The organism is Acinetobacter sp. V89_7, assembly GCF_029967895.1.
GTDB lineage: Bacteria > Pseudomonadota > Gammaproteobacteria > Pseudomonadales > Moraxellaceae > Acinetobacter > Acinetobacter soli.
The window spans coordinates 461373-518888 of record NZ_JASCAJ010000017.1; the positions used below are offsets into that span (position 1 = coordinate 461373).

Below are 57516 nucleotides of genomic sequence, written 5' to 3' on the forward strand. Positions count from 1 at the left end.
GAGTTCGCATGGCTGGCATCGATCATGATTTTATTGCTAACCTTCGCTTTAGCCAAGGCGTTTTCTGCTTCAGCGACTGAGCCAGCATCATAGTTTGGTTTACCATTACCACCACGCAGTACCACATGTGCATACGGGTTTCCGCTGGTATGAATAACCGAAACCTGACCATTTTCATTGAGGCCCAAAAAGCTGTGGCCGTGTTTAACCGATTGCATCGCGTTGGTCGCAACCGTCAAACCGCCGTCGGTACCATTTTTAAAGCCTACAGGCGATGAAAGACCTGACGACATTTCACGGTGGGTTTGGCTTTCAGTTGTCCGCGCGCCGATCGCTGACCATGAAATTAAATCTTGATAATACTGCGGTGAGTTTGGATCGAGAGCTTCAGTTGCGCAAGGTAAGCCTTTTTCATTCAACTCAAGTAAAAGTTTGCGTCCGATACGTAACCCTTTTTCAATGTTGAAAGAATCGTCCATATCTGGATCGTTAATTAAACCTTTCCAACCCACTGTGGTACGTGGTTTTTCAAAATAAACGCGCATGACGATGTAAAGCGTATCTTTTACTTTTTCGCTGAGAACTTTCAAACGATCTGCATATTCATGAGCAGCTTTTGGATCATGAATAGAACATGGGCCAATCACAACAAAGACACGTTTGTCCGAACCATCAAGAATATTACGAATGGTTTCACGACCATGTAATACGGTTTGATAGGCACTTTCTGTCAATGGCAACTCTGCTTTTAGCTCGGCAGGGGTTACAAGAGGTTGAATGCTTTTGATGTTAACATCATCGATATCTGGCTGTGAAACTGGATTGGACTGTAAAGTATTCATTGCTGTCACTGACTGGATCTTACTGGTTTTCTGTTTACTGAATATACCATGAAACGAGAATGATAAAGCTATAGTTGGCACGGATTAATCGTTTAAAAAAATCGATTAACCCGTTCTATCCTTTAAACTTTAGTGGTGTTTTCAGGTGTGTGCTGTTCTACAACAGCAGGTTTTTGTACTGGTTTTGCCTTCACTGGATTGATCATAAAATTGACACCCAAAGCAAACAAGGTGATACCCAAAATTTTACGAATCAGTTTTTCTGGCATTTTTGAGCTGATTAAAGTACCAATAATGATGGCAGGAATAGATCCAACCAATAACCACATCAGGAGTACGAAATCGACATTACCTGCACTCATATGGCTTAAACCTGCGACCGAGGTGAGCAAGACGGCATGTACCACATCAGAGCCAATAATACGAATCATGGGTAAGTTTGGAAACATGATAATCAAGGCCATGATTCCAAATGCACCAGCACCTACCGAAGATAAGGTCACAAACACACCCAGCACGATACCCATGATCACTACATAAATGCGTTTATTGGTGGTGAGGTTTTCAGCATTGATTTGAGTGGTATCTGGCTTACGAAAGCGCATGAAAAACTTTTCAATGCGTGAGCGGAAAATAATAGAAATACCCGTAAGCGTGAGCATAAAGCCCAATACCATAGTTAAGACCGCTTTATAATGTGTAGATTGACTCAAATAATGCTCAAGTACCCAAGAGGTCGCAAAAGACGCGGGAATACTTCCCACCGCTAACCAAAGCACGATTGGCCATACAATATTGAGCTTTTTAGCATGGACCATTGATCCACAAAATTTTGAAATCGCGGCATAGAGCAAATCTGTACCAATCGCGATATGCGGTTCAATTCTAAATAAACTAATTAGAATAGGTGTCATCAGTGAGCCGCCACCAACACCTGTAATACCGACGCAAAACCCTACTAACACACCAGCCAAAATAAACTCAAAAGGACCAAACATTTCACTAATCAGCCAAATACACAAAACATGCATATCTTATGACTTTTTGAGATAAATGGTTGTGATGAAAAATGATTTGCTTATGCAAAAAAACGCTAAAGCAATTATTTAGCTTTTGCTTTGAGATCGTTTACTGTACAAATCAATAAAAAAACCAGCGGCGTTGCAAAAATAAACCAGCTCACAATTCCAATGCTGTTGCCGTAAATATAAGTAAGTGATCCGCACGCAGCAAGAAAACATAACCAAGCGATACATCTGGTGATGGATGCCGATCGGGTGAGTAGATGAAATCTTGATTTTTTGGTTTTTTCTATCTGTTTTGTACTCACAGCGTAAAGCAAGAACATACCGAGTAAAATCAATAAAAAGGCAATCAGATCAATCATGAGGCATTGACCTCAGTATTTTTAGTGTTTTTGGTAGAATGAATTTTTTTACTTAATTTCTTGTGTGCATGCATTTGAATGGGATGAATATTTTTTAAAATAAACAAAGCCAGTCCGGCAAATATAATCAGCATAAGATCAATACGTAAAAAAATCCAATAGCTTGAGATATGATGAACATAGTCGTGCTGAAGGAGATACATCAGATTAAAACATGCGAGAGAGATCGAACAAAAAATAAAAACGCTCAGTTGTGATTTCCACAGTAATTGTCTTGGCGTAACAAGCGCCAGTAAAAAACTACTGAGCCAGACAGTAAAGAAACTGATAATTTCATAGTTTGCTGTAGAAGCCTGTACATCGGTTAAGCGGTTTGCAAATAAATAACTCAGCATAGCAATCGGTAAGCCCACAAATGACGCCACATTGAGCCGATCTACCAAATAATGCCCGAAATGAAAACGCTGCTGTTTGTTTTGTAATTGACGTTTTAAGCTCCATAGTAATAATCCTGAGGCAATCATAAAACACCCCAAAATTCCCGAGAAAAAGAAGGCAAGGCGAAGTAGGGGTTGTGCAAAAGTTGCCATGTGCAAGCCATATACGCCAAAACTCAATGTTGCAATAGCACTGTCATTTCGAGTGTTGGCTATCACTTCACCAGTTTGAGCATTTAAGGTCAGTGTTGGACGATTTTGGGTAATCGTTTCATCTTTGCTTTGCGTGAACGTAATTTGACTGTGTGTAGTGTTCGGGTTTTGCGCGCTTACAGAATCTAATGTTGTATCGCCCCATTCTTTATGTACTGTAGCAAGCAGTGTGTTGATTGGTAAATCTTGGTGTGTACTCGGTACAACAGTTTGCTCGGTAGCTTTAGCACGAATTTCTTTAAAATACTGAAAGGGGTCGTCAGGATAGAGTTTTTGCATCCCCCAAGGCAGGTAAATATAAAAGAAAATGGCCAGTCCGGTAAATGTAATGGTCAGAAAAAAAGGTAAAGCCAGTACAGAAGATACATTGTGAAAATCAAGCCAAGAGCGCTGCGATTTAAATGTTCTTAAAGTAAAAAAGTCGGTGAAGATTTTTTTATGCGTGATAATGCCCGAAATCAAAGCAATCAACATGATAAAGGCAGCAATACACACAATGATGCGGCCAACCAGATAGGGTACGCCAAAAAGCTGGAAGTGAAATTCATAAAAGAAATCACCGCCTTTGGTCGCAGATAATTGCAGCTCTTGACCTGTGGCTGGATTTAAAGTTTTGCGTTCAAATCCACCATCTGCTTTTTGCCAATACACATTATTCACAGGTGATTTTTCAGATGCTACACCGATATACCACGATTTAGCATCATGAGCATGCACATCTAGATATTGATAGGCTGTTTTGAGGGCTGTTTCTTGAGCGACATCGTACTGAGCTAATTCGGGTTGCATCCACATGGTGATTTCGTGACGGTAATACGACATCGAACCCATCAAAAAGATCGCAAAGAGTAGCCAGCCCAGTAAAAGACCTGTCCAAGAATGTAACCATGCCATAGATTGACGAATATTTTTTTGCATGGCTCAAGCTACTCCTACAATGAGCAGGTAGAAAAATAAGCAAACTAAGCCACTGAATAGACTTAATTTGACAAGTGAATGAATACAAAAAGAGAAGATCACAAAAAATACATAAAATAATATTGAAAGAAAGCCTGCGAGATAAATCGACTCTGCTTTGGGTTGTACTAAATTTAAAATAAAGGTGAGGGCAACTGAAAGCAGTGCTGTCGCAACAAAACCCACTATAAAAGCAAGGATAAATCGATAGATTACAGCCATGGTGTATGTGTAATCGAGACGTGCAGTTTTTTTCATGGTAACCAGTTTCCCAAAGCAGCAATTGGCTATGCAGCATGCTGCTTCATAGCCATAAAGTCTTAGTATTTAAACTTTACACTGACGGTATAATTTGCAGGCTCGCCATAATAGGCCTGACCGTCTGGAAAGCTGTTTAAATATTTTTTGTTGGTCACATTCTTACCATTGGCTTGTATGCTCAAATGTTCATTCACATCGTAACTTGCCATCAGGTCGATCAATGTATAGGCATTTTGTTTAATCAGGTAAGAGGTGCCTAAACCTACATCGGATTGTTTTGTGGCATCTTGCCAACGCAAACCTGCACCGAGCTTGAGTTTTGGCAATGCAGGCACTGTATAGGTCGCCAAAAGGTTGATGGTTTGATTTGGATTATAGGTACGTGCTTGTCCACCATTGACTTTATCTTTCAGGCTAAATTGTGTGTAGCCAAATGCTATATTGGTGTGATCAGTGATTTGGCCTGCTAGGGTGACTTCAACACCTTGAGATTCCAGATCACTTGTTAGCGTTTTCCTATTCAGTGGATTTCCGTCTGAAGATTTCAGTGGATAATTATTCTGCTCGGTTTTAAATACGGCTAAACTTCCTACCAATGCATTATCTAACCATGTACTTTTCACGCCTAACTCGTAACTTTTACCATCGATTGGCTTAAGTGCTTGATTGGTTGCCTGATCAATTCCTGTTTGCGGTCTGAAAATTGAAGTATAGCTGGCATAGCCCATGTATTCAGGCGTAAAGCTATAAGTAATGCCTGCGTATGGTGACACCTTATCGTCTTTAAACGACATATCTGAACCGTAACTTATTCCCTTACTCTCAGCCTTAATGTAATTACCACCTAAAATAAATTTGAGCTTTTCAGATAAATGCAGGCGCGTCGCTGCATAGATTGAATCGACGTTTTGCTCATAATTAGCAGATTCGGCAAAATCTGACCATGTGACCGATTGAGGTGTCCAACTGGCCCAATTGGTGGTAAGTTGTCTTAAATAACCTTGTGAGTAGTCATTATTCACATTGCTGTCATTAATAAAGCCAGTCGATTGCTGATCTTTTTGTTTGCTGTTGACATGACTGTAGCCAACGCTAGCTTCGTGGTTTTTGCCCCAGAGCGTATATTCGCCACTCAAGTCAAAGTTGTATTGATTACGACGATTTACTTCCTTATAACCTCCTGCATAAAGTGAGACATTTGAGCCATCAGCATTCGGATAGCCGTAGTAATACAGTAGTCGACTGTCTTTTTTATTTTTTTCATAATTATAGGTCAGCTTGGCAGTCCATGTATCGCCAAGTTTTTGTTTGAGTTCAGCAAATGCGTTTTGGATTTTACCGTCCCAGTATGCCCAATTTGGTGCAGGGTTATAACTACGGCTGTAACTGATTTGTTGACCTTGACCATCTAAGAGTGGCAAAGCTCCCCAATTATTGGCATTTGGTAAATGATTTTGCTCGCTATAACCCACTGTAAATGTGGTGCTTTCTGTCAAATCAGCATCTAAAATTCCTGCAAAACCATTCTTCTCCAGTGAGTATTTATCGAGATAACTGTCACCAGTTTGCTCGTAACCCATGACTCGACCACGGACACTTCCATCTGAAGTCAGTGATCCAGACATATCGGCTTCATAACGCTGGGTATTCCAAGAACCATAGCTTATGCCTGCACTCGCCTGAAAATCTTTAGTTGGACGCTTGCGAATATTATTGATGGTTGCACCAGGGTCTCCAAAAGCACTATTGAGCGCATCTGCACCTTTTACGACTTCCACACGATCATAAAAATAGGTATCTGGGTTGGTATTGTTGTAATTGTATTTGGTTAATGGAAAGCCAACGCCATCGGTAAGGATATTTGAAATTTCATAGCCACGTGACATATATGTCGTTCGTTCGGTTTCCTGATTCAGTACAGTTACGCCAGGCGTATGAGCCAAAACATCTCGCGTCGAATTTAACTTAAAATCATCAATTTGCTGGCGTGTAACTACATTGATCGTTTGGGGTGTTTCCTGCGCATCGATGTTGAGTTTGGTTGCACTGCTGCTTTTTTTTATGATGTATGCTTTGGTCTGCTCAGAACTTTGCTCGGCATTTGATTCTGCTTGCAATTTGATGACTGGCAATGTGGCATCTTCAGCATAACTCAATTGCACTTGAGAAATTGCCAGCGCAACGACAGAAAGTTTAAACAGGTGGGAGCGTGGTGCGTTCATATCCATATTTACGAATGAAAATAATTATCATTAATTTTATTGTTTGTTTATGTAACTCACAATCATTTATTTATCGTTAATTTGGATTGTAAAATAATGAATCAACGTTATTTTGAATTCATGGTTTAATTTTTTGCTACCCTCAAGGCACTCATGAATAGAAAAATTATTTTCCAAATTTGAGTATGTTACTATCAAAGCGTGTTTGTGAATTCGTTAAAAGGCTCGTCATTTGTCTATCCAAAAATTAAAAATCGGAATTGTGGTTGGTGAGGTATCTGGCGATACGCTAGGCGTTGAATTAATGCGCAGCTTTAAAGCGCAAGGCATTGATGCAGAATTTGAAGGCATTGGTGGCCCACAAATGATCGCCGAAGGATTTAAAAGCTATTATCCGATGGAAACCTTATCGGTGATGGGTATCGTTGAAGTACTTAAAGACTTAAAAAAACTTTTTGCGGTCCGAGATGGCTTGGTACAAAAGTGGACAGAGAACCCGGTAGATGTATTTATAGGCATCGATGCACCAGATTTTAATTTACGTCTTTCTAAAACATTAAAAGAAAATAATCTTCCGATTAAAACCGTTCAATATGTGAGTCCGTCTGTTTGGGCCTGGCGGCAAGGTCGGGTACATGGCATTAAAAAAACGATTGATTTGGTGCTGTGCCTATTTCCATTCGAGAAAAATTTTTATGCGCAGCATCAGGTAAATGCTGCTTTTGTGGGACATCCTCTGGCCAAGCAGTTACCATTAAAGAATCCTTTAGTTGAAGCAAAACAGGCCTTAAATCTTGATCCTGAAAAAACTTATATTGCACTTTTACCGGGAAGTCGTAAGGGCGAAGTCGAACGATTAATGCCGCTTTTAATGGGAGCAGCCGAGCGTCTTTCGAATCAACATCCTGAACTTGAATTTTTAATGCCCGCCATTAATGAGCAACGTAAAGCTCAGATCCAAGCCCATTTGCGAAGTAAGCCAAGTTCATGGGCGAAAAAAATCCATGTGCTCGAAAATCAGGACAAAGAATCTAAGATTGGTCGTCAGGTGATGAATGCCAGTGATGTTGTCGCCTTGGCATCAGGCACGGCAACCTTAGAGGCGATGCTGCTACACCGTCCAATGGTCACTTTTTATAAGTTAAATACCATCACTTATATCATTGCCAAACTTCTGGTCAAAATTCAGTATTATTCTTTACCCAACATTATAGCCGGCAAGAAAGTCATCGAAGAACTGATTCAGTCTGATGCGACTCCCGAGCGTTTAGCCAATGAAATAGAGAGGCTCATGCATACGGAAACGGCTCAACTGCAAGCCTTGCAGCACTTGAGTATGCATAAACAACTTATTTCGGGTGATACAGAAAACCCTGTAGATGCAATTTTGAAATTGATTCAGACCTAAAAAAAGGAGCGATTAGCTCCTTTAACTGAATTTAAGTACGAATAATCAGCTCATAACCTGAATATTTTCGAACATTGATCACGCCTTGTTCAAAAATCAGATATTGACCTTTAATCCCGTGTAAAACACCACGAATGGTAGGGGTTTTATCCAGATTCAATGATTTAATTTTTTCTGGATATTGCTCTACCGGATAAATAAATTCGCGTGGTTTTTCATTTTCAAGCAATTCAATCGTTTCATTAAATTCAAGGTTTTGTCCAAACTCATCCCGAATCGCCTGAATTTTAGGTGCAAATTCTTGCACAAGCTGATCGCGTTGCTCTATAAGGTCTAGCGGCTCTGCTTCACCTTTCAGTAGCTTACGCCAGTCAGTTTTATCTGCAACCTGAGAGCCAAATAAAGTTTCGATATGACCCGATAAACGACGCGAACCAACACGAAAAATAGGTAAGGCTTGTGTCGCACCTTGATCAAGCCATCGGGTTGGCATGTGGCTGATACGAGTGATTCCCACTTTTAATGCACTTGAATTCGCCAAGTAAACGATATGCGGCTGAAAGCACACATTGTGTGCAAACTCATTTTCACGGCAGGTACCCAAATGATAATGACAGGTTTCGGGCTTCATAATACATAGGTCACACTCTGCTTTGGTTTTAAAGCATTTAAAGCAGTGACCCTGTGCATATGATTTAGGTGTTTTAGCACCACAAGAAGTGCAATAAATATTACCTGTCCATTCAATTTCGACTTCTTGACCCGGTACAAATGGAAGATCAACTTCTGAACGATTTAAAACAAATTTGTATTCAACATTTGCCTTGCTTGTGTGCGGATCAGTTACACTACAGTCTTTGGCAGCTGCGTGCATTTTATGGCAAATGCCTTGTAGTTCCATGAATTTAAACTCTCATCAAGAAAGGTTGCAGTTATGGCTGAACAGAATGTCATCACTTCTATGCTAGACGATTTATCAAGTGAACAGCCCATACATACTGCACTTTGTATAGGTCAGAATATTGACCAAAATAGCGCAATTCAGTGGCATTATTTTAGCGTAAATGCGTTTTTAAGTCTTCCTTTTACGCAGCGTTATGATTTGGGTTTTGTTGTTTTTGATACCGCTGAAATGCAAAACATTTCAGAGACAGAAAAAGCGCAAGTACTGGTCCGTTTGCGTGATTTAATGGCCAAACGGATTGTGGTGGTCAGTAAAAGACAAGACGAGAAATTATTGCGTTCATTAGGATTTACCCAGTTAATTGATAAAACCATTCACGATGCAGATTTTGCGTTATGGCAATTTAACATTTTGACCTATAAACATGTACCAGATTGGTTTAACTCCAAATTTTGGGCCAACCCTGAAAACTGGGATAAATTTCGTTGGTAATACACCATTGTTAAGTAAAAAATACAAATTGTATTTTGAATCCACTCTCTGCTTTTTCTATGCTGTCTAAGACGATAGAAAAAATGATGGCAGGATTCGAACAATGACGGATTTAAAAAATATTGTTGAAACGCTCGCAAAGCAGGCGCTTGGCAATAATTCCCAATCTTCGCAAAATAGTGGATTGGGTGGGATTTTAGGTAGTGTACTTGGGCAACTCAGTGGCCAAACGCAGCAGCAACAAGCGAATCCGCAGCAAAATACCAATACCGGATTAGGCGGGATTTTAAGCTCAGTGCTCAATCAGTTTGGAAACAGCTCAAATACATCGGCAACGGGAGCAGGCAAAAGTACAGCGCAAACGTTACTGATTGCAGTTGTACCACTTATTTTGGCATGGATTCAAAAGCAAGGTGGTTTGCAAGGCGCGCTCGATAAGCTTAAAAATGCAGGTCTGGGTACTCAGGTGCAAAGCTGGGTGGATCCTCAGCAAACCAATAACCATGATGTGGCTAAGGAGCAGGTTGAGCAGCTTTTTGATGATCAAGAGGTCGAGCAGGTGGCACAGCAAACTCAAGCACCTAAGCAGGATGTATATAGTGCTATTTCGTCAGTTTTGCCACAAATTATCAACTCGTTAACGCCTCAAGGCGATAAGACTAACTCACAAGAAGCCAATCAAGATATTCAAAATGTGCTTAATTTGGTTTCGGGTTTCTTAAAAAAATAAAAGGGCATTAGCCCTTTTATTTTATATAAGCTGTAAGGCTTAGAAATTGTATTCCATACCTAAACCAATCACGGTACGCTTATCATCGCTAGCTAACCAGTCACGTTTTTGTTGAGCCAATACGCCGTACAAGCGGGCTTGCTTATTGAGGTTGTAGTCTACCCCAAGGCCATATTGTGAAATCTTGCGATCTGAACGCGTATCTACAGACGTATCTGAGGCAATATATTCAGCTTTGAGTTTCCATGGTGTTGATGGGAACGCATACGCTGCAGTAATACCATAAGCATCTTCTTCAAGGCCACGGTATGAGGTCACAACAGAGCCTGCAGTGGTCGATACAGTATCGTCAGTTGGTTTGGCATTTTGCCATAACGCACCTACCACAAAACCATCTAGACCATAAGTTGCAAAATCAACCGAACCAGTCAGTCGGATTGCATCTGAGTAAATGCCAGAAAGGTTGTAGGCATTGTATTTACCAGCCACACCAAAGTTACCTGCAATAGCAGCAGCCAAACCATAATTTTTGTTTTCGTAGCTGAGTGAGGTTGAAATACTGTCACCAAAGCCATTACGTTTGCCTTCTTGGCCCAAAGCAGTATTGTCACCAGTATTTTGTTCGCCTTGCTGCGCCATGATATTGAACTGCAAACCCGGAATAATCAGATTTTTATCAGTTTCAAAGCCAATCACGTTGTTCAGACGCTCTTCACCATGTAGTACAGAGGTCATATCCAAAATGGTGTGATCGTTAAAGATGTCTTGGTTGTTACCCGCCGCAGTTTTAAAGTAAGAATCGTATTTACCTGCTTTAAGGCTGCCGATATCCTTGAATTTTAAGCCCAAGTAACGGTTACGCGCATTCAAGTCACCGTCAGAGCCAGAACCATCAGTCGAAATTGCCCATTCTGCCAAATAAAGTACAGAAAGTTTATCGGTTAATTTTTCTTCGCCTTTAATCCCGATACGTGAAGCATTTGAGTTAAGCGCTGTCACGTTGTTGCCTGCAAAGTCGAAATTGTCAGCCTGATCCAAAGTCACGTTCAACTTACCATATAGTGTAGGTGCAGCTTGAACAGTACTAAACCCCAACGTTGAAACAGCAGCAACAAGAAGCAATTTTTTCATTAAATATCTCCACGATTTTTTGTAACTGGCAGAAGATCCAATTCACTTTTATAAGTTTGCTTCTGTACAAAAAGTTACATAAGCTCACCAACTTGCTAAGCAGTATCTGCAAACTTTGTTACAAAGGGGTGAAGACTAAGTGACAATTTAATGACGAGTTATGGAAAACTTATTTTTATTCTCTATGCTTAAATTGACCAATAAAAAAAGGAGCCGAAGCTCCTTTTAATTTCTATAACGACTAGAGTGCAGCTTTAATTTTTTCTGCAAACCCAGCAATTTTCTCTTGATCACCCATTTGGGCTGCATGGCGGCCGAGTTCATGAATTGAACTTGGAATCAGATGAAAGTGTACGTGTGGAACCGTTTGACCTGCCGCCGCACCAGATAATTGCATTAATACAATGCCTTTGGCATCAAGTGCTTTCTCAATTGCCTGCGCAACTTTTTGCACAATTTGAATGGTGTAGGCTGCTGCATCAGCTGGTAAATCCAGCAGAGTTTCAGCAGGAGTTTTTGGTATCACAAGTGTATGACCATCGGCCTGAGGCATGATATCCATAAATGCAAGCACGTGATCATCTTCATACACTTTTATAGCCGGAAGTTCACCACGTAAAATACGCGCAAAAATGTTTTGGTCATCGTAAGCCATGTTTATTCCTTATCAACATCAACAGCAGGGATTATTTACAGTTCAATTCTTTCTGACGATCTTTGATCTGGTCAAGTCGTTGCTGCTCTTTGTCTGAAAACTTTGGCTTGGTGGTAAAGCAGTTATCATTACCATATTTGGCTTTCGCTTCCGGATCTTTAAAGCAGAAGCCTTTTGCTGCATAAATGAGGTTGTAATCATCTTGCAGTTTTTTACACTCTTGTTCAGGTGTTGCAGCGAACACTGAGGCACCACTTAAGGTAATGAGTCCAGTAAAAAATGCAACAGCAAGCTTATTCATGCGCTTTTCCTCTTGTATCGTCGACTTAATTGTAACGACCTATTTCCCAATATAAGGGGTTTCAAAAATAATTCAATGCTGAATAATTACTCAAGTGTAATTTCGCTTCATATTTCATCCATATCTTGTAAAAAAGCGCCGATACTTCCTGTAATACTTCATGAAGCGATAAAAATAGCTTAGTTTTTATGGTTTTAAACGAGTGGTTCAGTTTTTATTGTTATCAAAAGTGCATCTGGGTGATACCCTCAATTTCAGTTTAGTGCGTGATTTGAGTACGGCAATTAAGATCACCCCAGTGTAATGCAATCAAATTCTCAAAAGAGCAAAGACATGAGTCATTATATTTCAAGTTTAAAAGCAAAATTTTTAAAGCAGCCGCATCCACATGAAAATGATGTATTGGCGCTATTTAAATCACTCCGCCACATACCGGGTGGTTTAACGGTTTTATCTAAAGTAGTGAGTCGGGTCGCACCTTATTTTAAAACAGTTGATCCTGTGATTGAGCATTTAGATACGCAAAGCTGTATCGCCCATATCAAGAAAAGAAGATCTTTAGAAAATCATATTGGTACAGTGCACGTGATTGCCATTTGTAATGGGCTTGAATTTGTAATGGGCGTATTGGCAGAAGCATCTGTTCCAAAACATTTACGTTGGTTACCCAAAGGAATGCAAGTCAGTTATTTGGCGAAGGCCGATTCAGATATCAAGCTGACCGCTTCGATTGCACAAGATTGGCATACGGGTGATTTTGAAATTAAGGTTCAGGCACACACAGCCGATGGCGTGTTGGTGGTCGATGGTGTCATTACCCTTTGGGTGACAGAAAAGAATAAAAAAGGTAAAAGAACACTAGATGATTCTCTTACCTAAAAATGACTTGTATGAATAGCTTATAGTAAAAGCATGCGACTTTTAGAATTTTGGCTATTCAAGTGTGATTTTGCTCCAAGATTCATAAAACTTTACAGCCGCAGAAAAATCACTATTTTCGTCGGCTGTTGCGCTTGCGGCCTGAATCAGGCTTTGCGTTAATCCTATCACTGGTGCAGGAAGTTTTGCAGATTGCAGTAAATCTAATGCAATTCCAGTGTCTTTTGCTAAGAGCGGAAGTGCAAATGTGACCGGAAAGCTTCGATTTAACACACGCTGAGGCAACACGGTTTCAGTCACGCCACTTTTTCCGCTTGAGGCATTGATGCAGTCTAGCGCTTCATTTAAATTAACGCCGTGGGCTTTGAGTGCAGTAAATCCTTCTGCCACCGACCACAGGTTAACTGCAAGCAACATGTTGTTGACGGCCTTCACGGCAAAGCCCGCACCAGATGTACCTACATGTTTGATCAATTTGCCAATCGCTTGCATCGCCGGATAGGCACGCTCAAAGGCAGCGGCATCACCACCGACCATCACGGTAAGTGTTGCATTTTCGGCGCCAATGGTCTGACCGCTCACTGGTGCATCGAGATAATCTACATTTTGGGCTTTAAGTGTTTCAGACAAGGTGCGCGCTGAGTCTGGCACGCCACTGGTACAATCTACCCAGATAGTGCCGGGTTTAAGTTGTAACGATTCAATCAGGTTTTCGACATCTGTACTGGTAGGTAAACATGAAAAAATAACATCGGCTTGTACAGCCTGTTCAAGTTCAACTGCCTGAGTACCATACTCATTGGCGTGTTGTTTGGCTTTTTCAAAGTTTCGATTCCATACATAGACCGTGTCAAAATGCTTCGGTAAATGCGACGCCATACGATATCCCATAGCGCCTAAACCGATAAATGCAACTGATTGAATCATAGATTTACTCTTTCTTTATTTGCGTTGAACGTTGTATTAACCAATCTTTAAACTGCGGCCAAAACTCTTCGGAACTGGCTTGGCTCGACATCAAACCCAGATGTCCACCCGGAATAAGAGTAAACGTGACATCTGTACTGTTTGTCAATTTAATTAATGGTTTTACCGCGTCTGCTGTGACGAGCTGATCGGAACGACCTGCACCCACCAAAAGCGCGCAATCAATATTCTTTAGATCGACTATGGTATTTTTAAGCTGAATTTTGCCATCTTTTAATGGATTTTGTAGCCAAACATTAAATAGCATGTCCTGATTGATTCCCCCCGGATAATCAATCATGTTATTTAAAAAGTGACTCAGTGTGGCATGCTCCTGAACCAGTTTTTTGCTTTCAAGATTTTTAAGTAACTGTACGTGACCATCAATCCAGCCTTTAGGATCTAAAATTTTAAATCCCAACGCATTTAACACGCCCGGCGTATGAATCAGTTTTTTGGGTAAACCTGCATAAATACGACGCTCAAGAGACGGATTTTTTTGGATGGTGTTATGAACAAAACGATACAGCTTGCCAATTCTTCCCGAGGCATAACTATCGATAGGGCTTCCCAGTACAATCAGGTTTTTTACATGCTCCGCATGATGCAAGGCACTATAGAGCATGACAAAAATCCCAGCCATACTCCAGCCATGCAACGACACCTGATCACTTTTGGCATGTGTGCAAATCATCTTTAAATAACGCGGTAGGGCGTCATCGATAAACGATAAAAAATTCAGATGTCGATCACGATAGCTTAAACGGCCCCAGTCAATCAGGTAGATATCAAATCCGTTTTCTTGAAAGTAACGAATCAATGAGCGATACGGATAAAGATCGTAAATGGCCATGTTGATGGCAAGCGGTGCAACAAAAACCAGAGGTTCTTTATATCGTTTGGTGCTTGCTGCATAATAGCGGATGCGTGTTTGCCCAAACTCACCAATCACCTGATAAGGCGTAGTTTGAGAAATAACGAGAGATTCTTCCCTAAAGAGTCGAGCCGAAAGATGTTTAAGCTTGATCTGCTGGTTGTGAATAAGGGATTTGAGTGAATCCATTCTTTGCATTTTCCAAAATCCGAAAGGGTTTGGATGCAGTCTAAGCGATTAATTGATCTTTTACCTTGACCTTAAATACATGACACGCTCAAAATGTTGGCATTTTTATATGAGCGGTCTTAAGACTGAGAGCACAGCAATGCATAGCCATGACGATGAATTAGAATATCAAGTAGACACATTATCCATTCGAACCGGTCATAACCGCAGCTTTGAAGGTGAACATGCCGAGCCGATTTATTTGACGTCATCTTTTGTTTATAAAAATGCAGCTGAAGCGGCATCAAAATTTTCAGGTGAAGTGTCGGGCAATATTTATTCTCGTTTTACCAATCCAACGGTGGCCATGTTTGAAAAGCGTCTAGCGGCAATGGATGGTGCAGAACGTGCGATTGCGACCAGCTCGGGAATGGGCGCAATTTTGTCAGTTTGTATGGCATTTTTAAAAGCGGGCGATCATGTCATTTGTTCGCGTGCCGTTTTTGGTTCAATTGTGGCTTTGTTTGAAAAGTACATCGCAAAATTCGGTGTAGAGGTTACCTTTGTCGATTTAAACGACATGGATGCATGGAAAAATGCCTTACGTCCTGAAACAAAAATCTTATTTGCAGAGTCGCCATCGAATCCGTTAGCTGAGGTTGCTGATATTCCCGCATTGTCAGAAATTGCTCATTCACAAAATGCCATGCTGGTGATCGACAACTGCTTTTGTACACCTGTATTGCAACAGCCTCTCAAATTAGGGGCAGATTTGGTGATCTACTCTGCAACCAAATACATCGATGGGCAAGGCCGTGCATTAGGTGGTGCAGTCACAGGTAGCCATAAGTTGCTTGAGGAAGTCTTTGGCGTGGTACGTACATTAGGGCCATCGATGAGTCCTTTTAACGCATGGATTTTCCTTAAAGGGCTTGAAACACTGAAACTCAGAATGAGAGTGCATTGTGAAAATGCACAAAAAATCGCGGAATGGCTCAACCAACATGAGAAAGTGGAAAAAGTCTATTATGCGGGTTTACCAGAGCATATTGGTCATGAACGTGCAGCCAAGCAGCAAAAAGGTTTTGGTGGCATTGTTTCTTTTGTGGTGAAAGGTGGCCGTGAAGGTGCGTGGAAAGTAATCGATAACACTCGATTTATTTCAATTACAGGTAACTTTGGTGATGCCAAATCGACGATTACGCATCCTGCAACCACAACCCATGGTAAATTATCGCCTGAAGCGAAACAGGCCGCCGGTATTCAAGAAGGTTTGATTCGTTTATCTGCGGGCTTGGAAGATGTATCTGATATCATCCGTGATATCGAACGCGGACTTGGTCTGATCTAATTTATATAGAGTCAAACAAATTTACTGTTTTTGGAGGAATCCCGATGAACATTAATATGCTTATGCAGCAAGCACAGCGCATGCAAAAAGATATGGAAGCCAATACCAAAAAGGCCAAAGAAGAGCTTGCAAAAACCGAAGTACAGGCAGAAGCGGGTGGTGGTTTAGTTAAAGTGACCATGACAGGCCGTTTTGTTGTTAAACGTATCGAGATTAGTCCGGATCTGCTACAAGATGAACCTGACATGATTGAAGACTTAATCGCTGCTGCGGTAAACGACGCGGTACGTCAAGCTGAAGCAGTTGCAGAAGAAAAAATGAAAGGTGCAAATGCAGGCATGGGCTTACCGCCTGGCCTATCTGGTTTATTTTAAGGACCCATAAAGCGTGTTTAGCGATCGATTTGAACAACTTGTTCAAGCACTGCGAATTTTACCAAGTGTTGGGCCGAAATCGGCTCAGCGCATGGCTTTGCATCTGCTCATGAAAAATAGAGAAGGCGCGTTTGCGCTGTCTCATGCGCTACATGAAGCTTCAAGTCATATTCATGCCTGTCGTATTTGCAATTCACTGACTGAAAATGAGGTCTGTGATATTTGCTTATCTAATGAACGTGATGGGCAGGTACTCTGTGTGGTGGAATCACCCGCAGATGTCATGGCCATAGAGCAAAGCGGAAGCTTTCGCGGTAAATATCATGTATTGGGTGGACATCTGTCGCCTCTAGATGGTATTGGGCCTGAAGAAATCGGTATTCCGCAACTGATTCACCGTTTGAGTCAGGGTGAAATTGAAGAAGTGATTCTAGCAACCAATGCAACGGTAGAAGGTCAGGCAACTGCGCACTATTTGCTCGAAGCCACCAAGCATTTACCGATCCATATGACACGCATTGCACAAGGTGTACCTCAAGGCGGTGAGCTTGAATATGTCGATAGCCATACCCTGAGTCAGGCTGTGCATAATCGAATGCAAATGAAATAGTCTTTTTGAATGATTTTTATCATTTGGTCTATTTGAACCTGCATATTTTAGAATGTGCAGGTCACTATAAAATGAAGAATGTGCTTATAAAATAAGCGATTTTGTGGGTTTGTCTAAAAAATAAAATATTAGGAATAGTTTGTCTGGCAAAAGTTGCAATTGAAGTGGTATATATATGCCAGAATATTAAATGCACCTTGTGGCTAAATCGGGAAAAAATGTTTCAGTTTATCCAGCAGCAAGATCAACTTGCTGATGTTTTATCAATCATGAACCAATGTTCAGTGTATGGGCTGGATACAGAGTTCATCAAAGTGGATACGCTTTGGCCTAAATTAGGTGTTTTTCAAATCAATTTAAATGGTACTGTCTTTTTACTCGATGGGGCCACACTCGATTTAAGTGAATTTTGGAATAAGCTTTTTGCAGCAGAGCAAAACGTTTTTCACGCCTGCGGCGAAGATATCGATCTGATTTATCACTATGCGCAGCGTAAATATCTAGACAATGTATTTGATACCCAAGTGGGATTGTCTTTTTTAGGCCATGGTTTGCAAGTGAGCTATCAGGCCGCGCTCAAACTCATTTTAAATATTGATATCGAAAAAGATCAAACCCGATCTGACTGGCTCGCAAGACCACTCAGTGAAGAACAGCTCCAATACGCCGCCAATGACGTACTGTATATTTTACAATTGTCTGATGAAATCAAAGCGCAATTACAGGCCAAACAATTGTGCGATTTCGTGATCGAAGATTGCCGGCATCTGACCAAAGAAATTGGAACCGAAACACCCCAGCATTTACTGTATACCGATGTTGCGAATTATCGCCATTCTCGGCGTCAACTGATGCAGTTACAGCAACTCACTGTGTGGCGTGAACAACTGATTAAGGCGATCAACCAGCCACGCAGTTTTATCTTAAAAAATGCGACCATGATTGATCTGGTCGAAAAAAATCCAAAAAATACCTTTCAGTTGTCGCAAGTTAAGGATATCCGTCCCAATATCGTGCGAGAGCATGGCAAAACTATTCTAGATTTACTTAAATTTTTACCTGAGCAGCACGAATGGCCACTACGTATGGCCAGACCTATCCGACATTCATCTCAAGAAATTACAAGTAAAATGAATCAATTGATTGACAATGTCGTGAATGAAACGCAGGTACCCAAAGAAGTCTTGCTGCGTAAGAAATGGTTAAATGCGTTGTATCAACATGTGGTGTTTCATCGCCACGAAGATGAATTACCCGAATATCTGCTTGGCTGGCGCTATCGCCTTTTGACCGAGCCTTTGATTGCGATTCTGCAACAAGATGAACAGTATCTATCGACGCAAATGAAGATAGAAATTTAAAATGTGGTACGACTGGTGCGTTGAAAAACATTCATGTATCTGTTGATTTTTTTAATGTATGCTTTTTTAGAGTTTTGAGAGTTGTGATTTATGCACTGTGATATTTACAGATCGAGTAAGAAAGATGAGATGTACGTTTATATAGCTCGTCCAGATTACCCAAATGATGATGTAGAAGGCAAAGATCCTTTAGAAATCTTACCTGAAACATTGCGTACGGCATTTGGTCGTCCGACATTTGTCATGCATCTTGAGCTTTCTCAAACACGCAAACTTGCACGTGTCAATGTTTTGCATGTCCTCGATTCACTTGAAACAAAAGGCTTTTTTATCCAAATGCCGCCAGAAGGGTTTATCAACTTATCTGATGAGCCAGAGGGATTACGTGGTGCTTGAACAACTTGCAGGAATTTGGAGCGGCTTACTTTCAGTGCTGGATTCAGTTCCTGAAGACAGCATTGCCATAACCGCTTATGTGGGCGGAACCCTAATTGTTTTGTGGTGCTGGTACAGTATCGCAAAACGCTTGCCGCGACTGATTGGTGGCGTAACGTGGATTGTACTGTTTGCCGTACTGGCCACGCCCACAATTTCTGAAGGAGTGAATGCCGGAATTGCACCTGCTATTTTTGGTGTGATTTTTGGTGTACTCACCAAAGAGCAACCGCTTATTTGGGCAAATTTGTCTTTAATTTTATTTGTAACAGGACTTGGGTTATTGATTGGCTATTTATGGTCAAATTATAGCGCAAACAAGGACACATCCTCTGTTTAATAAAAATAAAGGTAAAACATGACTGTCGACGCACAACAATTTACGGGTACAGATCAGTATATTGCAACTGAAGGTCTTAAACTGGCAGTAAAAGCAGCGCGCGCTTTGCAAAAGCCGCTGTTGATTAAGGGTGAACCGGGCACTGGTAAAACCTTACTGGCAGAAGAAGTCGCGCAAAGTTTAGGCATGAAGCTCATTACGTGGCACATCAAATCTACCACGAAGGCACAGCAAGGCCTCTACGAGTATGATGCCGTTTCTCGCTTGCGTGACAGTCAGTTAGGCGATGATCGTGTTTATGATATAAAAAACTATATTAAACCCGGCAAATTATGGGAAGCTTTTCGTAGCGAGGAGCGATGTGTGTTGTTGATTGATGAAATTGACAAAGCCGACATCGAGTTTCCAAATGACCTACTGCACGAACTAGATAAAATGTCTTTCTACGTGTACGAAACTGGTGAAACGATTAGTGCAATTCAACGTCCGATCGTGATTATTACCTCGAATAATGAAAAAGAACTACCCGATGCATTTTTGCGCCGCTGCTTCTTTCATTATATTGAATTTCCAGATGAAGCGACTATGCGCGAAATTATTGATGTGCATTTTCCGCAGATCTCAAATACCTTGGTCAATGAAGCACTTCAGATTTTCTTTAAACTCAGACAAGTGCCTAATTTAAAGAAGCCACCTTCTACCTCAGAACTGATCGACTGGCTCAGCTTGCTTATGGCCGATGATATGCCTGAAGATATCTTACGCAATCATGATCGTACTAAGGCCATACCTCCGTTATATGGCGCATTGATTAAAAATGAACAGGATGTACAGTTACTCGAACGACTAGCATTTATGACACGTCGTTAAGGATGGTGCGCCATGTTCGTTCGATTGTTTTATACGCTACGCAAGTATGGTGTTCCGGTCACAACACGTGAGTTGATTGATCTTAATCAGGCGATTGCTCAAGGCGTTGTCTTTGCGGATCAAGAGGAATTTTATGAATTGGCCAAAACTATTTTGGTCAAAGACGAACGTTTCTTCGATAAATTTGATCGTGCCATTAAAGACTATTTTGATGGTATCGAAACCTATGATCTTGATGAGCTGCTTAAACAGGTTCAAAAACTCCCCAAAGACTGGTTCGATCTAGAACTATTAGAAAAGCATTTATCGTCTGAAGAACGAGAGGCACTTGAAAAGGCAGGCTCGATCGAGGCACTAATGAAAATGCTCGAAGAACGTCTTCAAGAACAGCATAAGAAGCATCAAGGTGGCAATCGGATGATTGGCACAGGGGGTACTTCACCATTTGGTGCATTTGGCGATCATCCCGAGGGTGTTCGCATTGGTGGGCCGGGGCGAAAAAAATCTGCGGTTAAGGTTTGGGAACAACGCAAATATCAAAATCTGGATGATGAGCAAGTTTTAGGTACTCGGCAAATGCAGCTCGCATTAAGGCGATTACGTAAATTTGCGCGTCAAGGTGCTGCCGAAGAGCTAGATGTCGACAAAACTATTCATGAAACAGCCAAGCAAGGCATTTTAGATGTGCAAATGGTTCCAGAGCGACGCAATCGCATTAAGGTATTGATGTTATTTGATGTTGGTGGCTCGATGGATGCCCATGTGGCGCAATGTGAAAAATTATTTAGCGCTGCAAAGACTGAATTTAAGACACTTGAATACTTTTATTTCCATAATTGTTTATATGATTACGTCTGGAAGGATAATTATCGACGTACCTCAAGTCGCTTAAACACTTGGGACTTGTTGCATACTTATGGCCGTGATTATCGTGTGATCTTTGTTGGTGATGCCAGTATGGCGCCATATGAATTAAGATCGGTTGGTGGCTCGGTAGAATATATGAATGATGAGTCAGGTGAAGTGTGGTTACGCCGTTTGCGTCAGCACTTTGATAAGACTGCGTGGTTAAATCCAGAAGAAGAAGGATATTGGAAATACACACAAACCATTGCACAGATTGATGAAATTTTTGAGAAGCATATGTATCCCATGACCCTCAAAGGGGTTGAGGACATGACACGTTATTTATCTCGATAATGATTGATGAAGGTGCTTTTATTTATTGATGTTGTGACTAAAACACACGCTTAGCCACCTTCAACGATGTGCTAGGCGCGTGTACGGCTTTAAACTTATAGCCTTAACCCGAGATATATTGCTTAAGCTGTACGATCAACTGACGTTGATCTTCCATAGCAGCCTTGACCAAGTCACCAATTGAAATAAGCCCTTGAAGTTTACCGTTTTCGACCACTGGAAGGTGACGTAAATGTCGGTCTGTCATGAGCTGTAAGCAATCTTCTACACTAAATGATTTATCAACTGTAAAAACTTTTGCAGTCATGATTTCGCTGACCAACGTGTTGTCTGAGGAACGTTCCATCAGCGTGATCTTGCGCATATAATCGCGTTCAGACAATATTCCCGCTACTGCATCATTTTCAACCACAACCAGCGCACCAATGCCTTTGTCTGCCATGAGGGTGATGGCCTCAAGTACTGTTGCGTCCGGTGAAATGGTATATACGGTGTGTTCACGTTTTTCATGTAAAACTTGGGCGACATTGGTCATATTCGGGTCCCTCTGGATGTTTTTGTTGTTCCCATTAAACTTAACTTGAATTAAGCAAAATTCAAATATGGGCTGATCAACAATTATGCAAAAAAATCACTTCCTACAAAAAAACTTATGACGAGATGGATTTACATTACATTCAACTGAGATTGCGCAAAAAAGAAATGACTCATTTGCGTAGTTGAGAGTTTAAATTTGCACTGCGATGAACTAAACAAGGCAGGCGTTACGTTTAACCGCTTTAAAGTGGGTAATAAAGCGGTTTGAAAATCCTGCGGCTTGATTTTTTTTGGAACATAATTAGGCCAATGCTTTTTGGCATAACGATGAGCTTGTACACCATTTAACCAAAAGGGAAAAATGAAACTGTCTTCGTCGGATTTAATTGCCCAGCCTTGATGGTAAAGACCCCAAAGTGTACCGCAGTACATCATTGTTTTAAGAATTGAAATTTTGAGAATTAAATCTTTAGAAGCTGGGGGAAGGTGAGTAATGCGTCTCATGATATAAATGTTCTAAAAATGCTTTTGTATTATAAAAAAGAAAGATTTAAGTTTCGTTTAAGTCTTGAATAAAATCGTAATTTTTTTTAACCGGGCATTAAAAAACGCCACCTAGGTGACGTTTCATTATGCTTGCATTGTGGCCATCTTTTGCCAGTACTGGGCTTTCATCGAATCACGTTCTACGCGAAAACCTTGATAATAAAGTTCTGCCAAGAACAAGGCCGCTTTACCATGGCCGGCACGGGCCACTTCTTCGAGCTGGGTTACTGCATCTTGGAAATTCATTTGTGATTGAATTGTGTTGACTGCAGTTGCATACACATGCTCTAACTCATGATGAGAGATTTGCTGAATCATAGTTAAAAACTCCTTATAGTTGTAGTTATGATTACATTTTTAGACTTATCTCAGTCTTGCGAACCAATTTAACAGTTCATTGTTAAACTAATATTACATTTTAGTGGATAAGTCAAACAATAAGTGGGGTAACTTTATTGTATTTCAAGTTTACATGATTAAACAATGAACTGAAATATTTTTTATTAAAATCAATTGAAGAATTATATCAAAGGAGAAAAACATGATAACCACGATTGATGGCTTTAACTTTGGCATCCCTTTTGATCGTAATGACATTATTGCCTTGGCTCAATATCATCGTCAACAGCTTGACGAGGCGGTATTTCACCAAGAGATTCACTTAGGGGACTACTGCTTAGCACAGCGTAAACGCGTGTATGATTATACTCGCCAGCTTGATCCAGAGCTTAAAGCTGAGTTTTATCGTATTTACGATGGAGAGCTGCTTCGTTTGGCCGACGAAGATGATTTGCATCCCGCAGATGCCGAAGGGGGACTAAGTTATTTTGCAATTGGCGTTACGCTTTTGTTAATTGCATTTATTTTATATTTTGCTTTTGTGCGCGCATTAACCAGTTAATGTGCTCAAAAATGCGTTTCATTTCACACGATTACTTGTGAAAAGTCTCAATGAGTCATACACTACTTCAGATTCGAGGTAGGGTATGCTCATATCTAAACAAAACATTTTAAAACTTAAGTCAGAATTTAAAATTGAACGAATCTATAATGCCGTCGTTATTCTGATTATTTCTGCAATTCTTTTCTTTGGTTTTCAGTCTCTTCATAAGCCGATTAAGACTCAATATTATCGTCATATCGTGGCACTTTCGCAGCAGGCCAATAATCCAAAAACGCAAATTATGGCCAAGCACATATTGCAGCAATCTGAGATTGATTTGGGTGATTATTTAAAATTGATGCATGCGTATCAATTTGAAAAATCTCAAGCACGTTATTATCCAGCAATTTCTTTAGACGACCCACAATAGACAATTGAGCTATTTTTGTACAGACTTTGCCGAGCTTGATAAGTTGTGCAGATTCTCTTTTAAAAGCGTTTCAATCCGTTCTGAACTGATATCTTGACCTGCCACAATCACGGTAAGGCGGTCGGGGTGAAGGTGACGATGAATGGCGTGCTGAATATCTTCTGCTTTAAGCGCATTCAATGCTTTGGGATATTCTGTCAAATAGTCCGATGGCAACCCGTAAAAGCCAATTGCTCCGAGTTGGGCATTAATACTGGCATTGCTACTAAAGCTCATTGGAAATGCACGTAGCATGCCTATTTTGGTTTCTTGAAGTTGCTTTGAATCAATTGGTGTGTTTACAAAGTTGATTAAGGTTTGATGCGCCACGCGTATGCTTTCAAGAAGTTGTTTTTGCTGAGTGGAATAATTAAGCTGGAAAAGTCCTGAAGATTGGGTGAAGCTAAACGAACTGTATGCGCCGTAGGTATAGCCGCGTTTAACACGTAATTCTTTCATGAGTGCCGAGTTAAAGCCATTGCCTCCGAGCATTTGATTGGCTACTTCAAGCGCCAGAACGTCAGGATCGCTACGTTTCAAGCTTAGGTGCCCCATACTGACATACGCCTGTGTGGCTGCATAAGGCAGAATTCGGACATCAAATCCCTGTTGCTCAAGTGCATCAGGTAGTGGTGCTGCAAGTTGCCCTTGAGGAAGGCGTTCAAAAATACGTGCTGATAATTGCTTGGCTTCTAGTGCATTGAGCTGTCCTGTTATAGCAAGGTTCATATTTTGCGCCACTAGAAATGTATCGCGAAATTGTTTTAATAAGACGGGTGTGAGTTTTTTTGTACTGACTACGGTGCCACTAGTTGGCTCTGCATAGGGATGATAGCCATAAATTGCACGGTACAAGGCAATATTGCTTAAACGTTCCGGATTTTCCTGAAGCTGTTTTTGTCCCACATTGGTATTGCTCAGTATCAAATTGAGTCCCGAAGGCTCAAAGCTTGAATGTTGAATCAGATCAAGCATTAAATCGACAGCCGGATTAAGCTTCTGGGGATCAGACAATACACGTAAGCGAATCACAAACATATCGCGGTAAGCTTGTACGTTTAGCTTTGCTCCCAATTGCTCAAAACGATTTGCAATTTGCGCTGCACTTAAATCGGGTGTTCCGTCATCGAGCAGTTTGGCCGTCATATTCGCAATACCATATAGCCCCTTGCCAAGTGATTCGTCTCTGGCAGAGCCGGCGTTAAAGGTCAATTGAATGTCGACCATTGGCAGCGCTTGCGATTCTACAAATAGCGAGCGAATGCCTTGTGGAGCGGGCAGTTCGACCACATACGGTGCGCTACTGGTCAAATCGTCTGATATGCTTTTTAGGCTTCTGAGCTGTTGAAGTGATTTAAGTTGTCCGCTTTCAGTTTCTGCCATGACATTTGCCGAATCGGTTATTTCGGCGTAGACCGTGGTACATAAAAAACTTGATAGTAGCAGTAATTGAAATGGTTTTAGGCAGAGGACTTTGTTCATGGGTTAATCTGCCTGTGTATCTTTAGAAGCGGGTTGCAAGTACAGTGTGGTCAGGTTGTCTCGAACAAAATAAGCATTTGCAACGCGCTGAATATCTTGTGGCTGAACGCTTTCATAGTGGCTTGGCAGTTCGTCAATCAGACGAAAACTTAATCCGTTCACTTCGAGATTTCCAATCATGTGCGCTTGTCCTGCAATATCGTCTTGACTAAACACCAGCTGTGAAACAAACCTTGATTTTACTCGTTGTAGTTCATTGCTATCTAAAGGCTGAGTTTTAAGTTGGTCTAGCTCTTCTTGAATAGCGTACTGTGCATCACGAAGTGATATGCCAGGCGCAGGCAGTGCGGTAATGGTAAACAAGCTATCGCCACGATTGTATGGTTCATAACTGACATTGATCGATGTTAAAATTTTCTTTTTGCGGATCAGCTCAGTTTGTAAGCGTGAAGAAACGCCACCATTGAGTATGGATTGAATAATACTCAACGCATAGGCATCCTGCGGATTTTTAGCGGTGACTAAAGATTTAACATTCCATGCCATATAAAGGTTAGGGACCTGTACACCTAAACTGGATTCCATATGTCGGTAGCCAACACGTTCAAATTCAAGCAAATCGTTACGTGCGGGTAAGGGAGACGATGTGATTGAAGCAAAGTAGGTGTGAACTTGTTTGAGTGTTTGCTCTGCATCTACATCTCCAATAATCACCAATGTTGCATTGTTTGGTGTATACCAAGTCTTATACCAGTCTTTGAGCTGATCAAGCTTGAGATTTTGAAGATTTTTCATATATCCGGCCACAGGCTGTCGATAGGTACTGGTGGGATAGGTAAGCCATTGAAAGCGTTCAAATCCTAAAGCAGTCGGTTTATCTTCGATTCGCTGGCGACGCTCTTCCATCACCACCTGAATTTCGGTATCGAAATCTTGCTGTCTCATGCGCAGATTTTTCATTCGGTCGGCCTCGAGTTCGAGTGCCAATGGTAAATAGGCTTTAGGATACAACTGATAGTAATAGGTGTAGTTACTCGCAGTTGCAGCATTGACACGGCCGCCGTAAATTCGGCTTAAGCGAGTGAACTCATTGTCTGGTACTTTGGTGGTGCCTTTGAACATCATGTGCTCTAAAGCATGCGAAATTCCCATAAGGTGGCCGGGTTCGTCGGCACTTCCCACACCATACCAGAGTTGTACCACTGCAATCGGGGCGCGGTGATCCTCACGGATAATGACTTTCAGACCGTTTGGAAGTGTACTTTCTACAATGCTACGCGATAACTGACTCTCAGCCGCTTGTAGCGTCGATACTTTACATACAACTAAAACACTTAAACCACACAAAAAGGAATGAACGCCTTTACGTAAAAATGTCTTATATTTCGCTTTTAACACAATCCAATCCGTGACAAGGCGCTTGATCTTGAGTTCTATTGTTGAAAAAACATTTTTTGAAAACAATGTTTTCCTGTTGTGATTTAGTTATGCCGCTTCCTGTGCCAGATATTCACAGGCATGGCGCTGAAACTGTGTTAAACTCTCGCTTTTAACCCGCTGCTTTTCAAGGGAATCGGCATGCAACAGCAATCCAATATGCACAATAAATTCTTGATAGATGCTGATATCGGTGATGACGATGTCACATTACCTAATTTACCAGCAGTTGATGTGCCTATTGTTGAATCTCATACAACAAATTTCACCGCAGCCCCTACACCTGCGGTACAAGAACAAAAAATAGAAACTGAACAGACTGAAGAGACATCAGCAAAAGGTGGTTTTTTCAGTCGAATGAAAGAAGGTTTAACCAAAACCCGTCGGAACCTTGCCGACGGAATGGTAAATATTCTGATTGGTGGTAAAGAAATTGATGATGAGTTGCTCGAAGAGGTTGAAGAGCAATTACTGGTGGCCGATATTGGTGTCGAAGCAACCAAAACCATTATTACCAACTTGACCGAACGAACTGCGCGTGGCGATTTGATTTATTCGCACTCGTTATATAAGGCTTTGCAAGAAGAACTTGTAGCACTGCTTGCACCACGCGTTAAACCGTTGCATATCGATCCGAATAAGGCGCCGTATGTGATTTTAATGGTAGGTGTCAACGGTGTGGGGAAAACCACCACCATCGGTAAACTTGCAAAACGTTTACAAGGCGAAGGAAAGAAAGTTATGCTGGCTGCTGGCGATACTTTCCGTGCTGCTGCCACTGAGCAATTACAAATCTGGGGTGAACGCAACAATATTCCAGTTGTAGCGCAAGGCCATGGCGCAGACAGTGCATCGGTTATTTTCGATGCCTTTGAAAGTGCGCGTGCTAAAGGAATAGATGTTCTGATTGCAGATACGGCTGGACGTTTACACAACAAGAGCAATTTGATGGAAGAGCTCAAAAAAGTAAAGCGTGTGATGCAAAAGATTGATGCAACTGCACCGCATGAAATCATGTTGGTGGTTGATGCCGGAACAGGTCAAAATGCGATTAATCAAGTGCAAGAGTTTGATCAGGCCGTTGGATTAACAGGACTGACCATCACGAAGCTGGATGGAACTGCAAAAGGTGGCGTACTTTTCAATATTGCAAGTCGTACTCATGTGCCCATTCGCTTTATTGGTGTGGGTGAGAAAATTGACGATTTGCGTCCTTTTTCCGCTAAATCATTTGTTGCAGCGTTATTTGAAACTGAGAAGTAACAAATCGCTTAGTTTGATTTCAAAACTCCACATTATGTGGAGTTTTTGTTTCAATCTGCTTAATAATATAAAATTGTCCTATAAATAAAACGATATGTCGTACATTTAATACTGATTTCAACATATGACCTCGATAAACTTGACTCATTCAAAGACAACTGGCCTGCGTGCCTTAAATCGATAGGACACAAAAAATGGTTTCATTTTTAGACAAAATTAAAGAACGCCGCTCAATCTATGCCATTGGTAAAAATGTTGCCTTAGAGCAACACCAGATCGAAGACATCATTAAAGATGCCGTAAAACATAGCCCGTCTTCATTTAACTCACAGTCATCACGCGTCGTGATTTTATTTGGTGAGTCACACCATCAGTTCTGGAATATCGTACGTGAAACACTACGTAAAATCGTACCAGCAGATGCGTTTGAAGGGACCAATGCCAAGATTGATAGCTTTGCTGCAGGTTTTGGTACAGCATTGTTTTATGAAGATCAGGCTGTGATTAAAGGGTTACAAGAGCAATTCGCTGCTTACGCTGATAATTTCCCAGTATGGTCTGAACATTCGTCTGCAATTGCACAATTTGCGACATGGACTGCGCTTGCAGATCATAACATTGGCGCATCTTTACAGCACTACAACCCAATTATTGATGAAGAAGTTGCACAAACTTTTGACGTTCCAGCGAACTGGAAGCTTCGTGCACAACTGGTATTTGGTTCAATTGAAGCACCAGCGGGTGAAAAAACATTTATGAATGACGAAGAGCGTTTTAAAACCTTCAACTAATTCATATTGAATATAAAAAAAGAGCATCTTAGATGCTCTTTTTTTATAAAGAGATTTATTGAACTAATCATCAGTTAATTCGCATAAGTGTCATAAAATTGTCATGCTCTCGTTGCATAGTGCCTGCACTGAATCGAAAAAATGATCCAAAAGAAGGTAGGCCATGACATTTAGATTAACTACTGCTGTACTGGGATTGATGCTAAGCAGCTCTGTGTTCGCAGCTGCAACATTGACCACACCAGAAGAAATTGTAATTCTTGCTGTCAATGATCAAGAAGTGAATAGCGGACTATTTCGTGGCACTAAAAATGTGTTTAAAGTCGATTCAGGTGAAAATAGCCTAAGTGTTCGTTATCAAGGCTACTTTGGTCATAATGATGGTGAGCATGACATTTTAAAGTCAGGTGTAATTACATTGAAAACACCTGCACTACAAGACAATCAAACCTATCGCCTTGCATTGATCAATGCACCTCAAGAGTTTGAGGCTGCCAAAAAATATGCCCAACAACCGACCATTGGTTTGTATAACAGTGCCAATCAATTGCTTGTTCAGCAAACAGGTGCCAATACACAATCTAAGCCTTGGTTAAGTAGTGGTATTTTTGGTAAAGCCTATGATCTTACGCAAAAAAAGACAACAGCGATTCAGCAGCCTGCACCTGTCTACACAACGGTTCATACAGCAAATACGGCTTCGGTTGCTGCTAATGGCCAGAGTTTAGTTGATGTCTGGAAAAAGTCCTCCAACGCTGAACGTCAAAAATTTATGGCGTGGTTGGCAGAGCAAGCACAGTAAATATATAACTGACTGAATTTTGTTGGAATTAAAGTGCATTTAGAGTAGTTTGAGGGTATGAATTTTTGTGTAAATAGCGCATGCATAACCTCACTATTCGAGAAGCACAACCTGACGACCTAACAACTTTAGTCGAGATCATTAATCAATCGTATCGAGCTGGCGGACAGCGTAGCTGGACCTCAGAGCAAGGGCTGGTACAAGGGCAGCGTATTGATTTCGATCAGTTGAAGCAGCTCTTTTACAAGAGCAACGTAACGCTTTTGGTTGGAGAAATTTTCACTGCAAGCCAGCATAGTCCTGTTACTGTTGCTTGTCTGGCCTTAAGCTCTAACAAAGATCGGGTTGAAATTGGCACTTATTGCGTAGCACCAGCATATCAAAATTTAGGATTAGGACGACAAGTACTATCTTTGGCTGAAGCCTATGCGCTTCAGAAGTATCCAAATCTGAAAATTTTTGAAATGTATGTACTAGATGTCAGGACTGAGCTTATCGCATTTTATTTGCGTGCAGGCTATATCAAAAGCGGCCATACAGAACCTTATCCGGTTGATGCAGATGTCGGCGTACCATGTGTGCCGATTGAGTTGATTCATCTATATAAATCTATTTAAATTATCCACCCTCCCTAAGCAGGGTGGATAAATAGGTTCTAGGGTATATACCACAGTACGTAGCCCAACAGCATGAGTGGCCAAGAAATTAACGGGCTAAAGAGCAGTTTCCAAAGCCAAAATTTTGGAATAAATCCCACGCCATGAACAAATCCACCGCAAATCCCAAACATGATCAGTGTTAAAGCACCGTGACTATAATTTCCATATTGATCAAGCATGAGATTCGGATAGACCATCATGATTGCGGCCAGTGGTAAAGCCATTAAAAATGAGATCGGTCTAGTCCAGCTTATGAACCGATGATGTAAAGGAGTGGATATATCGACTGACATGATCTAATCCTCATCGAGATTCTGATGATGTTCAATATAAAGTGCCCCTAATACACTGGCAAAACAGGCCATCAATATTCCTAAAATCCATGCAAAGTACCACATAAGCGTTCTCCGTCTTAATACAAATGATGTGAATGAGATTCAACATGTTGATTGGTGATGACGCCCCACATTTTGTAATACGACCACGCGGTATACAGCAAAATGAGTGGTACAAAGATACAGGCTGCAATGGTCATAACGCCCAATGTTTTTTGGCTAGAGACAGCATCCCAAAGCGTTAAACTCGAATTTGGTTGAACACTCGATGGCAGTAAAAAAGGAAAGAGCGCAAAGCCAGCAGTTAGAATGCATCCGATAATACTCAGGCTGGTTCCGGTAAAACTTAAACCTGCTTTATTTATTACGCTGCCACCAGTCGCCAGCAATGCACCTAAAATGGCGATGAGGGGAGCAAGCAATGTCACAGGATAAGTATGGTAGTTATTCATCCAGCCAGGATTTGCAGTGGTCACTACAACTTTTGCAAGAGGATTTAAAGCGGCGTTAGTGTTTATATGGCTTGCGAAGCTGTAACCGTTAATATGACCCATAAAAAGCCAAACGCCTGCAACAACAAAACCCATCAGAAAAACGATAGACATATAACGTGTTGCCCGCGCTGCGCGCTTATACAGATCACCCTCTGTACGAAGCATCAGCCATGATCCACCATGTGCACATAGCATAGAGAGGCTAACCACACCGCACAGCAGCGCAAATGGATTTAATAAACCAAAAAAGCTACCGCTATATGTGGAGCGTAAGGTGTCGTCAAGATTAAATGGAATTCCCAAAAAGAGATTGCCAAATGCAATACCAAAAACTAAAGCAGGTACTGCACCTCCAATACAAAGCGCCCAGTCCCACGCATTACGCCATGTCGTATTTTCGAGCTTAGAACGATAATCGAACCCCACCGGTCTTAAAAAAAGCGCAAATAAGACCAAGAGTAATGCCCAGTATAGACCTGAAAATGCGACAGCGTAGACCATAGGCCAAGCAGCAAATAATGCACCCCCTGCAGTAATAAACCAGACCTGATTGCCATCCCAATGCGGAGCAATTGTATTGATTGCACTACGTCTTTCAGTATCCGTTTTACCAACGAAAGGCATGATGGCCATAGCCCCCATATCAAAGCCATCTGTCAGTGCAAATCCGATGAGTAATACGCCAACCAAAACCCACCAAATGATTTTTAATAGTTCGTATTCCATTATGATTTTACCTCACCAGTCGAGAACCTTTGCGGCTGTGGCTGTTCAAAGTGATATTTGCCTGTGTGCAAAGCACTTGGGCCTAGTCGCGCAAATTTGATCATTAAATACATCTCAATAATCAGTAAAACGGTATAAAACGTTGCAAGCGCTAGGATTGATCCCCATACATCATGTGAAGTTAAAGTTGAAGCTGATAAATGGGTTGGTAATACTTCACCAATTGTCCAAGGTTGACGGCCACCTTCTGCGACATACCAGCCTGTTTGTGCAGCAATCCAAGGTAAAGGAAGAGCGAAAAGCGCAAATTTGAGTAGCCAAGGTTTGTTTTCTGCATTGCGTTTTGCAACGGCCCAAGCGGCTAAAATAAATAGCAGCAACATCAGCATGCCTGATGCAACCATGGCACGAAATGAGAAAAACAAGGCTTTTACATTTGGAATTGAATCTTTAACCGCCATTTTGATTTCGGTTTCAGAGGCATCGACAACATTGGGTGCATATTTTTTCAGTAACAGACCATAACCGAGATCTTTTTGGTTTTTCTCAAAAGAGGTCAATACTTTTAATGAACGATCACCAGCGCGCAACTGCTCTAAATCTCGATAAGCATGCATACCATTTCGAATCCGAATTTCATGCTGGCGCATTAAGTCCTGAATGCCGGTCACTTGCTCTGTGGTTGATCGTGTCGCAATCAAACCTAATGCATAAGGTATTTTGATTGCATAATCGGTTCGCATTTCTGTTTGATTTGGAATACCAAAGAGCGTAAAACTTGCTGGAGCCGCTTGAGTTTCCCATTCAGATTCAATTGCAGCAAGTTTGGTTTTTTGTACATCACCAAGTTCATAGCCTGACTCGTCTCCAAGCAATATGACCGACAAAATTGAGGCCATGCCAAAAATGGCAGCAATTGCAAAAGAACGACGTGCAAAGGGAAGGTCGCGTTTTTTAAGTAAATAATAGCTTGAAATGGCCAGTACAAATACGGCGCCTGTGACATAACCAGCAGACACCGTATGAACAAACTTGACCTGTGCAACAGGGTTGAAAATTAATGCTGAGAAATCGACGAGCTCCATGCGCATTGTTTGATAATTAAATGCTGCACCCACAGGATTTTGCATCCAGCCATTGGCGACTAAAATCCACAATGCTGACATATTGGAACCAATCGCGACGAGCCACGTGACAGCAAGGTGTTGAACTTTAGATAATCTGTCCCACCCAAAGAAAAACAGGCCAATAAAGGTTGATTCAAGGAAAAAAGCCATTAAACCTTCGATTGCCAAAGGTGCGCCAAAAATGTCTCCAACATAATGAGAATAGTATGCCCAATTGGTTCCAAACTGAAACTCCATTGTTAGACCTGTGGTAACACCGAGCGCAAAATTAATCCCGAAAAGTTTTCCCCAAAACTGGGTCATATCCTTATAGATTTGTTTGCCAGAAATCACATAAGTGGTTTCCATAATCGCCAGCAGAAATGCTAGACCAAGCGTCAATGGTACAAATAAAAAATGATACATCGCAGTCATGGCAAACTGGAACCGCGAAAGATCGACAACGCTTTCTGAAATCATCAACGTGTCTCCTTGCTTGAGGATAAACTGCCTGCAATATGCTCAGCAGCGTGATGGTCAAAGTTTTTGGGAGTTGTAGGATGATCAAACCAAATAAGTTTGATTGATATTAGAAGAATTAACTTTAAGATTAATATTAAAGTTAACTCTCGAATTAGCTTTTTATCTAAATTCTGATTTGATTTCATTATTTAATCAAATAGATTGAGTTGTTATTTTTATTATTAAATAAAAAAAATTTAAAATAAATATAATTTAATAATTTATTTTAAAAAATTTAATATTGATATGTAAATCATAAACTTAAATAATAAGAAATTAATTCATATTAAAATAGTTGGGTTTTTTATTTTAATCCTATTAAAATGGTTGGAATTAATATAATTCTGATAAAATTAGTAAGATTAATCAATTTAATTCTGAGTAAATTAATCAGAATTAACTATGTTTTTATAATATTTTAAACCAAGTATTTCAGTTGGGTTAAATTGTGAATAAAATTGAATTTAATAGATAAAGATTAAAAAATAAAAAATTAGGAATGAATTGAATACATATTAAAGTATGATATATTAATCAGAAGAAGTGACTATCTTGATTAAAAAAGCCCCGAGTGCGAACACTCGAGGCTTTTTTTTATGAGCTATGTTCAGATCGCTCATGGCGTTGTTTAAGTGAAGCAAGCGCATCAATACGATACTGAATCAACATTTCGCCAATTTCTGGCCCCTTAATGTCAGCGGGTAAATCTTGTGCCTTGATTGAGCGGACCACTTGTATCGCCTCATATAAAAATGATGCTTGAGGATAAGGACGATTTTCGAGTCCTAGGCGTCCACGTGCATCACATTCACAGGCTTGTATAAAGGCTTCTACACGTTCAGGTCGACGTAACACATCTAGGCGTTGTAATAAACGCCATAACGTACCGGGCTTGAGCGACATCGCTTGATGGCATTTTAAGTGTTCTTTACATACTGCAAGCGCAAGCTGTTTGGTTTGTGTTGATACTTTTAATCGATCAGACAATGCCTCGACGGGTGGGATTCCTCGCTCTTCGTGCATGATGTGCCGCGGTAGCATCTCTTTGGGGGTGAGAGCCTTACCTAAATCATGAACCAGTACCGCATAACGTACATCGAGTGAATAGTTCGCTTTACACGCTTGTCTTAAAGACATCAAGGTATGAATACCACAGTCAATTTCGGGGTGATATTCTGGCCGCTGCGGTACACCAAACAGCGCATCAATTTCTGGAAAAAGTACTTTGAGTGCATCACAATCGCGTAAAACCTGAAAGTAAACATCTGCGTGCTCTTCCATCAGTGCTCGCGATGTTTCTTTCCAGACACGTTCCGCTGTTAAACATTCAAGTTCACCAGATACACTGATCCGCTGCATAAGTTGTAAAGTTTCATCGGCAATTTGAAAGCCATATTTTGTATAGCGGGCTGCAAAACGAGCTACACGTAATACTCGTAAAGGATCTTCGACAAATGCCTCGGATACATGACGTAATATCCGGTTATTTAAATCATCTTGGCCACCATAGGGATCATAAACATTTCCAGCATCGTCCATGGCCATGGCATTGATGGTTAAATCCCGACGGATCAGATCGTCTTCTAAACTGACTTCTGGCGCGGTAAAAAAATTGAAACCATGATAACCCGTTCCCGATTTACGTTCGGTACGGGCGAGTGCGTATTCTTCTTTTGTTTTTGGATGTAGAAAAACGGGGAAATCTTTCCCCACGGGGGTAAAACCTTGATCGAGTAATTGTTGTGGGGTTGCACCCACCACCACGTAATCTTTTTCGTGATAGGAATGACCTAAAAGCTGATCTCGAACGGCGCCGCCGACTAAATACACGTGCATGAAAAAACCTCTGTTCCTTAAGCAATCATGCTACAGAACAGAGGTTTTCACAAGTCACAAAAATGTGCTTTTCAATAAAGCAAAGGCTTATGCTTCACTTTGCTGAATTTCTGCTACAGTCAAGGCGGTCATGTTTAACACACGACGTGTTGTTGCTGTTGGCGTCAAGATATGTACAGGTTTTGCAGCACCAAGCAAAATTGGGCCAATCGTCACGTTGTTACCAGACGTTGCTTTTAACAGGTTAAACGAAATGTTTGCCGCATCAAGATTTGGCATGATCAACAAGTTTGCAGAACCTTTAAAGCTTGAGCTTGGGAATGCAGAATGACGAATGCTCTCATCAAGTGCTGCATCACCGTGCATTTCGCCTTCAACTTCAAGCTCAGGCGCACGTTCACTGAGTAAACGATGCACTTCACGCATTTTTTGCGCGCTTGGATCATGCTGATTGCTACCAAAGCTTGAGTGTGAAAGCAGTGCAACACGTGGTGTAATACCAAAACGGCGCACTTCTTCAGCTGCCAGAATAGTCATTTCGACCAGTTGTTCTGCGCTTGGATTGGTATTGACATAAGTATCTGCAATAAACAAGTTACGATCTTCAAGCATCAAGGCATTGAGAGTGAAGAACGTATTTGAACCTTCTTTAAGCCCAATAATGTTGCTAACAAAGTCTAAATGAATATCGTAGCTACTATAAGTACCGCAAAGCATGCCGTCTGCTTTACCAAACTTCACCAGCATCGCTGCAATTAAGGTCGAGCGGCGACGTGCTTCACGTTGAGCATATTCAACAGTCACGCCTTTACGCTGCATAATCTGGTAGTAATCTTTCCAGAACTCTTCGTAAAGCGGATTATTTTCTTGGTCAACAATTTCAACGTTTACGCCATTTTCCAAGCGAAGACCCAGTTTTTTGATATTGGCTTCAATGACAGCAGTACGACCAACCAAAACAGGGAAGGCAATGCCGTCATCCACTGCAATTTGTGCTGTACGTAACACGCGGTAATCTTCACCTTCAGCATATGCGATACGTTTAGGATCGGTTTTTGCCTGAGAGAAAATAGGCTTCATAATAAACGCTGAGTTATATACAAACTCAGACAGTTTTTGGCGATACGCAGAAAAATCTTCGATTGGACGAGTCGCTACACCAGAATCCATTGCTGCTTTTGCTACGGCAGGTGCAATTTCAAGAATCAAACGTTGATCAAGCGGGCGTGGAATGAGGTAATCACGACCAAAAGATGCTGATTTCTCACCGTAAGTTGCAGCATCGGCTTCAATGTGTGCCATACGCGCAATCGCGTGTACACAAGCAATCTTCATATCTTCATTGATTGTGGTTGCGCCCACATCCAATGCGCCACGGAAAATGTACGGGAAGCACAGTGCGTTGTTTACTTGGTTTGGATAGTCTGAACGACCAGTTGCCATAATGACATCTGGACGCACAGCATGCGCATCTTCAGGTAAAATTTCAGGATCTGGGTTGGCCAAAGCAAAGATGATTGGATTTTCAGCCATCACCTTCACCATTTCTTTGGTAAGAATACCCGCAGCTGAAAGGCCAAGGAACATATCTGCTCCCGCCATCACTTCGTGAAGCTGAGTGGCAGCAATGTCTTGAACATAACGCTTTTTGGAATCGTCCAAGCCGTCACGAGAAGTTGTGATTAGGCCGCGTGAGTCCGCAACGATAATATTTTCTTTATTTACGCCAATAGCACAAAGTAAATCTAGGCAAGAAAGTGCCGCTGCACCTGCGCCTGATGCCACAATTTTAATGTCTTCAATCTTTTTGTTGACGATTTGAAGTGCATTTAATAGGGCAGAACCGACAATAATACTTGTTCCATGCTGATCGTCATGAAACACAGGAATGTTCATGCGTTCACGAAGTTTTTTCTCGATATAAAAACATTCTGGCGCTTTGATGTCTTCTAGGTTAATCCCACCAAAAGTAGGTTCTAACGCTGCAACAATATCCACGATTTTGTCTGGATCATTTTCATCAATTTCGATGTCAAATACATCTACACCAGCGAATTTTTTAAATAAAACGCCTTTACCTTCCATCACTGGCTTAGATGCCAAAGGTCCGATATTGCCTAGACCTAAAACAGCAGTACCATTACTGACAACGGCGACCAAGTTACCACGTGCCGTATATTTTGCAGCAGCTGAAGGATCACGTTCAATCTCTAAACATGGAGCCGCAACGCCAGGTGAGTATGCAAGTGCTAAGTCATGCTGATTGACAAGCTGCTTACTCGGCGTAACGCTGATTTTCCCCGGAGTTGGGTTTTCGTGGTAATACAAAGCAGCCTGTTTTAATGATTGATCGTCCATCTGAGTCTCGGTTGTTACAAGTGTTTAACTAGTCAAATACAGGGGGTGTAATGGGCTAAATTCAATCGAATATATCATTAGTTCGATACTTCTCACAGTCAAAAAATATCAAAATTCAATAAAGTTCGCCTTTACCTGTATAGCGAGGTCAGACCACACTGACCAGATTTTTTTTGAAAAAAACCCTGCGTGATCTAACTTATAGATTTTAGCGATTAATAGCGCATCGCTTGTTGAATATAAAGTTGAGGTGATTAGATCACCAAAATGTTAAGCACTAAAGTGATAGTTCAAAATTGATAAAGCAACTACAGGTGCGGTTTCCGTGCGTAGTACACGCTCACCAATACACCAGTTGATGAAGCCTGCTTGATTGGCCGCACTGATTTCAGATTCGCTCAAGCCACCCTCGGGTCCAATCAGTAAAGCCAGTGCCTGATTTGCATGTTGCAAAACGGGGGATTGCTCTTTTTCGGGAGCCAGTACCAATTTGGTCGCTGGAAGTGAATCAGACTGCAACCATTCATGAAGTGCAATGGGTGCTAAAATTTGAGGCACACGATTTAAACCGCATTGTTCACATGCCGCGATTGCTACACTTTGCCAATGATCCAGCTTTTTTTGATCACGATCGTATTTTAGACGCATCTCACAGCGTTCACTGGTAAGAAGTTGAATCTGATCGACTCCTAGTTCAGTGGCTTTCTGAATTGCATAATCCATACGATCGCCTTTACTCATGACCTGCCCAAGCAAGGCTTTAAAGCGTGGGCTACGATCCGTTGCATCAAATGCCTCGACTTGTACAATGGCATTTTTTTTATTGATTTCAATAAGGCGGACATGATATTCACCGCCCTGACCATTAAAAAAAACAGCTTGATCATTCAATTGTGCGCGCAACACACGAACCCAATGATGAAATACAGACTCGGTTAACAAGAGTTGCGTGTCGACGTGAAGATCTGCTTCGATAAAAAAACGGTTCATTGGGATGTGACTCAAAAAAGTTAGTTCAAACCTAAATCAACAACGAGTTGGCGAGTAGGTTCTGTGGTGTTCATGGTGTAAAAATGCAAACTTGGTGCGCCGCCATCGATGAGGCGCTCACAGAGTTTCAGGATCACTTCATGACCAAATGCTCTGATACTGCGGCTATCATCGCCGTATGCTTGTAGTTGTTTACGAATCCAGCGCGGTATTTCTGCACCAGTACCGTCAGCAAAACGTATCAAATTACTGGCATTGGTAATCGGCATAATTCCCGGAGCGACCGGAATGGTAATGCCTTGCTTTTGAAGGCGATCTAAAAAGTAAAAATACGCATCTGGATTAAAGAAAAACTGTGTAATCGCAGAATTTGCGCCTGCATTGACTTTTTCAGTAAAACGCTGAATATCTTGATCGAATGTTTCTGCCTGAGGATGCATTTCAGGATAGGCTGCAACTTCAATATGAAAATGATCACCAGAATGCTCGCGTATAAATCTAACCAGATCTTGAGCATACGGCAGTTCGCCTAAACCCACCTGACCTGAAGGTAGATCACCACGTAATGCCACAATTTTGTTAATCCCTTGCGCAACATATAAATCAAGCAATTCGGCAATTCTGGCTTTATCATCGCCAATACACGACAAATGTGGTGCAACAGGCGTGCCTTTACCATTGAATTCTTTGATTGCTGCAAGGGTACGCTCACGTGTTGAACCGCCTGCACCATATGTAATCGAAAAAAACTCTGGCTGAAGCTGCTGTAGATCTTGGTGTACTGTAATTAACTTTTCAGCACCAATATCTGTTTTAGGTGGGAAAAACTCAAATGAAATTGGAACACGTTTGGTCATCATCAAATCCTTTTAACTCACTGAAACGATACCAGAAAAAAGGGCAGTCCGTTAAACGTCTGCCCTATATTTCTTAGTACTTATAAGCGTCAGACTTGTATGGACCTTCAACTGGTACACCCAGATAGTCGGCCTGAACATTTGTCAGTTGTGTAAGCACACCACCAAAGCCAACCACCATTGCAGCAGCAACTTCTTCGTCAAGTTTCTTCGGTAGTACTTCTACACGAATTTTTGCCGCTTTTTCTTCAGCAGGAAGATCAGCAAATTTTTCTTGGAACAAATGCATTTGACCCAATACTTGGTTTGCAAATGAACCATCCATCACACGTGAAGGGTGACCAGTCGCGTTGCCTAAGTTAACCAGACGGCCTTCAGAAAGCAAGATCAAGTAATCTTGGTCGTTTTCTGTGCGGTAAACTTGGTGAACTTGTGGTTTCACTTCAACCCACTTATAGCCGCGTAAGTAGTTGGTATCAATTTCGGTATCAAAGTGACCGATGTTACAAACCACTGCGCCCGCTTTTAAAGTATCAAGCATTGCAGCATCACAAACATGGTAGTTACCAGTTGTGGTTACAATCAAATCGGTATTTTGAAGAAGATCAAGGTTGATGTCTTCTTTTTTACCCGTTTGAATACCGTTTTTGTACGGTGAAACGACTTCGTAACCGTCCATGCAGGCTTGCATAGCACAAATCGGGTCGACTTCAGTCACACGTACAATCATGCCTTCTTGACGAAGTGATTGAGCAGAACCTTTACCTACGTCGCCATAGCCAATCACTAATGCACGGCGGCCAGATAAAAACATATCCGTTGCACGTTTGATCGCATCGTTTAGAGAGTGGCGGCAACCGTATTTATTGTCATTTTTTGACTTGGTCACAGAATCATTGACGTTGATTGCAGGTACTTTTAGGCTGCCATCTTTCCACATTTCGAGCAGACGCTGAACACCTGTCGTGGTTTCTTCTGTAATCCCGTGAATACGGTCTAAAAGCGCAGGGTAGTTGGTGTGAACAAGTGCAGTTAAGTCACCGCCATCGTCCAGAATCATGTTGGCATCCCATGGTTTGCCGTTCACATTGATCTGCTGTTCAAGACACCAGTTGTATTCTTCTTCCGTCTCGCCTTTCCATGCAAACACAGGAATACCACGCGCCGCAATTGCTGCTGCTGCATGATCTTGTGTCGAGAAAATATTGCATGATGTCCAACGTACTTCTGCACCAAGTTCAACCAAAGTCTCGATAAGTACAGCAGTCTGGATGGTCATGTGAATACAACCCAGAATTTTTGCACCTGCAAGTGGTTTGTCTGCTGCATAACGCTTACGCAAACCAATCAAAGCTGGCATTTCAGCTTCTGCAAGTTTAATTTCTTTACGGCCGTATTCTGCTAAAGAGATGTCAGCAACTTTGTAATCAGTAAATGAAGCATTAACCGCGTTCATCACGATCTCCTATTAAAAAACAAATATTGATCATTCAGTTCGCGGATGCCGTTGTTGGTCAGTTGGTGCAAGCACTTTCAATTGACCGATCGTCGAGCCTGGCGAATTGATTTTTAGTGCCAATCAATCGTCGCAGCATCCCTCGACTAGTGAAGTATTGTACTTGGAAATCACTATAGTGCCAACGCTGTTTTGTGTATGATTCGCATAAATAAACAGCGAGCTCAATTCGATGGCTTTAAATATTCCTGAATCATTACTTCATCTTGAGGCCAATTGTGGGGTTTTTTCTTTATGGATGCTGTTTCAACATCACGGTATTGAAATGGATGTTGGCGAAATTGCAAGATTATGTCAGCACGATCCGGAGCAGGGTACTTTTACCATTGCATTGGCAGTGGCACTCGATACGCTTGGCTTTCAGGTGGCTTTTTATACCGATGAAGATCCGCATATGGATGCCAGTGAACGCAAGCTTTATCAGGAAGCACGTACGCGTGATATTGCTATAGAACCTGCAATCTCCTACGAGGCGATTCAAACAGCAATCGAACAGGGCAAAATGGCCATTGTGTCGTATGACACGCTGGAAGGAATAGGAAATCAGTCTTTGGTATATAGTATTGACGATCAAGAGATCTGTTTTTTTGATAGTTTTGACCCAATGCCAAAGCTCGTATTTGAGCATCAGCGCAAGGCTGAGGGCATTTGCCGACAAGTGATCCTGATCGATGATCGTCGGGTTCAACTGATGCATTCGGCCAAGTTAAACTAAAATATTCTTTTAAATCGCATTAAAAAAAGTGGGCAATATTGCCCACTTTTTTTATATGACTTAATCGATATCTGGATGTTGTTTAGCAAGTTTGTCGCGTTTTTTTTGCAACTCATCAATTTGCTCATCAATTTGCTCGATTTTTTGTTCAATATTACCGTGATATTGCTCAAGTAACTCTTCCGCTTCATCGCTATCCACTGCCATTGGCGTTGCGCCTTTTAATGGTAGATTGGCCGTTTCTTTCAGATAAATTGCGGTGATAATTCCAAATACACCACAGACCATCAGATAATAAGCCGGAATCATAATATTATGTGTGGTTTCAACCAAAGTGGCTGTAATGGTTGGCGTCAAACCGGCAATGACAACAGAAATATTAAAGGCAATTGCAAGCGCGCTATAGCGGATTTCGGTTGGAAATAATGCAGGCAGGGTAGATGCCATTACACCAATCAACATATTTAATGACAGCGCTAAAATTAATAAGCCTAAAAAGATCAATAGGGTGTTGTTGGTGTCGAGTAATAGAAATGCAGGGTAAGCAAACAACACAAGCGCAATACTGCCCGCAAATACAAATGGTCTACGTCCGATTTTATCGCTCAGCATACCCACAAAAGGCTGTACAAATAACATACCCACCATAACTGCGATAATGATCAGCACGCCATGATCTTCTGAATAGCCTAAGTTATGCGAAAAGTAGCTAGGCAAATACGTAAGTAGCATGTAGTAGGTGACATTGGTACAAATAACCAGACCCACGCACACCATTAAACTACGTTTATGCTGACGCAAGATTTGCATAAATCCAATTTTTTTCGGTTTTTTTAATTGACTTTGGGTTTCAGTATGGGCTTGAAATGTAGGTGTTTCATCTAAGCTATGGCGTAAATACAATCCAATCAGACCCAAAGGCAGTGCAAGATAAAACGGAATTCTCCAGCCCCATTCCATAAAGGCATTTTCGCCTACGGCGAAGCTAATGACTGAAACAACACCTGCACCGACCACAAAACCCAAAATAGAGCCAAAATCTAGCCAGCTCCCCATGAAGCCGCGTTTACGGTCTGGAGAATACTCGGCCACAAAGATTGCGGCGCCTGCATACTCACCGCCTACGGAAAAGCCCTGCGCAATTTTCACAATTAACAGTAAAATTGGTGCCCATATTCCAATGCTTTCATAAGAGGGAATTAAGCCAATACCAAAAGTACTCACAGACATGATGATAATGGTGATCGCTAAAACTTTTTGCCGGCCATATTTATCGCCTAAACGACCAAAAAAAAGCCCCCCAAGAGGCCTGAAAATAAAAGGAATAGAGAAAGTGGCCAGTGCTGCAATCATTTGAACACTGGGTGAAGCATTTGGGAAAAATACTTTACCTAAGATATAGGCGACGTAGCCGTATACACCAAAATCAAACCATTCGATTGCATTCCCCAGAGCTGCAGCCTTAATGGCTTTTTTGGTCTTGTCGTAGTCGACAATCTCGACATCATCAATACCGAGTGGTGTTGTTGTTTTTCTAGACATGAATCAACGGTTCCTTGTGGTTAAACTCACTTTAGCTTTTAGATAAAGCAAAGTGATGTTTAGAGAACATAAGCATAAAAATCGAACCAATAATCAGTTTGTTGCGCAATCAAAATGGCAAATTTGGCTGTTTTAACTGTGCTTAAACTAATTAAATATCAATTGATTATAAGTTTAAGACGAACACGCGATCTGATGTGTTGCATGATCATGAACAATCTGTACATGCTGTACGTGTTTTATGTAAAAAAATTTAAATTACTTTGGTATTAAGCAAAATGATAAATGTTTATCGTAATTTTTTAGTTTGGCTGTAGGATTCAATCTCATTGAATAATATGTGATATATATCAGGTTTTTGGATATCGCATATTAGAAAAATGGAATTATGAAGTAAAGCTATTATATTTCTCTAAAAAGACAGTTAGAATTAATAATGACAAAAGTGATGGATCTACTTTTTCAGAACGTATAGGCAGTTACTTTCAATTTTTATATAGCAGCCGATCATGCCATACATAAAAACGGACAACACAATTTTAATGACGCGTCGAAAACGTTATGTTTTTCGAATCTTTGTAATGCGTCAAGTTGGCTCATTGCTGTGCTTCATGTCAATCGCATCGGTTCTGTATTTTTTAAATTATCAATATGAGTTTTATGTTTTATTGGCTTTTAATGCATTGATTTGGCCTTTAACTGCCTATGTAATTGCGATGAATTCCTCAAATGTGGTGCGCTCAACCAATATCAGTTTGATTATTGATGGTGCATTGGGTGGCTTCTGGATCGCAATGATGCAATTGAGTCCTTTTCCCTCGTTGATATTATTGGCAATTTTAATTTCAGATCGATATGCAGCGGGCGGATGGAAGATTCTAAGACCTTCGCTCATCGCACTATTTATTACACTGATTATGGTGTGGGGATTGGCTGGCTTTAAGCTAAATCTCGCGTTGAGCCCCCAAATGGTGTGGTGGTCATTACCATTGGCGACGATCTATTTGATGTCGCTGAGTGTGCTCACCCGTAATCTGGCAATCCAATTAATTGATAAAAACCATGAATATGAGCGTATTGCATTAATAGATCCCCGACTACAAATTCCCAATCGAAGATTGTTTGAGCAGCGTTTAGCAACGACTTTTGCTCAGACGCAAAATAGTAGCGTGACCGCACATTTACTGCTTCTTGATGTAGATTATTTCAAACACATCAACGATAACTATGGTCACGATGAAGGTGATTACTTTTTAAGTCAGATGTCAGACCTTTTACGACAAATGAGTGGACCTGAAGATACACCGGCTCGGTTTGGTGGAGATGAGCTTGCGATTATTGTTATGAATCGATCTGATGAGGATGTTATTCAGTTGGCACAAAACATTCAAGCTGCTGTACAGCAGATTAGATTGTCGACAGATTCAGCTTTTTTTACCACAGTCAGTATCGGGATTGCCTCATCTGAGAGTGCACAGTCTGTCTCAGACTGGTTTGGTGTCGCAGATAAGGCGCTATATCTGGTGAAACGACATGGAAGAAACGGTATCCAGTTGTTTTAATCAGATTGCTTGAGTTGATACTCCTCAATTACTTCAAGCGCCGCACGAAACGCTTCTTGTGCTGCTGGTGCGCCGCAATATGGCAATGAGTGCAGCAAGGTTTCCTGAATTTCTTCTACAGTGCATCCATTGTTCAATGCACCGCGAACATGACCTTTGAGTTCAGTGGGAGCTTTGAGTGCTGTCAGCATCGCTAGGGTAATCAATGAGCGGTATTTACGTGGTAAAACACCGTCACGTTGCCATGTCGACCCCCATGCATGTTCGTTAATCCAATCCTGCAATGGTGCTGTAAAAGGTACGGTATTGTCTTGGGCACGTTTAACAAAGTGCTCGCCCATGACTTCGGTGCGTACTTTCAGTCCATTGTTATAGTCGTCTTGTGACATTTCGATTTTCCTCTCAATAAAATAAAAGCGTCCGAAGACGCTTTTACCACAATCTATCGATTGAGTTAAATACGATCAAGATCGAAGGTTGCTTCGCCTGTTCGTGGAAGATGAGGATTATCCAGCTCTAAATCTTCCTTAAGTTGCATATCAAACACATCGGTGAGCATGCTGTCGAAGCGTTTTGCATTATAGACAATCAGGCTTTGTGCTTCAGATTCAGTGATAAAACCCTGACTCACCGCATCTGTAATATGCTCTTCAAAAGTAAGACCTTTAAACTGATCTTTAGATTCAGCTTTTTTAAATTTATGCCAGAGTGGTTCAATTTGCAGGAGCATCTGGAACGTAGACTCAAGTCGACCTGTCACATCATCTGGATCTTGTGTGTAAAACACATGCTTTTTAAGTTCGGCACGGAAAGGATTTTCTTTAATCATCAAATCCGCTACAGCTTGTTTAAGATCATCACTTGGTTTGGAGAGTGGGCGACCAAGCGGGAAGCACACGAATTTGACCAAAGCTGCACCCAGTTTGACCGGAAAGTTTTCAAATAACCCGAAAAATGCTTCTTGAACGGTATAAAGTGATTTTTCCAGTGCTAATTTTGCATGCAATTGTTCTGCTTCCGATTTTGTACCATAGGCGTAGTATTTCAAAATCGCACTGGCGATGAAGATATGCGCGTGGATATCGGCCAAACGACCCGAGAGCATTTCTTTACGTTTAATATCACCTGCCAGTAGTCCCAAAGACATATCCGCAGTCAGTGCAAGATTGGCACTAAAGCGATTGATGATTTTATAGTAAGGCTGGGTAAAGTCATCCGAAATGACGGGTGAATCGCTTGACCCCCCGGTAAAGCCATAAGCAAATGAGCGCGCCCCACGGTTAAAGGTATATCCAAGATGCTTAAACAAAATCTCATGAAACTGCTTGATCGCAGATTGCTTGTCGTTCGATTGAAGCAGTTGTAGTTCATCAAACAAGTAGGGGTGACAGCGCATCGAACCCTGCCCAAAGATCATCAATGAGCGGGTAAGAATATTGGCGCCTTCAACCGTAATTGCAACTGGAATGGCTTGATAAGACAGAGCCAAAAAGTTACGTGGTCCAAGCTGAATCGCACGTCCGCCGACAACATCCATACCATGGTTGATAACTTTACGCATAGTTTCAGTGGCGTAATATTTCGCCATGGCGGTCATGACAGCAGGTTTGCCGCCTTCATTTAGACCACAGGTCACAAAGTAGCGAAATGCCTCAAGCATATACGTATCGCTGGCAATATCGCTGGTGGCTTCTTGTACACCTTCAAACTTGCCTACAGAGAGTTTGAACTGTTCGCGTACTTTTGCAAATGCACCCACCGTCAAATAGCTCATTTCGCCTGCAGACGTTGCAAGTGCTGGAAGTGAAATACCACGGCCAACACCAAGGCATTCCATGAGCATACGCCAGCCACGCCCAGCATTTTTAGGGCCACCGATAATCCAGTCGATTGGAATAAAAACATCACGGCCTTCTACAGTACCATTCATAAATGGCGAGCCAGGATAGTGCCGCGCACCAATCTGAATTCCGTGATGTGTGGCAGGAATTAAGGCACAGGTAATGCCGTATTCATTTTTAGACGTATCGCCAAGCAATCCATCCGGATCATAAAGTTTAAATGCCAGACCCACCACAGTCGCAACCGGTGCGAGGGTAATCCAACGTTTAGAGAAGTTCATACGTAAGCCAAGAACTTCCTGACCTTCGTATTCGCCGTAACACACTACACCTGTGTCGGGAATTGCACCAGCATCTGAACCGGCCTCTGGACTTGTTAGACCAAAACATGGAATTTCTGTACCAGCAGCCAAACCCGGCAAGTAGCGTTGCTTTTGTTCGTCTGTGCCGTAGTGCATCAAAAGCTCACCTGGTCCCAATGAGTTTGGCACCATACAACTTACAGCAGCGGTGAGGGAGCGAGAAGCAATTTTACTCATGATGCGGCTTTGCGCAAATGAACTAAATTCTTTACCGCCGTAAGATTTAGGAATAATTAAACTTAAAAAACCTTTATCTTTAATGAATTGCCATACATGCTCGGGTAAATCTTTACCTTTATGATGAATTTCCCATTCATCTAACATGCTACAAAGCTGTTCAACTTCAGTGTCCAGATAGGCTTGCTCTTCTTCAGATAATTGTGGAAAAGCATAGGCATTGAATGTATTCCAATCAGGTGCGCCTGTAAAAAGTTCTTTTTCCCACCAACTGGTGCCTGCTTCAAGCGCTTCTTGTTCTGTTGTGCTGATGCTTGGCATTGAGTTGGCTAGAGTTTTATAGGCAGGTTTAGTGATCAGACCAAAGCGTAATGGATCGACCAGCAAGATGACGCTGAGCAGAATAAGTGGAATACCTAACAAGAGTGACCATGCAGTAAATACAAAAGCACAGGCCAAGGCCACAATAATGGTCACAATACTTCCGACACTTCTGGAAACGCTGAAATAAAATACAGCCCAAACAGTGAAGATTTGTACCAGTAGAGCAACGATAAACAGGAAAAAAGTCATACTTACTCCTTGGGTTGTTGCATTTAGAATTAAAATTAATGCGCTAACAGGTAACTAAAACAGGAACTTCTTTATTTGAATCAATGACGCGATTTGTCGTTTTTAGGGGCAATCTGATTAATCATGAATTAATTTTGTATTTCCCTTTATATTGATCAAGATAAACAAGTTATTTTTGTACTTTCAATGACTATTGTATATTAAAATGTAAAAAATGTGAGCTATGTTGTTGATTTGTCAAAAAACGTTAAACTAATTTAGCGTTTTTTCAACAAAAAAAAGCCTCTCAAAGTGAGAGGCTTTTTTCGACTTTGAAGCTAAACTAAATTTAGGCTTCGATAGTTTGTACATTAATTTTTTTGGCTGGATCTGCTTTACGACGAACAGCAGGGACTGGCTCACCGTGATACTGACGATCTGCAAAGTAGCTTGAACGTACCATTGGTGCCGACCAGATATTACGAAAACCGAGTTTACGACCATGCTCTGCATAGCGCTCAAACTCTTCTGGGCTGACAAATCGATCGATCGGTGCGTGCTGTTTAGAGGGTTGTAGATATTGCCCGATCGTGACGTAATCGACATCATGCGCACGCAGATCATCAAGTAGAGCAATCACTTCTTCTTCAGTTTCGCCAATCCCCACCATCAAGCCACATTTGGTTGGAATATCTGGGCAATATTCTTTAAACATCTTAAGTAATGTTAAAGAATGCTGATAATCAGAACCTGGACGCATTGCTTTGTATAAGCGTGGAACCGTTTCGATATTATGGTTAAACACATCTGGCGGACATTCAGTCATGATTCGAAGCGCAATATCCATACGACCACGGAAATCTGGTACCAGAATTTCAAGTAAGGTGGTCGGGCTTAATGCGCGCGCTTCTTTAATACAGTCGACAAAGTGCTGTGCACCGCCGTCTAGAAGATCATCACGGTCAACAGAGGTAATCACCGCGTATTTAAGCTTTAAATTGGCAATGGTTTCTGCCATGTGGCGAGGTTCATCTGCATCTAGTGCATTTGGTCGACCGTGTGCAACATCACAAAACGGACAACGGCGCGTACAGATGTCACCCATGATCATGAAGGTTGCTGTGCCACCACCAAAACATTCAGGCAGATTCGGACAAGCAGCTTCTTCACATACCGTGTGAAGTTTCTGTGCACGTAAAGTGGTCTTAATTCGTTGCACCTCTTCTGGTGCCGTCATTTTGACGCGAATCCAGTCTGGCTTGCGCGGTACTTCAACCGTAGGAACAACTTTTACAGGAATTCGGGCTACTTTTTCCGCACCACGTAGTTTTACACCCTGTTCAGGTTTACGGTTTTCAGACATAGTTAACAATTCCAATGTTATTCGCGAGAATTTTAATTGACATTATTATAACGGACTTAGTCTAAAATGGGGCAAATTCATTATTCATATAAAAAATGTCGTTATTGCATAATATAGGCTTGAGAAATACATTATTGGGCAGCATAGTGCCCCTATTTATTATAAAATGTTTCAACTGATCGGATTGAAGGAGCTTTAAATGCCACGTAAGAAAGAGGTCGTTAATGGGAATTTCATCAGATATGATGCGTTAGTTCTCGGTTCTGGACCTGCGGGCGAAGGCGCGGCAATGAAGCTTGCAAAAGCAGGTAAGCGTGTTGCAATTGTTGATATTCGTGAGCAGTTAGGTGGAAACTGCGCGCATGTCGGGACAATCCCGAGTAAAGCTTTACGTCAAACTGTATCGAGTATTATTCGTTACCAACGTGACCCAATGTTTCAAAAAGTGGGTGAATGGAAGAAGTTCACCATGAAACAAGTTTTGAGTCATGCACATCGTGTAATTCAGCAACAAGTGGCTACGCATACTCGATTCTATGATCGTAATAATATTGATGTATTTTATGGTCGCGCTTACATCCAAGACCAAAATACGGTGTTGGTGTTTACGCCTGAAGGAATCAAAGAAACTATTATTTTTGATCAACTTGTGATTGCGACCGGTAGTCGTCCTTATCAACCCAAAGGTCTAGACTTTAATCATAAACGTGTGTTTGATTCGGACAAGATCCTAGATCTCGACTACACCATTCATAAAATTATTATCTACGGTGCAGGCGTAATTGGCTGTGAATATGCATCAATTTTTATTGGTTTGAATCACAAAGTCGATTTGATTAACACGCAACATAAGCTTCTGAGCTATCTCGATGATGAAATTGCCGATGCATTGTCATATCACTTACGTGAACAAGGCGTGCTGATTCGTCATAATGAACAAATTGATCATCTGGAAACGCACGATGATTATGTGGTGTTACATTTACAAAGTGGTAAAAAAATTAAAGCCGATGCGATTTTGTGGTGTAACGGACGCTCAGGTAATACCGATGGTTTGGGCTTAGAAAATGTTGGCCTGAAACCAAATGGCCGTGGCCAGCTGGCAGTGAACGAGAAATATCAGACTGAAGTGGAAAATATCTATGCCGCGGGCGATGTCGTAGGTTGGCCATCTCTAGCATCAGCAGCTTATGACCAAGGGCGCTGTGCCGGTGCAAATATGAGTGGCGAAGAAAATGTAAAACCTGTAACCGATATTCCAACTGGTATTTATACCATTCCAGAAATTTCGTGTTTTGGTAAAACTGAGCAAGAGCTGACAGACGAAAAAATTCCTTACGAAGTAGGACAATCATCGTTTCGTCATTTGGCGCGCGCACAAATTACGGGTGATACTGTGGGCGAGCTTAAAATCTTGTTCCACCGCGATAGCTTGGAAATTTTAGGGATTCATTGTTTTGGTAATAATGCGTCTGAAATTATTCACATTGGTCAGGCTGTAATGCAAAGTCCAAATAATACATTAAAGTATTTTATGGAAACGACCTTTAACTATCCGACCATGGCTGAAGCATACCGTGTTGCAGCATTGAATGGTTTAAATCGTTTATTTTAAGATTTAAACTTGAGTATGATGTAGTTAAAAATGAAGCCCGTCGTTTGACGGGCTTTTGCGTTGATAAGTTGAGCATTATTTTTGTTTTTTATTTTTATTAGATCAAAAAATTTTGATACTTTTATGACAATTAGAACGGACGACCACCAGCCAGACTAATACGTTTTAATAAGCGTCGCTGCTCTGAAGGAAAGGGCTCACGTGCATGTAAGGTAACTTGATTGTCCCAAAACACGATATCTCCGACTTCCCAATCATGCGTATAGCGAAATTCAGGTTGAGCCAAATGTTCGCGTAAGCGTGCAATTAATTCTGCCCCGACAATATCATTGTAATTTACCAGTTCAACTTCATTTTTTGCACTGAGCCAAAGAGCTGATCTGCCAGATTCTGCATGTGTCCGAACCAGTGGGTGAGGATAAGCATGACCCACGACAGGCTGATCATCAAAACGATACAATGGAGTATGCCCATTAGCTTTTGAACCGTTGTTGCTTTGAGCGCGTACAAATGGATTGTAAGTAATCAATTGCAGTAAACGAATATGTTGTTTGAGATCGTCGTCGAGTGCTTCATAGGCTGCAATGGTATTGATCCATGATGTTTTTCCACCCGCTTTGGGTAATTCAATTGCATACAGCAATGAACCAAAAGAGGGTAGAGGTGTCCATTGGTGATCGGCATGGGGTGCCAGTTCGCCGTGCCCTGTATAGTCGCCTTGCCCCACGGCATTAGATACGGGTACAACATCGGGTGGTACGCCTGTTTCCAAATCATATCCCAACACGGGATTGTCTTTGCTTGGTCGGAAAATTGAGCCAAAATAACTGGCAAATGCTAAAAACTGTAAATCATCGAGTTGCTGTTTTTTAAAAATAAGTACCAGATGCTGTGCCAGAGCCTGTTTTAACTTAAAGATGGTTTCGCCAGTTTGCGCTTTTTTTGCATCGAGTCCAGTCACAATAGCACCCAAAGCAGCATGCTCAAGTGGTTGAATCTGAATTTCTTCACTAGGTTGAAGATGTTTAGGTTCATGCCAGCGCGGCGCATTATGGATCGCTTGTGAGAGTGGTGTGAGACTGCTCATGTAAATCTACTCGTATTCTAATTTGGCTGGTTTTGAGCATATGAAATCCCATACAAACGATGAAATGATAAAAAGTGAATAGATTATGAAAAACTGGAATCTTAGTGCAGTCTTTTGTTTTTTATCTATTTATTATTATCAGATAACAATAGTCACATTCGGCACTCTTTCTTTTTAATCTCGCTTACGTGAAAAAAAGCAACCGAAGTTGCTTTTAATTTGTATTTAAAACAGCTTAATCTTGCATTTAGAAACGATAACCGACACCGACATAAGTAATGATTGGATCAATATCGATTTTTGTTTTTGAGTTGATTAGCTCTGCGCCAGTATTACCATCGGTAACCGTAATTTTTGCTTCACTGTTAAGTTTGGCATAAGACACAGAACCCACTGCGAACCAGCTATCATTAAAGTCGTAAGTTGCACCCACTGTGGCAATCGGTGCGAATGCATCAGCTGCATCTACTTTCACCACTGGATTGGCGCTTGATGTTTTTTTATCTAATGCTGCGCCCGCTTTGTTGTCCTGAATGTTCCGGATCATATTACCTGCGGTGATCAGATCAGATTCAATCCCAGGGTTTAGCTTAATGTCATTAAAATAGGCATACATCACGCCCACTCCCACATAGGGTCTGAATTTATTTACACCAGATTTACCAAACTGATACTGTAGTTCTGCTGCAGGTAACCATGCCCGTACAGATGAAGCACGCTTCCCTTGAGATAAATCTGTAATTTTGATGTCTTGTTTTAGTGGGATATTACCACCTGCTGAACCGATAATATTACCCAAGGCATTACCCAGCAACGAACCGTCTTTTAGGGGAGTGGCAGCGCCAGAGAGGGGTGCATAAATTGTACCTTTACCTAAAATATCGACCTTAGGCGGGATACCACCTTTAATCTCAAGCGATAAATTATCGGTAAAATTATAGTTAAACAGTAGGCCAAGAGTATCGACATCATCGGCTTCAAGGCCCGAATTTGGTGCTTCCCATTGTGACAAACCGTTGATGGTTGCAGTACCAGATAATGCCGCAGGTAAGGTATTACCTCCAAGTAAGCCCTTATAGCCTGAATTAAGTAGGGTATACCATGCCTTACCCGAAACAGTGCTTTGGTCAATGGCATTGAGTACGCTATCCGTCGAGACATCACCTACTTTAGACTGTGTACCTTCGGCAATTGGAGTATTGATTCTAACGGGGTTGGCTTTTCCTTGTGGCATGGCATGTAACCAGCCCGCTGAAACGGAAAAGCGTTTAAATCCATCGCCATCTTTTAAGCTAAAGTAAGGTGAGGCAGCATGGCTATGCGCAGAAATGAATAAGAGGCTTGTCATTAAGCCAGCAAAAGATTTGTTCATCTGAAGGGACTCCATGTCCAGTTTTTGTGATCATTTTTCTAAAAAACATCTTAAATGTTAAAACGAGCAGATCCTGTAAAATAAAATATTCCATATGTAGCAAAAAGAAATGAAGTTTGGAATTATGAAGGAAATATGAATGAACGCTAAAGTCAATAAAAAAGGCCATCTTGATGGCCTTTTAAACACGCAAATTTTAAGTTTTACATAAAACGAGACAAATCTTCTTCTGGACGAGCAGTGAGCACTTCGAGTCCGGTTTCAGTCACCAAAATCGTGTGTTCAAACTGTGCAGAGAGCTTGTGGTCTTTGGTGACCACAGTCCATTTGTCGCCAAGCAATTTGGTTTGCCAAACACCAGCGTTGACCATTGGCTCAATGGTAAAAGTCATGCCTGCTTCGAGTTGCATGCCGGTGCCTTTCTGACCGTAGTGTAAAACTTGTGGCTCATCATGGAATACAGTCCCGATACCATGACCACAATATTCACGCACCACACTGAAACGCTCAGATTCGACATACTTTTGAATGGCATGACCAATGTCGCCAATAAATGAGCCGGCACGAACCGTTTGCATGCCGCGGTACATGGCTTCTTGTGCCACATTGCATAAACGATTTGCTAGAATTGAAGTTTCTCCACCTACCACATACATCATGTTGGTGTCGCCATGGTAACCATCTTTAATCACAGTTACGTCGATATTTAAAATATCGCCTTTTTTGAGAATCTTTTCAGCAGATGGAATCCCGTGACACACCACGTGGTTAACAGAAGTACAAATGGTGTGCTGAAACGCTGGACGACCTGGCGCTGCGCCATAGCCCAGACATGCCGGAATGGCCTGTTGAACATTGACGATATGATCATGACAGATTCGATCCAGCTCAAGCGTGCTCACGCCTGGCTGAATATACGGTTTAATCATGTCAAGAACTTCAGCCGCCAGTCGTCCTGCGATACGCATTTTTTCAATTTCTTCAGGAGTTTTAATCAGTCGACTTGGAGCCGTGTACGTACTATTCATGATACTTAAAAACTTTTGGTAATTTCAAAGCAGTTATGGTATAAATACCCGCCCATTTTATCAAATGCTTTTCGTGAATATATTTTATGAATTGCGTAGATGAAATAGGAAAAAATCCGCACATATGTCGTCACATTACTCTGGGTGCCTAGCAATAGGTGGAGAATGCGGACATATGGAGGCCTAACCCAACTTTAAGGTAAAGAAAATGGCAGATTACAACGTAAGCATGCGCGACCTTCTTCAAGCAGGCGCGCACTTTGGTCACCAAACTCGTTTCTGGAACCCAAAAATGCGTCAATACATTTTTGGCGCACGCAACAAAATTCACATCATCAACCTTGAGCACACTGTTCCTGCGTTAAATGATGCTTTGAACTTCGCTAACCAATTAGCAAGCAAAAAGAACAAAGTTTTGTTCGTTGGTACTAAACGTGCTGCTTCTAACATCATCCGTGAACAAGCTCAACGCGCTGGTCAACCATATGTAGATCACCGTTGGTTAGGTGGTATGTTGACGAACTGGAAAACACTTCGCCAATCTATCAGCCGTTTGAAAGATCTTCAAACTCAATCTCAAGATGGTACTTTTGCTAAGCTGACTAAGCGTGAAGCATTAGAGCGTAGCCGTGAGATGGAGAAACTTGAGCGTTCTTTAGGCGGTGTTAAAAACATGGGTGGTTTACCTGACGCATTATTTGTAATCGACGTTGATCACGAAGCGATTGCAATTAAAGAAGCTAAAAACCTTGGTATTCCTGTAATTGGTATCGTTGATACAAACTCTAACCCAGACAACGTAGACTACGTTATCCCGGGTAACGATGATGCGATTCGTGCAGTAACTTTATATGCTTCAGCTATGGCTGATGCAATTCTTGCTGGTAAAGAATACGCGCAATCTCAAGCGAATGCTCAAGCTAAAGGCGAAGAAGCAGCAGCTGCTTCTGAGGCTTAATGCGTTTGACGCCTGATTGTCATTTTTGCGACATGTAAGGGTGGCAAATTAAGCGTCGAAAAAAAAGCAAACGGCCCAGAGTTTCCTTGGGCCGTTTTTGTTCAAAGATTTACTTTTTCTACCTATTTAGGAGAACAACATGACTGCAATTTCTGCAAGCATGGTAAAAGAATTACGTGACCGTACTGGTCTTGCAATGATGGAATGCAAAAAAGCATTAACAGAAGCGAATGGCGATATCGAGCTTGCGATTGATAACCTTCGTAAATCTGGTCAAGCAAAAGCAGCGAAAAAAGCAGGTAACATTGCAGCTGATGGCGCGATCACAATCGTTCAAAACGGTAACAAAGCAGCATTGGTAGAAGTAAACTGTCAAACTGACTTCGTTGCAAAAGACGAAAACTTCTCTAACTTCTCTAATGCGGTTGCAAAAGCAATTCTTGCTTCAGGTGTAACTGAAGCTGAAAAAATTGCTGAACTTAAATTGGAAGACGGTCAATCAGTTGAAGAAGCGCGTATTGCTCTTGTTCAAAAAATTGGTGAAAACATCCAAGTTCGTCGTGCGAAAATTGTTGAAGGTCAAAACCTTGCAGTTTACAAACACGGTCTTCGTATCGGTGTTGTTGTATCATTTACAGGTAGCGCAGAAACTGGTAAAGGTATTGCAATGCACGTTGCAGCGTTCAATCCAGTTGCGGTAAGTGCTGATGCAGTACCAGCAGATCTAGTTGCAAAAGAGAAAGAAATTGCTGAAGCAAAAGCAATTGAATCTGGCAAACCTGCAAATATCGTAGAAAAAATGGTATCTGGTTCAGTTGATAAATACTTGAACGAAGTTGCACTTGATCGTCAAATGTATGTAATCGACAATGACAAGAAAGTTGCTGATGTACTTAAAGCAACTGAAACGACTATTGTTGAATTTGTACGTTTCGAAGTGGGTGAAGGTATTGAGAAAAAAGCAGAAATGAGCTTCGCTGAAGAAGTTGCTGCTGCTCAAGCCGCTGCAAAATAATTACTTATTTTGTAAAAAAAGCCCCTAAATTAGGGGCTTTTTTTTAGACAAAAATGGATATTTCAAAAATGAAAAAAATAAATACTTACATCGTTGTGGCTGTTATTGCCTTTTTGCTGGTGTATTTTTTTGTTTTAAATCAACGTGAGCCTCATGTTGCATCACAAATTCAAACGTCGCCAGTCACTACTCAAGATTTTAACAACGATGCAATCAAATTGGCTTTCGAGCAGAAAAAAAGCAATGTTCAGGTACAAGGAGCAGGGCAGGTCAAAGCCGTTTTGCCTGACGATAATCAAGGGTCACGGCACCAGAAATTTATCTTAAGATTGGAAAATGGTCAAACGGTACTTATTGCACATAACATCGACTTATCGCCGCGTTTACAAGGCTTGCAAAAAGGTGATCATGTAGAGTTTTATGGTGAATATGAGTACACGCCAAAAGGCGGTGTCATACACTGGACGCATCGTGACCCGAAAGGCAGGCACTTAAATGGCTGGCTAAAATTTAATGGAAGCATCTATCAGTAATGAAGAGATGCTTCCAGCGAAACATTTAAGTCATTCATTAAATGCCGAGAGTGTGTGTTGATTTAATTGTTGTTTACTTTTCCAGCTGGGTAAAATTTTAGCCAAGTAGGCATCCATGCACCAGAGCGGACCAATCAACAGAAATTGTACATCTTTTAAAAAGGAAGGTTTTTTGCCTTCAACCTTATGGCCGTAGAATTGCCCAATCCATGCCACAATAAAAACACCAACATAAAACCCCATGCCAACAGGCAATACATAGATCAGCCATGCCATGACAGCAACCAGAGCCGCCATTGCCACGGCAAGGACTAAGTCTAGTCGAGCATAAAATATCAGTGAAAGTACAATCAGGAGTGCGGTCAGTAATGCACTAAAATGGTAAATCAAACCAATAATTGAAAACAAAATTGCAGGTACGCACACCCAATGAATTTTTTTATTGGTGTGGTTTTGATGGCTTTGGCTGTATTCGTCAAACCATTCCGTAATGGTTTTCATGTGGATCATCCTTGTTTTATTTATTCCTTTATTTAACGAATATAAAACACAATATGCATGCGGTCAAAACAGATTTTTGACTCGGGCGAACAAATCTAAAAAATGTAAAATTCATCGCCAAAAACGTTTAAAACAATTGGAAAAACCATTTTGAGCAAAAGTGACCTTAAAACTTTCTCGAATTTGCCTTATAAGCTCGCGTTAAACCGCATCTTTAAACATTTTTGCTACTAGGGTAGCTTTGGAGGGGTTTTGTTGTATAGCACGCGAATCAGAGCAAATTAAGACCAAGCTACAATTTGGTTAGTTTTTGTGT

At 41.4% G+C, this 57516-nt stretch carries 59 protein-coding genes (1 of these 59 cut by a window edge); 24 read left to right on the top strand and 35 right to left on the bottom strand.

The features are described from left to right. The 6 genes from QLG00_RS03385 to QLG00_RS03410 form a co-directional block, all read right to left on the bottom strand. Window positions 1–842 carry the 5' portion of a 3-deoxy-7-phosphoheptulonate synthase gene (locus QLG00_RS03385; RefSeq protein ID WP_004938664.1) on the bottom strand. 250 nt of this gene lie to the left of the window's left edge, so 842 of the gene's 1092 nt are visible here — the first part of the coding sequence; its start codon is at window positions 840–842; the stop codon falls past the left edge of the window. A gap of 122 nt (window positions 843–964) precedes the next feature. After that, on the bottom strand, window positions 965–1840 hold the full coding sequence (locus QLG00_RS03390; protein ID WP_151808362.1) for a sulfite exporter TauE/SafE family protein: 876 nt from the start codon (window positions 1838–1840) through the stop codon (window positions 965–967). Between the two features lie 104 nt (window positions 1841–1944). After that, complete coding sequence (locus QLG00_RS03395) at window positions 1945–2229, bottom strand: hypothetical protein (protein ID WP_004938660.1); 285 nt, start codon at window positions 2227–2229, stop codon at window positions 1945–1947. Further along, window positions 2226–3797, bottom strand: coding sequence for a PepSY-associated TM helix domain-containing protein (locus QLG00_RS03400; protein ID WP_282470500.1), 1572 nt, complete (start codon window positions 3795–3797; stop codon window positions 2226–2228). Before QLG00_RS03400 ends, QLG00_RS03395 begins: the two co-directional genes overlap by 4 nt. 3 nt (window positions 3798–3800) lie before the next feature. After that, the gene (locus tag QLG00_RS03405; RefSeq protein WP_151753775.1) at window positions 3801–4094 is read right to left on the bottom strand and encodes a hypothetical protein; all 294 of its coding nucleotides are present in this window, start codon (window positions 4092–4094) and stop codon (window positions 3801–3803) included. Window positions 4095–4156: 62 nt separating this feature from the next. After that, complete coding sequence (locus tag QLG00_RS03410) at window positions 4157–6319, bottom strand: TonB-dependent siderophore receptor (RefSeq protein ID WP_282470501.1); 2163 nt, start codon at window positions 6317–6319, stop codon at window positions 4157–4159. 232 nt (window positions 6320–6551) lie between these two features. Here QLG00_RS03410 and lpxB point away from each other — a divergent pair, with 232 nt between their 5' ends. After that, window positions 6552–7727, top strand: a complete 1176-nt coding sequence (gene lpxB / locus QLG00_RS03415; protein WP_282470502.1) for a lipid-A-disaccharide synthase — start codon at window positions 6552–6554, stop codon at window positions 7725–7727. Window positions 7728–7758: 31 nt separating this feature from the next. Here lpxB and QLG00_RS03420 read toward each other — a convergent pair whose 3' ends face one another. After that, complete coding sequence (locus QLG00_RS03420) at window positions 7759–8628, bottom strand: DUF2797 domain-containing protein (protein WP_004938639.1); 870 nt, start codon at window positions 8626–8628, stop codon at window positions 7759–7761. A gap of 33 nt (window positions 8629–8661) precedes the next feature. Here QLG00_RS03420 and QLG00_RS03425 point away from each other — a divergent pair, with 33 nt between their 5' ends. Together QLG00_RS03425 and QLG00_RS03430 are read left to right on the top strand one after the other, a co-directional pair. After that, window positions 8662–9123, top strand: coding sequence for a DUF6231 family protein (locus QLG00_RS03425; RefSeq protein ID WP_151791454.1), 462 nt, complete (start codon window positions 8662–8664; stop codon window positions 9121–9123). A 103-nt stretch (window positions 9124–9226) separates the two neighbouring features. Then, the gene (locus QLG00_RS03430) at window positions 9227–9853 is read left to right on the top strand and encodes a YidB family protein (protein WP_055414627.1); all 627 of its coding nucleotides are present in this window, start codon (window positions 9227–9229) and stop codon (window positions 9851–9853) included. Window positions 9854–9892: 39 nt separating this feature from the next. Here QLG00_RS03430 and QLG00_RS03435 read toward each other — a convergent pair whose 3' ends face one another. The 3 genes from QLG00_RS03435 to QLG00_RS03445 form a co-directional block, all read right to left on the bottom strand. Continuing rightward, window positions 9893–10984, bottom strand: a complete 1092-nt coding sequence (locus tag QLG00_RS03435) for a porin (RefSeq protein ID WP_119025791.1) — start codon at window positions 10982–10984, stop codon at window positions 9893–9895. A 241-nt stretch (window positions 10985–11225) separates the two neighbouring features. Further along, the gene (locus QLG00_RS03440; RefSeq protein WP_025094803.1) at window positions 11226–11639 is read right to left on the bottom strand and encodes an HIT family protein; all 414 of its coding nucleotides are present in this window, start codon (window positions 11637–11639) and stop codon (window positions 11226–11228) included. A gap of 31 nt (window positions 11640–11670) precedes the next feature. Beyond that, on the bottom strand, window positions 11671–11940 hold the full coding sequence (locus tag QLG00_RS03445) for a YARHG domain-containing protein (RefSeq protein ID WP_004938629.1): 270 nt from the start codon (window positions 11938–11940) through the stop codon (window positions 11671–11673). A gap of 333 nt (window positions 11941–12273) precedes the next feature. Between QLG00_RS03445 and QLG00_RS03450 the strand changes: the two genes are divergently transcribed. Next, on the top strand, window positions 12274–12819 hold the full coding sequence (locus QLG00_RS03450) for a hotdog fold domain-containing protein (RefSeq protein WP_025094802.1): 546 nt from the start codon (window positions 12274–12276) through the stop codon (window positions 12817–12819). Window positions 12820–12873: 54 nt separating this feature from the next. On the opposite strand, the gene QLG00_RS03455 is transcribed toward QLG00_RS03450, so the two are convergent. Further along, window positions 12874–13746, bottom strand: coding sequence for an NAD(P)-dependent oxidoreductase (locus tag QLG00_RS03455; RefSeq protein WP_004938627.1), 873 nt, complete (start codon window positions 13744–13746; stop codon window positions 12874–12876). Window positions 13747–13750: 4 nt separating this feature from the next. Next, window positions 13751–14848: an alpha/beta fold hydrolase gene (locus tag QLG00_RS03460; protein WP_282470503.1), complete on the bottom strand. Its 1098-nt coding sequence runs from the start codon at window positions 14846–14848 to the stop codon at window positions 13751–13753. 139 nt (window positions 14849–14987) lie between these two features. Here QLG00_RS03460 and QLG00_RS03465 point away from each other — a divergent pair, with 139 nt between their 5' ends. The 8 genes from QLG00_RS03465 to QLG00_RS03500 all read left to right on the top strand — a co-directional run bounded on the left by QLG00_RS03465 (window position 14988) and on the right by QLG00_RS03500 (window position 21368). Beyond that, complete coding sequence (locus tag QLG00_RS03465) at window positions 14988–16178, top strand: O-succinylhomoserine sulfhydrylase (RefSeq protein WP_282470519.1); 1191 nt, start codon at window positions 14988–14990, stop codon at window positions 16176–16178. Window positions 16179–16222: 44 nt separating this feature from the next. After that, complete coding sequence (locus QLG00_RS03470) at window positions 16223–16552, top strand: YbaB/EbfC family nucleoid-associated protein (RefSeq protein ID WP_004938624.1); 330 nt, start codon at window positions 16223–16225, stop codon at window positions 16550–16552. A 13-nt stretch (window positions 16553–16565) separates the two neighbouring features. Beyond that, window positions 16566–17162: a recombination mediator RecR gene (gene recR / locus QLG00_RS03475; RefSeq protein ID WP_004938623.1), complete on the top strand. Its 597-nt coding sequence runs from the start codon at window positions 16566–16568 to the stop codon at window positions 17160–17162. A 218-nt stretch (window positions 17163–17380) separates the two neighbouring features. After that, a complete protein-coding gene (locus QLG00_RS03480; protein WP_025094798.1) occupies window positions 17381–18523 on the top strand; it encodes an HRDC domain-containing protein in 1143 nt (380 codons plus the stop codon). A 90-nt stretch (window positions 18524–18613) separates the two neighbouring features. Next, window positions 18614–18919, top strand: a complete 306-nt coding sequence (locus QLG00_RS03485; RefSeq protein ID WP_004938621.1) for a YcgL domain-containing protein — start codon at window positions 18614–18616, stop codon at window positions 18917–18919. Continuing rightward, entirely contained in the window at window positions 18912–19298 is a 387-nt protein-coding gene (locus QLG00_RS03490; RefSeq protein ID WP_025094797.1) for a hypothetical protein, read from the top strand. Before QLG00_RS03485 ends, QLG00_RS03490 begins: the two co-directional genes overlap by 8 nt. An 18-nt stretch (window positions 19299–19316) precedes the next feature. Next, complete coding sequence (locus QLG00_RS03495) at window positions 19317–20168, top strand: MoxR family ATPase (RefSeq protein WP_004938619.1); 852 nt, start codon at window positions 19317–19319, stop codon at window positions 20166–20168. Between the two features lie 12 nt (window positions 20169–20180). Continuing rightward, window positions 20181–21368 carry a VWA domain-containing protein gene (locus QLG00_RS03500; RefSeq protein WP_055414621.1) on the top strand — a complete coding sequence of 396 codons (1188 nt, stop codon included), beginning with the start codon at window positions 20181–20183 and terminating at the stop codon, window positions 21366–21368. A gap of 103 nt (window positions 21369–21471) precedes the next feature. Here the strand turns inward: QLG00_RS03500 and QLG00_RS03505 are convergent, their stop codons facing one another. The 3 genes from QLG00_RS03505 to QLG00_RS03515 form a co-directional block, all read right to left on the bottom strand. After that, a complete protein-coding gene (locus tag QLG00_RS03505) occupies window positions 21472–21903 on the bottom strand; it encodes a CBS domain-containing protein (RefSeq protein ID WP_004938616.1) in 432 nt (143 codons plus the stop codon). 131 nt (window positions 21904–22034) lie between these two features. Continuing rightward, window positions 22035–22409 carry a DUF2750 domain-containing protein gene (locus tag QLG00_RS03510; protein ID WP_004938614.1) on the bottom strand — a complete coding sequence of 125 codons (375 nt, stop codon included), beginning with the start codon at window positions 22407–22409 and terminating at the stop codon, window positions 22035–22037. Between the two features lie 126 nt (window positions 22410–22535). Then, window positions 22536–22769 carry a hypothetical protein gene (locus tag QLG00_RS03515; protein WP_282470504.1) on the bottom strand — a complete coding sequence of 78 codons (234 nt, stop codon included), beginning with the start codon at window positions 22767–22769 and terminating at the stop codon, window positions 22536–22538. A 223-nt stretch (window positions 22770–22992) separates the two neighbouring features. Between QLG00_RS03515 and QLG00_RS03520 the strand changes: the two genes are divergently transcribed. Continuing rightward, the gene (locus tag QLG00_RS03520; protein ID WP_004938610.1) at window positions 22993–23352 is read left to right on the top strand and encodes a hypothetical protein; all 360 of its coding nucleotides are present in this window, start codon (window positions 22993–22995) and stop codon (window positions 23350–23352) included. Between the two features lie 85 nt (window positions 23353–23437). Next, a complete protein-coding gene (locus tag QLG00_RS03525) occupies window positions 23438–23764 on the top strand; it encodes a hypothetical protein (protein WP_004948039.1) in 327 nt (108 codons plus the stop codon). A 9-nt stretch (window positions 23765–23773) separates the two neighbouring features. Here QLG00_RS03525 and QLG00_RS03530 read toward each other — a convergent pair whose 3' ends face one another. Beyond that, the gene (locus tag QLG00_RS03530) at window positions 23774–25285 is read right to left on the bottom strand and encodes a pitrilysin family protein (RefSeq protein ID WP_282470505.1); all 1512 of its coding nucleotides are present in this window, start codon (window positions 25283–25285) and stop codon (window positions 23774–23776) included. Window positions 25286–25288: 3 nt separating this feature from the next. Beyond that, window positions 25289–26632 carry a pitrilysin family protein gene (locus QLG00_RS03535; protein WP_282470520.1) on the bottom strand — a complete coding sequence of 448 codons (1344 nt, stop codon included), beginning with the start codon at window positions 26630–26632 and terminating at the stop codon, window positions 25289–25291. A gap of 231 nt (window positions 26633–26863) precedes the next feature. Here QLG00_RS03535 and ftsY point away from each other — a divergent pair, with 231 nt between their 5' ends. The 4 genes from ftsY (at window position 26864) to QLG00_RS03555 (ending at window position 30195) form a co-directional block, all read left to right on the top strand. Continuing rightward, complete coding sequence (gene ftsY / locus QLG00_RS03540; protein ID WP_004938599.1) at window positions 26864–27985, top strand: signal recognition particle-docking protein FtsY; 1122 nt, start codon at window positions 26864–26866, stop codon at window positions 27983–27985. 194 nt (window positions 27986–28179) lie between these two features. Next, window positions 28180–28776: a nitroreductase family protein gene (locus tag QLG00_RS03545; protein WP_004948029.1), complete on the top strand. Its 597-nt coding sequence runs from the start codon at window positions 28180–28182 to the stop codon at window positions 28774–28776. Between the two features lie 163 nt (window positions 28777–28939). Next, window positions 28940–29578 (top strand): DUF2057 family protein, encoded by a 639-nt coding sequence (locus tag QLG00_RS03550; protein ID WP_282470506.1) that lies wholly within the window; start codon window positions 28940–28942, stop codon window positions 29576–29578. Window positions 29579–29658: 80 nt separating this feature from the next. Beyond that, window positions 29659–30195, top strand: coding sequence for a GNAT family N-acetyltransferase (locus tag QLG00_RS03555; RefSeq protein ID WP_004948023.1), 537 nt, complete (start codon window positions 29659–29661; stop codon window positions 30193–30195). A gap of 38 nt (window positions 30196–30233) precedes the next feature. Here the strand turns inward: QLG00_RS03555 and QLG00_RS03560 are convergent, their stop codons facing one another. From QLG00_RS03560 to ahcY, 10 genes are all read right to left on the bottom strand, one after another. Next, the gene (locus QLG00_RS03560; protein ID WP_119689606.1) at window positions 30234–30530 is read right to left on the bottom strand and encodes a cyd operon YbgE family protein; all 297 of its coding nucleotides are present in this window, start codon (window positions 30528–30530) and stop codon (window positions 30234–30236) included. Window positions 30531–30533: 3 nt separating this feature from the next. After that, entirely contained in the window at window positions 30534–30635 is a 102-nt protein-coding gene (gene cydX / locus QLG00_RS03565; protein ID WP_004938584.1) for a cytochrome bd-I oxidase subunit CydX, read from the bottom strand. A 14-nt stretch (window positions 30636–30649) separates the two neighbouring features. Further along, window positions 30650–31795: a cytochrome d ubiquinol oxidase subunit II gene (gene cydB / locus QLG00_RS03570; protein ID WP_119689605.1), complete on the bottom strand. Its 1146-nt coding sequence runs from the start codon at window positions 31793–31795 to the stop codon at window positions 30650–30652. Beyond that, window positions 31792–33378: a cytochrome ubiquinol oxidase subunit I gene (locus QLG00_RS03575; RefSeq protein ID WP_119689604.1), complete on the bottom strand. Its 1587-nt coding sequence runs from the start codon at window positions 33376–33378 to the stop codon at window positions 31792–31794. The genes cydB and QLG00_RS03575 overlap by 4 nt, the downstream gene beginning before the upstream one ends. After that, the gene (cydP, locus tag QLG00_RS03580) at window positions 33378–33566 is read right to left on the bottom strand and encodes a cytochrome oxidase putative small subunit CydP (RefSeq protein ID WP_025094787.1); all 189 of its coding nucleotides are present in this window, start codon (window positions 33564–33566) and stop codon (window positions 33378–33380) included. Before cydP ends, QLG00_RS03575 begins: the two co-directional genes overlap by 1 nt. Window positions 33567–34014: 448 nt before the next feature. After that, complete coding sequence (locus QLG00_RS03585; protein ID WP_025094786.1) at window positions 34015–35256, bottom strand: multifunctional CCA addition/repair protein; 1242 nt, start codon at window positions 35254–35256, stop codon at window positions 34015–34017. Between the two features lie 87 nt (window positions 35257–35343). Beyond that, window positions 35344–37614: an NADP-dependent malic enzyme gene (locus QLG00_RS03590; RefSeq protein WP_004948008.1), complete on the bottom strand. Its 2271-nt coding sequence runs from the start codon at window positions 37612–37614 to the stop codon at window positions 35344–35346. 270 nt (window positions 37615–37884) lie between these two features. Then, window positions 37885–38604, bottom strand: coding sequence for a 16S rRNA (uracil(1498)-N(3))-methyltransferase (locus QLG00_RS03595; protein ID WP_088459145.1), 720 nt, complete (start codon window positions 38602–38604; stop codon window positions 37885–37887). Between the two features lie 20 nt (window positions 38605–38624). Next, entirely contained in the window at window positions 38625–39461 is an 837-nt protein-coding gene (gene metF / locus QLG00_RS03600) for a methylenetetrahydrofolate reductase [NAD(P)H] (RefSeq protein ID WP_004948007.1), read from the bottom strand. Between the two features lie 73 nt (window positions 39462–39534). Then, window positions 39535–40917 carry an adenosylhomocysteinase gene (gene ahcY / locus QLG00_RS03605; protein ID WP_004948005.1) on the bottom strand — a complete coding sequence of 461 codons (1383 nt, stop codon included), beginning with the start codon at window positions 40915–40917 and terminating at the stop codon, window positions 39535–39537. A gap of 232 nt (window positions 40918–41149) precedes the next feature. On the opposite strand from ahcY, the gene QLG00_RS03610 reads away from it, so the two are divergent. Continuing rightward, the gene (locus tag QLG00_RS03610) at window positions 41150–41692 is read left to right on the top strand and encodes a cysteine peptidase family C39 domain-containing protein (protein WP_208476534.1); all 543 of its coding nucleotides are present in this window, start codon (window positions 41150–41152) and stop codon (window positions 41690–41692) included. Window positions 41693–41752: 60 nt separating this feature from the next. Here QLG00_RS03610 and proP read toward each other — a convergent pair whose 3' ends face one another. Then, window positions 41753–43234, bottom strand: a complete 1482-nt coding sequence (proP, locus tag QLG00_RS03615; protein WP_282470507.1) for a glycine betaine/L-proline transporter ProP — start codon at window positions 43232–43234, stop codon at window positions 41753–41755. 509 nt (window positions 43235–43743) lie between these two features. Between proP and QLG00_RS03620 the strand changes: the two genes are divergently transcribed. Continuing rightward, window positions 43744–44796 carry a sensor domain-containing diguanylate cyclase gene (locus QLG00_RS03620; protein ID WP_282470508.1) on the top strand — a complete coding sequence of 351 codons (1053 nt, stop codon included), beginning with the start codon at window positions 43744–43746 and terminating at the stop codon, window positions 44794–44796. Here the strand turns inward: QLG00_RS03620 and QLG00_RS03625 are convergent. The 3 genes from QLG00_RS03625 to lipA form a co-directional block, all read right to left on the bottom strand. Then, window positions 44793–45185: a carboxymuconolactone decarboxylase family protein gene (locus QLG00_RS03625; protein WP_076032257.1), complete on the bottom strand. Its 393-nt coding sequence runs from the start codon at window positions 45183–45185 to the stop codon at window positions 44793–44795. The two genes, QLG00_RS03620 and QLG00_RS03625, sit on opposite strands and share 4 nt — an antisense overlap. Before the next feature lie 65 nt (window positions 45186–45250). Beyond that, the gene (locus QLG00_RS03630; protein ID WP_004938549.1) at window positions 45251–47749 is read right to left on the bottom strand and encodes an acyl-CoA dehydrogenase; all 2499 of its coding nucleotides are present in this window, start codon (window positions 47747–47749) and stop codon (window positions 45251–45253) included. A gap of 328 nt (window positions 47750–48077) precedes the next feature. Next, on the bottom strand, window positions 48078–49091 hold the full coding sequence (lipA, locus tag QLG00_RS03635) for a lipoyl synthase (protein ID WP_004947995.1): 1014 nt from the start codon (window positions 49089–49091) through the stop codon (window positions 48078–48080). A 199-nt stretch (window positions 49092–49290) separates the two neighbouring features. Between lipA and sthA the strand changes: the two genes are divergently transcribed. Beyond that, window positions 49291–50706, top strand: a complete 1416-nt coding sequence (gene sthA / locus QLG00_RS03640) for a Si-specific NAD(P)(+) transhydrogenase (protein WP_025094781.1) — start codon at window positions 49291–49293, stop codon at window positions 50704–50706. 130 nt (window positions 50707–50836) lie between these two features. Here sthA and QLG00_RS03645 read toward each other — a convergent pair whose 3' ends face one another. From QLG00_RS03645 to map, 3 genes are all read right to left on the bottom strand, one after another. Beyond that, window positions 50837–51793 carry a TauD/TfdA family dioxygenase gene (locus tag QLG00_RS03645; protein WP_119690868.1) on the bottom strand — a complete coding sequence of 319 codons (957 nt, stop codon included), beginning with the start codon at window positions 51791–51793 and terminating at the stop codon, window positions 50837–50839. Window positions 51794–52040: 247 nt separating this feature from the next. Further along, on the bottom strand, window positions 52041–53165 hold the full coding sequence (locus QLG00_RS03650; protein ID WP_004938535.1) for an OmpW family outer membrane protein: 1125 nt from the start codon (window positions 53163–53165) through the stop codon (window positions 52041–52043). Between the two features lie 203 nt (window positions 53166–53368). Then, on the bottom strand, window positions 53369–54193 hold the full coding sequence (gene map / locus QLG00_RS03655; RefSeq protein WP_004947985.1) for a type I methionyl aminopeptidase: 825 nt from the start codon (window positions 54191–54193) through the stop codon (window positions 53369–53371). 208 nt (window positions 54194–54401) lie between these two features. Between map and rpsB the strand changes: the two genes are divergently transcribed. The 3 genes from rpsB (at window position 54402) to QLG00_RS03670 (ending at window position 56699) form a co-directional block, all read left to right on the top strand. Beyond that, a complete protein-coding gene (rpsB, locus tag QLG00_RS03660; protein ID WP_004938527.1) occupies window positions 54402–55151 on the top strand; it encodes a 30S ribosomal protein S2 in 750 nt (249 codons plus the stop codon). Window positions 55152–55290: 139 nt separating this feature from the next. Then, window positions 55291–56166, top strand: coding sequence for a translation elongation factor Ts (gene tsf, locus QLG00_RS03665; RefSeq protein WP_119690867.1), 876 nt, complete (start codon window positions 55291–55293; stop codon window positions 56164–56166). 68 nt (window positions 56167–56234) lie between these two features. Further along, on the top strand, window positions 56235–56699 hold the full coding sequence (locus QLG00_RS03670; RefSeq protein ID WP_282470509.1) for a DUF3465 domain-containing protein: 465 nt from the start codon (window positions 56235–56237) through the stop codon (window positions 56697–56699). A gap of 30 nt (window positions 56700–56729) precedes the next feature. On the opposite strand, the gene QLG00_RS03675 is transcribed toward QLG00_RS03670, so the two are convergent. After that, window positions 56730–57200, bottom strand: a complete 471-nt coding sequence (locus QLG00_RS03675) for an Mpo1-like protein (RefSeq protein ID WP_282470510.1) — start codon at window positions 57198–57200, stop codon at window positions 56730–56732. Window positions 57201–57516: the final 316 nt, after the last annotated feature.

What these genes read in the sequence shown, in the direction of transcription:
- sthA (WP_025094781.1), top strand. Translation starts at nt 49,291, where the DNA reads ATGCCACGTAAGAAAGAGGTCGTTAATGGGAATTTCATCAGATATGAT.
- QLG00_RS03465 (WP_282470519.1), top strand. Translation starts at nt 14,988, where the DNA reads ATGCATAGCCATGACGATGAATTAGAATATCAAGTAGACACATTATCC.
- cydP (WP_025094787.1), bottom strand. Translation starts at nt 33,566, where the DNA reads ATGAAATCAAATCAGAATTTAGATAAAAAGCTAATTCGAGAGTTAACT.
- cydX (WP_004938584.1), bottom strand. Translation starts at nt 30,635, where the DNA reads ATGTGGTACTTTGCATGGATTTTAGGAATATTGATGGCCTGTTTTGCC.
- QLG00_RS03525 (WP_004948039.1), top strand. Translation starts at nt 23,438, where the DNA reads ATGCTCATATCTAAACAAAACATTTTAAAACTTAAGTCAGAATTTAAA.
- QLG00_RS03420 (WP_004938639.1), bottom strand. Translation starts at nt 8,628, where the DNA reads ATGGAACTACAAGGCATTTGCCATAAAATGCACGCAGCTGCCAAAGAC.
- tsf (WP_119690867.1), top strand. Translation starts at nt 55,291, where the DNA reads ATGACTGCAATTTCTGCAAGCATGGTAAAAGAATTACGTGACCGTACT.
- QLG00_RS03435 (WP_119025791.1), bottom strand. Translation starts at nt 10,984, where the DNA reads ATGAAAAAATTGCTTCTTGTTGCTGCTGTTTCAACGTTGGGGTTTAGT.
- QLG00_RS03530 (WP_282470505.1), bottom strand. Translation starts at nt 25,285, where the DNA reads ATGAACAAAGTCCTCTGCCTAAAACCATTTCAATTACTGCTACTATCA.
- QLG00_RS03500 (WP_055414621.1), top strand. Translation starts at nt 20,181, where the DNA reads ATGTTCGTTCGATTGTTTTATACGCTACGCAAGTATGGTGTTCCGGTC.
- QLG00_RS03400 (WP_282470500.1), bottom strand. Translation starts at nt 3,797, where the DNA reads ATGCAAAAAAATATTCGTCAATCTATGGCATGGTTACATTCTTGGACA.
- lipA (WP_004947995.1), bottom strand. Translation starts at nt 49,091, where the DNA reads ATGTCTGAAAACCGTAAACCTGAACAGGGTGTAAAACTACGTGGTGCG.
- QLG00_RS03430 (WP_055414627.1), top strand. Translation starts at nt 9,227, where the DNA reads ATGACGGATTTAAAAAATATTGTTGAAACGCTCGCAAAGCAGGCGCTT.
- QLG00_RS03590 (WP_004948008.1), bottom strand. Translation starts at nt 37,614, where the DNA reads ATGGACGATCAATCATTAAAACAGGCTGCTTTGTATTACCACGAAAAC.
- QLG00_RS03575 (WP_119689604.1), bottom strand. Translation starts at nt 33,378, where the DNA reads ATGATTTCAGAAAGCGTTGTCGATCTTTCGCGGTTCCAGTTTGCCATG.
- QLG00_RS03440 (WP_025094803.1), bottom strand. Translation starts at nt 11,639, where the DNA reads ATGGCTTACGATGACCAAAACATTTTTGCGCGTATTTTACGTGGTGAA.
- QLG00_RS03390 (WP_151808362.1), bottom strand. Translation starts at nt 1,840, where the DNA reads ATGTTTGGTCCTTTTGAGTTTATTTTGGCTGGTGTGTTAGTAGGGTTT.
- QLG00_RS03610 (WP_208476534.1), top strand. Translation starts at nt 41,150, where the DNA reads ATGGCTTTAAATATTCCTGAATCATTACTTCATCTTGAGGCCAATTGT.
- QLG00_RS03410 (WP_282470501.1), bottom strand. Translation starts at nt 6,319, where the DNA reads ATGAACGCACCACGCTCCCACCTGTTTAAACTTTCTGTCGTTGCGCTG.
- ftsY (WP_004938599.1), top strand. Translation starts at nt 26,864, where the DNA reads ATGCAACAGCAATCCAATATGCACAATAAATTCTTGATAGATGCTGAT.
- rpsB (WP_004938527.1), top strand. Translation starts at nt 54,402, where the DNA reads ATGGCAGATTACAACGTAAGCATGCGCGACCTTCTTCAAGCAGGCGCG.
- QLG00_RS03625 (WP_076032257.1), bottom strand. Translation starts at nt 45,185, where the DNA reads ATGTCACAAGACGACTATAACAATGGACTGAAAGTACGCACCGAAGTC.
- QLG00_RS03650 (WP_004938535.1), bottom strand. Translation starts at nt 53,165, where the DNA reads ATGAACAAATCTTTTGCTGGCTTAATGACAAGCCTCTTATTCATTTCT.
- QLG00_RS03560 (WP_119689606.1), bottom strand. Translation starts at nt 30,530, where the DNA reads ATGTCAGTCGATATATCCACTCCTTTACATCATCGGTTCATAAGCTGG.
- QLG00_RS03505 (WP_004938616.1), bottom strand. Translation starts at nt 21,903, where the DNA reads ATGACCAATGTCGCCCAAGTTTTACATGAAAAACGTGAACACACCGTA.
- QLG00_RS03520 (WP_004938610.1), top strand. Translation starts at nt 22,993, where the DNA reads ATGATAACCACGATTGATGGCTTTAACTTTGGCATCCCTTTTGATCGT.
- QLG00_RS03585 (WP_025094786.1), bottom strand. Translation starts at nt 35,256, where the DNA reads ATGCACGTGTATTTAGTCGGCGGCGCCGTTCGAGATCAGCTTTTAGGT.
- QLG00_RS03645 (WP_119690868.1), bottom strand. Translation starts at nt 51,793, where the DNA reads ATGAGCAGTCTCACACCACTCTCACAAGCGATCCATAATGCGCCGCGC.
- QLG00_RS03620 (WP_282470508.1), top strand. Translation starts at nt 43,744, where the DNA reads ATGCCATACATAAAAACGGACAACACAATTTTAATGACGCGTCGAAAA.
- QLG00_RS03510 (WP_004938614.1), bottom strand. Translation starts at nt 22,409, where the DNA reads ATGAGACGCATTACTCACCTTCCCCCAGCTTCTAAAGATTTAATTCTC.
- QLG00_RS03470 (WP_004938624.1), top strand. Translation starts at nt 16,223, where the DNA reads ATGAACATTAATATGCTTATGCAGCAAGCACAGCGCATGCAAAAAGAT.
- QLG00_RS03670 (WP_282470509.1), top strand. Translation starts at nt 56,235, where the DNA reads ATGAAAAAAATAAATACTTACATCGTTGTGGCTGTTATTGCCTTTTTG.
- QLG00_RS03405 (WP_151753775.1), bottom strand. Translation starts at nt 4,094, where the DNA reads ATGAAAAAAACTGCACGTCTCGATTACACATACACCATGGCTGTAATC.
- QLG00_RS03460 (WP_282470503.1), bottom strand. Translation starts at nt 14,848, where the DNA reads ATGGATTCACTCAAATCCCTTATTCACAACCAGCAGATCAAGCTTAAA.
- QLG00_RS03445 (WP_004938629.1), bottom strand. Translation starts at nt 11,940, where the DNA reads ATGAATAAGCTTGCTGTTGCATTTTTTACTGGACTCATTACCTTAAGT.
- ahcY (WP_004948005.1), bottom strand. Translation starts at nt 40,917, where the DNA reads ATGAACGCGGTTAATGCTTCATTTACTGATTACAAAGTTGCTGACATC.
- proP (WP_282470507.1), bottom strand. Translation starts at nt 43,234, where the DNA reads ATGTCTAGAAAAACAACAACACCACTCGGTATTGATGATGTCGAGATT.
- metF (WP_004948007.1), bottom strand. Translation starts at nt 39,461, where the DNA reads ATGACCAAACGTGTTCCAATTTCATTTGAGTTTTTCCCACCTAAAACA.
- QLG00_RS03480 (WP_025094798.1), top strand. Translation starts at nt 17,381, where the DNA reads ATGTTTCAGTTTATCCAGCAGCAAGATCAACTTGCTGATGTTTTATCA.
- QLG00_RS03455 (WP_004938627.1), bottom strand. Translation starts at nt 13,746, where the DNA reads ATGATTCAATCAGTTGCATTTATCGGTTTAGGCGCTATGGGATATCGT.
- QLG00_RS03495 (WP_004938619.1), top strand. Translation starts at nt 19,317, where the DNA reads ATGACTGTCGACGCACAACAATTTACGGGTACAGATCAGTATATTGCA.
- QLG00_RS03630 (WP_004938549.1), bottom strand. Translation starts at nt 47,749, where the DNA reads ATGACTTTTTTCCTGTTTATCGTTGCTCTACTGGTACAAATCTTCACT.
- map (WP_004947985.1), bottom strand. Translation starts at nt 54,193, where the DNA reads ATGAATAGTACGTACACGGCTCCAAGTCGACTGATTAAAACTCCTGAA.
- QLG00_RS03595 (WP_088459145.1), bottom strand. Translation starts at nt 38,604, where the DNA reads ATGAACCGTTTTTTTATCGAAGCAGATCTTCACGTCGACACGCAACTC.
- QLG00_RS03515 (WP_282470504.1), bottom strand. Translation starts at nt 22,769, where the DNA reads ATGATTCAGCAAATCTCTCATCATGAGTTAGAGCATGTGTATGCAACT.
- QLG00_RS03450 (WP_025094802.1), top strand. Translation starts at nt 12,274, where the DNA reads ATGAGTCATTATATTTCAAGTTTAAAAGCAAAATTTTTAAAGCAGCCG.
- QLG00_RS03395 (WP_004938660.1), bottom strand. Translation starts at nt 2,229, where the DNA reads ATGATTGATCTGATTGCCTTTTTATTGATTTTACTCGGTATGTTCTTG.
- QLG00_RS03555 (WP_004948023.1), top strand. Translation starts at nt 29,659, where the DNA reads ATGCATAACCTCACTATTCGAGAAGCACAACCTGACGACCTAACAACT.
- QLG00_RS03485 (WP_004938621.1), top strand. Translation starts at nt 18,614, where the DNA reads ATGCACTGTGATATTTACAGATCGAGTAAGAAAGATGAGATGTACGTT.
- QLG00_RS03545 (WP_004948029.1), top strand. Translation starts at nt 28,180, where the DNA reads ATGGTTTCATTTTTAGACAAAATTAAAGAACGCCGCTCAATCTATGCC.
- QLG00_RS03425 (WP_151791454.1), top strand. Translation starts at nt 8,662, where the DNA reads ATGGCTGAACAGAATGTCATCACTTCTATGCTAGACGATTTATCAAGT.
- QLG00_RS03675 (WP_282470510.1), bottom strand. Translation starts at nt 57,200, where the DNA reads ATGAAAACCATTACGGAATGGTTTGACGAATACAGCCAAAGCCATCAA.
- QLG00_RS03550 (WP_282470506.1), top strand. Translation starts at nt 28,940, where the DNA reads ATGACATTTAGATTAACTACTGCTGTACTGGGATTGATGCTAAGCAGC.